We start from the raw sequence: 57,671 nt of genomic DNA on the forward strand, positions 1-57,671 counted from the left end.
ACACGGTGCGCCCCTACACGGTGCGCCCCTACACCGTGCGCCCCTACACCGTGCGCCCCTACACCGTGCGCCCCTACGGGTGCGGTCGCGCCACGGGCCGGTAGGAGCATGTGGTCGCCGGCGCAGCGCCGTGCTGGCCGGCCGCCAGCCTTAGAAGAGCGTCCGGTAGTAAGCAGGGCGAGGGTGCCCTGGGGAGAGAAGCTCGTGATGGCTCAGCTCTTGCTGTACGTAGGAAGCCGCCCCCCAAATCTTGACCGTGTGCTTCTGGTCCGATTCCTGCGCACAGGTGATGATGCGCGGGCCCATGGTCAGGCAGGAGGTGGTCGCCGTCCCGTGCCCACTGACCCAGGCGACCGCGGAAGAGCCCGGTCGCGGGTCCACCACACCCAAGGTCCCTTTCTGGCCAACCGCGACTGCGCCGATGAAAAGGCGGCCGTCCGGGTAGGCAGTGAGGCAAGCGGACCTACCTTTGCCCACGCGATAAAGCTCCCCCTCACCAGACTCGTGGTCAAGAAGGGCGACGGCGATTTCCATCTCTTCCGTGGCCGGCTCGCAGAGAAGCGCCACGGCCACGCGACCGTCCGGGTAGGGTGCGATCTGCTGGGGGATCCCTGGCAGGTTGCGCAGGGTGCGCAGCTCACCTCGCGCTAGGGTCCAGATGCGCATGCTACCATCATCGCTGGCTCCGTAAACTCGCCCGCGGCGGTCGGCGGCCAGAGCGAGAAGGCGGGCGCCGCAGCCTGGCAGTTCCACGCTCAGCCCAGCATCCAGTTCCCACACCGTCAGGCGTCCGTCCCGGTGGCCGGTTAGCATCCTGTGCGGCGGCAGGGCCACCACGTGACATGCAGGTGACTCGCAGCCTGGGAGCCGGCGGTGGGTGCCATTCTCGAAATTGCTGAGGTGAACGTGCCCTTCCTGGTCCACGCTGCACAGGTGCGCACCGAGCACACTCAGGGCTTCGACCTTGCTTCGGTGAGCCCGGTGTGCGAAGAGACGGTCATTAAATCCCACCATGATCCCCACCCGGCCGTCTTCGGCGCCAAAGGCCACCTGACCGTGAGTGTAGAAGGCGACCTTGGTGATTTCCAGCCCGCGGGTGTCGAGAGTTTCCAGCAAATGAGGTTCGCTCGCCAGGTCAGGGTTGGGGAGCCTGACAAAACTGCTCTCCTCCGGCAGGAAAGTTTCAGGGGGAGTGCCTTGCCATGGCCTCGGCACGATTTCCACGTGCTCCGTGCGCACGCTGGCATTGAACGTCTGGCGGCTCAGGGGGCTACGCCGTTCCAGGAAGGGGCCGATGCTGATATGTTCCCCCCAGGCGCGAACCTTTCTGGCGGCGAACACTTGCTGTATCTCCGGCATGGTGAGCCGAGAGGGGATGGAGTTGTCCAAGTTGTAGATGAGCACCTCGCCTTCGCGATAGAGGCGCGTGCCCTCGATGGGGGGGTCCTCAACTAAGCTGAGGTGGGAGGAGACGCTCTCCAAATTCCCCTCGCGCTGCTCGAGATTGAGTCGCCGCGTCGAATAGGTGGTACGAAAGCTGACAATTACGTCGAGGAAGCCGCGCTCGTAGAACCTTTCGATGACGCGGTGGAAGTAGGCTTCGTCGCGCCAACCATCCAGGATGATCAGCTTCTTGCTGGCGTGTTGCGCCATGAATTCCTCAAAGTACCGCTCGGGGTCGTCCTCTTCCGGCGCGATGGAGTCGTCCTGGTAGTACTGCGGTTCGACGTGGGTACGGAGCCACTCCATGCCGAGGAGGCGGTTGAAAATTCTGTTTGCCGGTTTGTCCCGCATGAGGTAGAGGATATCGCTGGCGCGCAGGTGCGCAAAACCCTGCGCAATGGCCTGGCAGAAGTAGGTTTTTCCGGTGCCCGAGTCGCCTGTTACGGCCATGACCACGGGGTGCTTGACCTCCATGAGGTGGAAAAGGGTCTCGGAGAGCTCGTACAGCCCGGTGCTGCAAGGCTTGAGGGCCAGGATCGGCATTGCGGCGAAGTCGTGAAGATAGAGGGTGTGCAAGAAATCAGGAAGTTCCAGATTGCGCAGGGCAAAGGCCGCTTCTTCCACTGCGCGCGGCTCCCTGGAGGCAAGCAACCGCAGGAGGGCAATGACCACCTCGGCGTCGATGCCCCCTTGTTTTTCCTTTTGCGCTTTCCCGATCTGTCCCAATGACCAGGCAAGGGCTACGCGAAGGTCCCGGTCGGTGTGCTCGGCAAAGGAGCTGAGCAGAGGCAAGGCGGGGGAGGCTTCCGTCCCCAACTTGCCCAGTGCCCAGATCGCCTCGGTCTTTTCGCGGTGAAGGGGCTGCTCGTAACTTTGGCCTGTGCCTTCGTGCTGGACAGTGACGCACTCTGGGCCGCGCAGGATGTCCATGCAGATCTGGCAGGCTTGGGGGTCTCTAAGGTTGCCCAGGGCGAAGAGGGCGGCGCAGCGAAGGTTGGTGTAGCCGGCCGGCGTCCTCGCCAAAAGCCGGCGCAAGGCCCCTGCGCTGCGGCTATCGCAGAGCCGGCTGACAATGTTGACCGCCTCGAACTGCAGTCCGCTGGAGACGGGTACAGAAGCAAGCTCGAGGAGCCCCAGGCAGGGGCGCAGGAGGGCCTGTGGTGGTCCCAACCCCATGCCAATGGACGGGCCCAGCTGCTCGCCGAAAAACGTCCACGGCTCCTGTGGGCCCGGCGAAGAGAGGGGAGCTGATGCCAGCAGGTCGCCCAGCCGTTGCCGCAATTCCTCTTCGTGCACAAGGACACGCACGATCTCTGCAGTCAGCGGGAATTCCTCGCCGGCAAGGTGCTTGCTCGTGGTTACCAGCCACTCCTCCGCGCCGGCTTCCTCCCAGGCCCTCGCAAGGGTGTCCAGCGCCTGGCGGTGCCGCTCCCGGAAGGTTGCCGATGCTTCCTGCGCGCGCACATCCCATGGCGGCACGTAGCGGGTGACCAAGCGCTCAAGCACCGCCAGTTCCAAGAGGCGGACACACACATCGATGGTGGCTTGTACAGGCGAGAAGGGAACGCCCTCCCCGGCAAGGTGCTCGTGCAGGCGGCGGGTTCTGCTCCAGTGCTGGCGGTGTGCAGAGAAGAGGGCGAGGAGCTGGACAATCTGTTCCGACCCCTGCTCGTCGAGATGTGCCTGGTAGAGGCGATGCCAAAGCTCGTTGGCGATGCGTTCCTGCAAGGTGCGTGGCGGCCCTGTCCATTCACCTCGAGGGCTGCGATAGACGAGCTCCCAGGGCTCGTAGGTGGCCAGCACCTGCCTCAAGGACTTATGCAGGCCTGTTGTCTCAGGAAGCGGCATGTCAGGAGCGAACCAGGTTCCTGAGGTCGTCCTCTAAACGGCTTGGTTGCAGGAGGGCCAACCAGCCTTCGCCGTAAGGGGCGCGGGCGGTTATTTGGGGGTCTTCCTTCACCTTCTCGTTCACCCCAACCACCGTGCCGCTCACCGGCGTCCACAGCCTGTAGACGTTGCGGTCATAGCCGGACACACGGGCGATCACCTCGCCCTGGTTGACAACGCTGTTGACTTCCGGGAGCTGCACCGAGACCAGCCGCCTGATGCTCATCTGGAAGATGTGGTGCATCCCCACCTGCACGGTGCCATCCGGCATGAGCCGCGCCCAGGAGTGCTCAGGGATGGCATACAGGCCTGGCGGCATGACCACCAACTTCTCCTCTGGAGGGGCCTCGCGGGCGGGACGCAGTACCCTCATGCGCTCCTCGGCGCGCGCCACCAGGCTGCGGAGCTCCGAGGGGGTAAAAGGCTTGGGGATGTAGTCGAAGGCCCCCAACTTGATTGCCTGTACCGCGCTCTTGATAGAGGGATAGCCGGTGACCATGATTACCGCCACGTCTGGCCGCCTCTCTTTGAGGGCCTTGAGCAAGTCCATGCCACTGAGTCCGGGCATCATCAGGTCTGCGACGATAACGTCGTAAGGGGCGGCCAGGTCTTTGCTCAAAGCTTCCTCGCCGCTCAAGGCGGTGTCCACCTCGCGATTTTGGTCGGCGATGGCCGCGGCCATGCTCTTGCAGACCGGCACCTCGTCGTCGACCACCAATACTCTGGAGCGAGCGCTCATGATCGTCCTCCTTGCTGAGCTGCATCCGACACTTGTACGGGTAGACGCACGGTCACCATGGTACCATTCTCCATTTCGCTTTCCACGGTGATTGTCCCGCCGTGCGCCTGCACAATGCCGTAACTGACCGACAGCCCGAGTCCTGTACCCTTGCCCTGTTTGGTGGTGAAGAAGGGGTCGAAAATCCTGCCCAAGATGTGGCGCGGGATGCCGCACCCTGTATCGGCGAAGATGACCTCCACGGCATCTTGCCCGTGAAGGCGAGAGATGACAGTGAGCGTGCCCCCGTCCGGCATGGCCTCGATGGCATTGATGACGAGATTGGTGAATACCTGGGTCATTTTCTGCCGGTCAAGCAGCAACCGCGGCAGGTCATGGGCAAGAGAAGTGCGTACCTTGATCTTTGCCATGAGAATCTGGCTCTCGCAGAGTTGCAAGGTGCGGTTGACTATTTCGTTGACGTCCGTGGGCTCGCGCTGCGGGGGCTGCTGGCGAGAAAACTCCAAGAGGCCACGCACGATGGCGCTGCAGCGAGCGGTCTCATCGATGATGAGCTTCAGCGCCTCGCTGACCCGTTGGTCGCCAGCAAACTGTTCTGCCAAGAGGTGGCTGTTGAGCATGATCGAGGTGAGCGGGTTATTGATCTCGTGCGCGACGCCTGCAGCGAGTTTCCCCAGGGAGCTGAGCTTTTCCGACTGCACGAGCTGCTCTTGTGCCTGTTGCAGCTCCTTGGTGCGCTCCGCCACCTTGCGTTCGAGGTCTTCGGTGAGGGCCCGATAGCTTTGGGTCAGCTGTTCCAGCTGGGCAATCATCTGGTTGAAGGAATGGGCGAGGCGGCCCAATTCGTCCTTCGTGGAGACCGACACGCGCTGCGACAGGTCACCCTGCCCGACCTTTTGCATCGCGGCAAGAAGCTTGTCGATGGGCTTGATGGCGGAGGTGGTGGAAAAGTAGGTGACGGCGGCAAGGAGGAGGATGCTGGCCAAAGCGGCGCCCAGGAAGCTGGCCATCACCTTGCGGCGCAGGTCGCGATAGGGAGCCTCCAGCATGCCCACGTAAAGCATGCCGATGATGTCCCCCTTGAGATTGCGAATAGGCTCGTAGGCGGTGATGTACCAGTCGTGCACGACGAAGGCGCGGCTGGTCCAGGCAAGGCCCTTGCCCACCACGTGCTCGTACACCTCCTCGGACACACGCGTGCCTATGGCTCGGCCGCCGTCAGGAAAGGTCACATTGGTGGCGATGCGCAGGTCATCTTGAAAGATGGTGGCGGTGCCGACGTCCTTGCCCTTGTAGCGCTCCCCTTGATAGACCGTGTTCTTGATGCGGTCGACAATCTCGAAGTTGCGGTTTAGCAACACGCCGCCGTAGAGCACGCCCAGAAGTGTGCCGTCCTCGCGGAGCACTGGCGCGGCGGCCTTGATCATCATGCCGGAAGTTTCCTCGTTCTCTGTCCGGACGCGGGCGCGCGGCGTGGGCAAGAGCTGCATCTTGGCTTGCTCGGCCAGCTCTGGGCTCTCCAGGAGCAACTGGGCACGTGATACCACCTCCGTTGCCCAGCAGTGCCGCTGGGAGGCGAGCACGGCCGCCACAAGGGGGTCATCTGCTTGCGAGTCCCCGGCGCAGACAGGGTTTGCCGCCCTGAACAGGACTCTGCCATGCGCGTCAGTGACAGTGAGGATATCCAGGCACTCGTGGTTGCGGGTGCGGATGATCTCTTCTTGCAGGCGGCGCACGTCCCCAGCGCGCAGCGCCTCCTGGAGGAAAAAGCGCGACGCAGTCAGGCGCACCACGTCGGTGATGTCGCCCGCGTTTTCCTCGTACAGCGCGCGCGCCGCATTGAGATCGCTGCGCACCTTCTCCTGGGCCTGCCTCACCAGCCGGTCGCCGATCAGGCGAAGGCCGAGCCAGGTCACCACGATGCCCGAGGCCACGACAACCGCGACCGACGAGGCAAGGAGCTTTGTGCGTAGCGAGAGCCTCATGTGGCCCCCTGTAACCTTTTCGCCCGCGCCTCCGCACGTGGCCCGCGCGGGCACGGTTTGGCGATGGTTGCGCTCGCCTCTGCCTTTTGGCTCACAGTTCGGCGCGTACCGCCTCGATTAGCCGGGGCAGAGCCGCGCGCACCTCTGGTGACATCTCCATCCCGCCAGATACGGTCGCCGGTTCCACCCCCAGCAGGATGACCTCAGCTTTGGCTAGAGCCGGCTCGGCAAGCCGCAGCAACCGGAGCGAGGAGAGCAAGCTGACCTGGTGGGCAAAACGTAGCCCGGCACCTGCCCGCTCCAGCTCCTCGTAGGTGAGGCGATGGATTGTCCCGGGCTTGCTGCCGGCACGCACCGCGTCGACGATGACCACCTTGCGTGCACCGCGGAGATGTGTGGCGGCTGCCATGAAGTTGGTGCCGCATTCCATGACCCGGACGTGCTCAGGCAGGCGCGCCGCCTGCAGCAGATTTGCCGCGTGCACCCCGACGCCCTCGTCGGCCAGGAGCACATTGCCGACGCCGACCACCAGGGTATGTGCCGGACGATCACCCATTGCCCAGGTCCACCAGGTGCACCGAGCAGGACAGGCAGGGGTCATAGGCCCTGGCGACCATTTCCAGCTTGTGCGCCAACACCTCCTTCGGCTCGCTGGCCAATCGTTCCACCGCCACGCGCATGTCTTTCTCGATGTTGGCGGCGTTTTGCGACGTCGGCGCGATGACGTCTGCAGACGTCAAGCGTCCCTTGTCGTCGAAGGAGTAGCTGTGGTAAAGAATGCCGCGGGGCGCCTCGGCCGCGCCTGTGCCCTGGCCTGCTCTGAGCTCCACCGCTGCAGGCTTCTCCTGCTTGATGCCGGCCTGTAGCAGCTCATCAATCAGCGCGATGGAATGCTCCAGTGAATAGACCAGTTCCACCACTTGCGCCGTATTGTTGTGGAAGATGTTCTCGGTGAAGGTATTCAGCCCGAGACGTTCGGCCGCTTCCTTTGCCTTCCCGGTGAGGGCCTTGCCGTTGATCATCAATCTGGCCAAGGCACCCACCATGAACGGCTGCCCTTTGTACATGCTGTGCTTGGAGTGCGAGTGTTTGACCACGAACTCGTTGCACACCTTGCGGTAGTCATGGGTCGGGAAGACCTCTCCGGTGGAGAGGCAGATCTGTTCGCCCACGAGCGAGAAAGAGCCGTCCGCGGGACGGAGGGCAGCGTAGACCGTGGGCGACTCGGTGAAGCGCGGCGTCTCCAGAGTGGCCATAAAGTCGACAGCTTTCTGGGCCAGGTCCATGCCCGCCACCAGCTGGGCACGCAGCTCCCGCAGCTCGGCCGCGCTGGGGACTTTGCCGAATCCCCCGACCACGGTGTTCACCGGGTGCACGGCGCGACCGCCGACCACTTCCTGCACCGTGTTGCCAATTTTCTTCAGCTCCAGACCCAACTTGACTTTGTCCGGGTGGTCGGCGGCCATGGCGATGGCGCCGCTGTAGCCCAGGTAGTCAGGGAGCGCCAAGCAAAAGACGTGGAGCGCGTGGCTCTCGATGTTGCCGCCTTGCAAGAAGAGGTCGCGGAGCAGGGTGGTCTGCCGGCTGACCTTTACGCCAAAGGCGTCCTCCACAGCCAATTGCGAAGTGATGGTGTGCACGCCCGAGCAGATGGAGCAGATGCGGGAGACAATTGCCGGCACCTCACTGTAGATGCGCCCCTTGAGCAACGCTTCGAAAAACCGTGTGCCCTCCAGGATGTCCATATGCACCCTGGTGGCTTTGCCGTTCTTGATCTCAACGATAATGCCGCCATGTCCTTCAATTCGACACAGATGATCGATGACGATAGACGTGCTCATTCGTTCTTTCCTCTCACAAGTTCCGCTTGCAGCGCCTGCGCGGGAGCGGCAAAGGTGCGCAGCGCATTGTGAACATCCACCAGGGTGAATCCTTTCTCCTGCAGAATCTTCACCTCAGAGGCGACGTTGGCCTCGTCCACCGGGCCGCGGCAGCCGCAACAGGCCACCCCGTAGCCGGGACAGCGGGCGTTGCACCCGGCCTGGGTCAGCGGCCCCAGACAGAGCTGGCCGCGCGTGACCAGGAGGCATTCATTCTCGCGCATCTTGCACTCGGTGCAGACGGCGTAGTTGGGCAGGAGGGGCAGATCGCCGTGCAGCAGCATGGGGATGGCGCGGAGAAAATCCTCCTTCTCCATCGGGCAGCCGGAGATGGCATAGTCCACTTTGACAAAAGTGCGCAAGGGTTGCGGCGGGATGGTCTCGAAGCAGTCGCCGTTGCCACCGTAGACTGCCTTGCACAGTTCCTCGCGCGCGAGCTCGTTGTGCATTGCCGGAATGCCGCCGCAGGTGGCGCAGGTGCCAATGGCCACGAGCAGCTTGGCGCGCTTGCGGATCTTCTTCAGCAGCTCCACCTCCTCGGGCTTGACCACCGAGCCTTCCACAAAGGCGATGTCCAACGGCCCTTCCTCGTCGTTGTCGGAGGTGGCAGTGTGAAACGCGCGTATGTCCACGGCGCCGGCGATGTCCAGCAGTTCATCCTCGCAGTTGAGGATGACAATCTGCTCGCCACTGCAGCCGGTCAGTCCGAAGATGCCAATCTTGGGTTTCACTATCATCGTCCGTTTCCTCCTCACACCACCTCTGGCAGGTTGATGACGTCCCAGTAGGTGAAAATGGGGCCGTCCAGGCAGGTGTACTTGTAGCCGATGGCACAGTGGCCGCACTTGCCCACGCCACACTTCATCTTGCGCTCCAAAGACATCAGGATGTGGTCCTTAGAAAAGTTGCGCTCCAAGAGCTTCTGCAGGACAAACTTGTACATCACCGGCGGGCCACATACCGCAGCGATGGTGGTCTTGGGGTCGAGTGTGACCTTGTCGAAGAGCTTGGGTACCACGCCGATGTGCGCCGGCCACCTGCCGGTGTCGTCACGGTCGACGGTGAGCAGACAGGTGATGTCCGGTTGGTCCAACAGGCCCAGGAGCTCGTACTTGAAGAGCATGTCGCCGGGCACGCGGGCGCCGTACATGAGGATGATGTCCTGGAACTTGCTGCGGTTGTCCATGGCATACCAGAGCAGGGAACGCAGCGGTGCCATGCCCAGGCCGCCGGCGACCAAGAGGAGGTTGTGCCCTTCCATCTCCTGGACCGGGTAGCCGTTGCCATACGGCCCCCTGATGCCGATTAGTGAATCAACTGGAAGCCTGAACAGCGCCTCGGTAACGCGTCCTACCTTGCGCACGCAGAGCTCCAGTACACCAGGCCTGGTCGGGGAGGACGAGATGGAGATGGGCGCCTCGCCGGTGCCGAGCACGCTCAATTCCACAAACTGGCCTGGCCGGTGCTTGAAGTTGCGCGCCACCTCATCGTCCTCAAAGCGCAACTGGAACAGGCGATGATCGGGTATCTGCGGCAGGATGCGCACGATCCGCGCCAGATGCGGCTGATAAGGGTTGTCCTTGGGTAGGTGGTCAGACATGGGCCTCGCTCCGCAGTTTGGTGATGAGTTCGATGATGTTGATGTCCGCCGGGCATGCCTCGATGCAGCGTCCGCAACCGGTGCAGGCGGGTCGGCCGTACTCAGCAACAAAGCCGCGCTGCTTGTGGAAGAAGCGGTTCTTCACCCGAGAGGACCTCTCCTTGCGGAAGTTGTGTCCGCCGGCCACCAGCGCATAATCTTTGAAGAGGCAAGAGTCCCAACGGCGCTTGCGCACGCCCTGTTGCGCATTGAGTTCCAATAGGTCGAGCACGTCGTAGCAGTAGCAGGTGGGGCAGACCATCGAGCAAGCGCCGCAACTGAGGCACTTCTCCCCGGCCTCCTTCCACAGGCGACTCTCGTATTCCAGGTCGAAAATCTCCGGCAGGCCCCAAGTTTCCACCTCCACAGCAAAGTGCTCCCGCCTGGCATTGGACCGCCGTTTGAACTCTTCCTTTGCCCGTTCGTCTACCTCGCCAAAGAGGTGGTGCGAGGCATTGATCATGTCGTCGCCGAGGCTGGTACCTACCATCACCATGTAGCGGTCGCCGATGTCACTTAGAAACAGGTCAAAGCCATCCTCGGTAAAGTAGGTTCCCATGGAGTTGCAGAAGCAGAGCTGGTCGGGAATGCAGTCCAGGCCAATTATCGCCACGTGCTTTCGTCGCTCGAAGTAATAGGGGTCTGTGTACGCGCCGCTGAAGACCAGGTCCAGAATCTTAATGCCGTGAATATCGCAAGGGTGAAGGCCGAAAAGGACGTATCGCTTGCCTGCCTCTTCGTTCACTGGGGCGTAACCGTCCGTGGAGAAGGCAAACATCGTCTGCTCTGGCGGCATGAAGTACTTCTTGGGCGGCAGAATGGTGCGCAGGCAGCCAACTTGAATATCGGCTACGTCCTCGACTTGGGCAAAGGCGCAGCTCTTCTCACCTCTCTTGAGGGGCGCGTGGAGCTCGCCAAAGGACCTGCTGGCCTCGAGAAACGGAAGGAGATTGCTCTTGGACAAAGTGACGATCTTCATCGGTCTACCTTTCGTGCAGGTGGGTCAGTTCTTCCTAAGGAGGTTTTCGACTCGTCGCAGGAGCTCATCGGCCTTTATCGGCTTTTCGGCAAAGTCGTCCGCCTCGAAGTATTCGCCGTCGGTCTCCGGCGAGAAGGTGAATCCGGTCACCTGGTTCACCGAAGAGATGGCAAAGACCGGAATCGAACGCAAAGCCGGATCATGCTTCAGCTGGTAGCAGAGCTTGAACCCGTCGTTCATGCGGTCCATGATGATGTCCAGGATGATGAGGTCGGGCCTGGACGTGGCAATCCTCTGCTCAGCTTCGGCCTTGGAATGGGCGGTTACCACCTCATAGTCCTTGCTCTCCAAGATACTCTTGGTAATCTCCACATAGTCTGGATCGTCATCGACTATCAAGATTTTCGGCCTCTGCGCCATGGACTGATTCTCCTTCTGCTTTGTGTGCGTCTTTCGCGCTAACCAAACTCTATGTCGTCTTGTACGCGGGCAGGTGAACTGCAAAGGTGCTGCCGCGATCTACCTCACTTTCCACTTCGATGTAGCCACGGTGGCACTCCACAATGCGCTTGGCGATGGCCAGACCCAGGCCGGTGCCACAAATCTTCCGGGTGTGCTCGGTCTTCACCCGGTAGAACTCATCGAAGATTCTGCTCTGCTCTTCTGGGGGGATGCCGAAGCCGGTGTCCTTGACCGCAACCACCAGGTAGGAGTCCTGGCTGCTGGCCGACACGGTGACCTCCCCGCCCGGACGATTGTACTTGATGGCATTGCTCACCAGATTGGTGAACACCCGCATCAAGTCCTCGCGATCCCCCACCACTTTGGGTAGGCGTTCGGCGGTGGAGAGCTTCAGGGTGACCTCCTGGGCGCGGGCCTCGCTGCCCATGAGTTCGACTACTTCCTTGAGGATTTTGTCCACTTCCACCGGGGCCATCTCCTGGGCCACTTTGCCGGCTTCGATGGCGGAGAGGTCCAGCAGGTCGCGGATGAGGCTGAGCAGAGCAGCCGCGCGGTCCCGGCAGCGTTCGAGGATCTGCCTCTGCCGCGCCTGGTCGCCTTTGACCATGCCGTCCAGAATCAAGTTGAGGTAGCCTTCGATGGCTCCGATGGGCGCCTTCAGCTCATGGGCGACCATGCGCACAAAGTCGGACTTGCTCTTCTCGATCCGCTTTTGCTCGGAGATGTCCCGCAGGACCACCACAACGCCGATGACCTCGTTCGTGTCGCTCAGAATCGGCGAGAGGGTGGCCGCCAGCACCGTGTTGGGCTCATGTCCGCTGGGGATCTCCTTTCTGGCCAGTACCGGGTGGCTGCCATGTTGGGCCAGCGCACCGAGCATGAACTCCTCGAGGGCCTTGTTCTGGAGGAGTGCCTCGATTGGCTTGCCCAGCGCTTGGGCGTCGTGCAAGCGCAGCATCTTCTGGGCCACCGGGTTGAGAAGCACCAACTGCCGCTTTTGGTTCACGACGAGGAGCCCTTCCCCCATGGACTGGATGATAGTGGCCGTGCGCGACCGCTCCACCGCAAGCTCCAGCAGGTTGCGTTCCCGTTCTTTGCGCAGGCGCTCGGTCTCAAGCAGGAGGCGCCGCCTTTCCAGGCCGCGCAGGATGGCCGCGCGAAGTTCCTCCGGGCCGAACGGCTTGGGGAGGTAGTCGAACGCGCCCTTCTTCACTGCCTCCACTGCCGATTCGATGGTCGCGTAGCCGGTGATGACAATGGTCACGATCTTCTTGTCGTGCTGGTGGATGGCCTCCAAGAGCTCCATGCCCCCCATCTCAGGCATGAGCAGGTCGACCAACACCAGGTCCGGCGATTTCTCTCTCACCAGCGCCAACCCGGCACAGCCGTCTCCAGCGGTGAGCACCTCATAGTATTCATCGCTTAGAATGCGTTGACAACCGAGGCGAATGATCTCCTCATCGTCAACGACCAGTATGCGCGGCGTGCTTCTCATCGACTCCCGCCATCCTTATGACTGTTTTTTCAAACCCATGCCCTTGTAGGTATCCACCTTCTCCCATGAGCTGCGGCGCGCCTTGGCAAGGAGCGATTCGATGCGCTGCACGAGCTCATCGGGGCGGACCGGCTTCTCCACAAAATCTTCGACCGGCAGAAAGTCGCCATCGGTCTCCGGGGAAAAGCGGAACTCTGCCATCTGATTGATCTGAGTGACCATCAGCACGGGGATCTTTCGGTACTGCTGGTCAGCGCGCAGGCGATAGGCGAGGTGGAAACCTTCGGTGCCTTTGGGCATCATCACGTCCAACATGATGAGGTCGGGTTGCCAGGTGCCCAGTGCCTGCCATGCCTCTTCCGGAGTGTAGGCGGCTGCCGTCTGGAAGCCGTGTGTTTCCAGCACGGTCTTGTTGATTTCCACAAAGTCCGGGTCGTCGTCCACGATGAGGATTCTTGCTTTGGAGTCCATGGGGTGAACCTCTTTTGTTGCAGCCTGCAGTTCGGCCGTTGCTCCTTGCAATGCCGAAAGCACGGCCACCTTCAAATCTTCTATGCCGAAGCACTCGAGGTGGTAATAGTAGACCCGCGCCTTGCGGATCTCTGCCTCAAGCTCTCGGGTGTTGTGCGTGCTCTTGACGATGATTTTCGATTTTGGGTCCAGTCCGCGCAGGATGCTCACCGCGCGCTCGGGGCGCATCCCCTCCACCTTGGCATCCAGCACGATGACTTCGAACTTGTGCTCCTGCACGCGGCGAATGGCCTCGGCAATGTCGGCCTCTGCCTCGATGCAATAGCCGTGGGCGTAAACAAACTGCGTCAGCTCGCGTATGCACGGGTCCTGCTGGTCGCCGACCACCAGGATGTTGGCCAAGCAGTGGATGGGGGGCCTTACTTCGGCCTCGCCCCGTTCGTGTGTTCTTTCGCTTTCCATTCCGCCGTCCTCTTTACAAGACCCGTGCCAGGAAGTGGGCACGATGAAGGCACGTCCAGCGCTCCATGCAACTCCTTGAATAACAAGGGATGGAAAGGGCACCTCTGGGGGACAATGGCACCTCCGAACTGCCGGCGCAGCAGCGCAGTGGGGTGTTTCTCCACAGTCTCACTTGCCGGCGAGCGCCGCGGCCTTCAACGGGCCTGCAACTGAGCCTGGTTTGCGCATAAAACCAGCAGGAACCGAAGTGGGGCAATCCTCCGCAGTGGGGTATTTTTCCCCACCTGGCGGCGAAGCAAGGTGTCCATGGTGGGGAGCTTGTGCGAGAGCCGAGCGGCCATGGCTCGGACCCTGAGGTGCGCGGTGAATTGACTGGACCGGGAGCCGATGTGGGCAGCGGCGACTACATGGTCTTGATTTGGTAGCGCTTGATCTTCTCGTACAGCGTCTTGCGGTCGATGCCCAGCAGTTGCGCGGCGCGGGAGCGATTCCAGTCGGTGGCAATGAGGGTGCGGATAATGTGTTCTTTCTCCAGCTCCTCCAAGGTGCGGATCTGGAACTGCTCAGCGGGCTGGGCCTTCTCCTCGACGCGGAGATGCGCAGGGAGACTGTCGGGTGTGATCTGGTCGCTGTCTTCGATCACCACGGCCCGCTCGATGACGTTTTCCAGCTCGCGCACGTTACCCGGCCAGTGATAGTTGCACAGCAGCTGCATCGCCGCGGGCGAGATGTCGTGGATGTCGCGCTTGCGCCGCTGGTTGTACTTCTGCAGGAAATGGCGTGCCAAGAGCGGAATGTCCTCCTTGCGCTCGCGCAACGAGGGCAGGTAGATGGGGATGACGCTCAGGCGGTAGTACAAGTCCTCGCGGAATGTCCCTTCCTGCACGCAGCGGCGGAGGTCGCGATTGGTGGCGGCGATGACGCGCACGTCCACCTTGATGGTGGTCGTACCGCCCACGCGGCGGATCTCGCGCTCCTGAATTGCCCGCAGGATCTTGGCCTGCATGCTGAGCGAGATATTGCCGATTTCGTCGAACAGAAAGGTGCCGCCGTTTGCCAGCTCGAAGCTGCCATGTTTTGTCTCGATGGCGCCGGTGAACGCTCCCTTGACGTGCCCGAAGAGCTCGCTCTCGAACAGCGTCTCCACCAATGAGCCGCAATCGACCGTCAGGAAGGGCTTGTCGCGGCGGTGGCTATTGTAGTGGATGGCGCGCGCGATGAGCTCTTTGCCGGTGCCGCTTTCCCCGTAGATGAGCACCGTGGAGTCGGTGGGAGCGACCTTTTTGACGAGCCGAAAGACCTCCCGCATGCGTGGGCTGTCGCCGACAATGATGTCGGTGCGGCCGTCCAACTCGATCTTCCACTCTTGCTCTGGCGGGCCGCTGAGCAGCTCCCGCTTCTTCAGGACCTTGGCGACCACCTGGCGCACTTCGCTGGGCGGGAAGGGCTTCGGGACGTAGTCGTAGGCGCCGAGGCGCATCGCTTCGACGGCGGTTTCCACGGTGGCATAGCCGGTGATCATCACCACGTCGGTGGCAAGGGCCTGGCGCTTGATTTGGCGCAGCACCTCAATGCCGTCTTGCCCCGGCATTTTCAGGTCCAAGAGGGCGATGTCGAAGTGTTCTGTCTGCAGCGCCCGCAACGCCTCGAGGCCGTCCGCTGCGGTGCGCACCCGATAGCCCTCGCCGCGCAACACCCGCTCGCACCCTTCGCGGATGCTCGCATCGTCGTCTGCAACCAAGATGTTGACGCTACCGCTTTGCTCGCTCATGCGCCGCATCCATCACCGGCAGTTTGATGTGAAAGGTCGTCCCTTTGCCAACTTCGCTCTCCACCTTGATGATGCCATTGTGCTTCCTGATGATGCCGAAGGCGATGGAGAGTCCCAACCCGGTTGCCTTGCCCAGCGGTTTGGTGGTGAAGAAGGGGTCAAATATCTTGCTCCGGATCTCCTCGGGGATGCCTGGCCCAGTGTCCCGGATGGAAGTGACCACGTAACCGTTTTCCTCAGTCACCCAGGTGGCTACCTCGAGCGTGCCGCTGCCCGCCATGGCCTCGGCAGCGTTCATGATGATGTTGATGAGCACTTGCTGCATCTGCCCAACGTCCACCATCACCTTCGGCAACAACGGAGCAAGGTTGCGAGTGACGGTGATCCCTTTGAAGATAGCCTGGGTGACCACCAAGTCGAGGGTGGTGGTAACAATCTTGTTGAGGTCGGTGACGGTCATCTCCAGCCTGGTTTGTCTGGAAAAGTCTAACAGGCCGCGCACGATCTTGCGGCAGCGCTCTGTCTCCCGGACGATGACCTGCAAGTCCTCTTTGATCGGGTCACCGTCCTTAGCTTTCTCCAGAAGGAGGTTGGCGTAGAGAAGGATGCCGCCCAGCGGGTTGTTGAGCTCGTGGGCAACGCCGGCTGCCAACTGCCCGACCGTGGCCAAGCGCTCGGATTGCATGATGGTCTGTTGCGCGCGCTGCTTGAGCTGTTCGTCGCGGTCGAGCAGCGAGGCGGCCATGAAGTTGAACATGTGCCCCAGCGTGCCGATCTCATCTCGCGAGTTCACGTGCACTTTGTGGCTAAGGTCGCCCTCGGCCAGCTGCCGTGTTGCCTCCGCCAGACGACGCAGCGGCTTAAGAATGCCGTTGGCCAGCACGATGCTGATGAGCAAGGCGCCCACCACTCCTGCCAGCGTGATGCCCATGAAAGTGAACAGGGTGGCGCGGCGCAGGTCGGCGAACTTTTGCTCCAGCATTCCCACGTACAAAATGCCGATGATGTTGCCAGAAAGGTTGCGGATGGGCTCATAGGCGGTGATGTACCAGTGGCTGACGACAAAGGCACGCTCGATCCACGGCAGGCCCTGCACCAGCACGCGGTCATGTACTGCCGCCGAGACCTGCGTGCCGATGGCGCGCGTGCCATCCTCGCGCAAGACGTTCGTGGCGATCCGCAGGTCGCCCTGGAAAATGGTGGCCGAACCGATCTCCTTGCCCTTGTACACCTCTCCCTGGTAGACGGTCTGCTTGATGGTGTCGACGAGGTCGTAGTAGCGGTTGAGCAGCACGCCGCCATAGATGACGCCCAGCAGATTTCCGGCTTCATCGAGTACCGGAGCAGCGGCCTTGAGCATCATGCCGCTGGTCTCCTCGCCGGCTGGCCGGGGCTTGGCCATGGGCGTGGGGATGACGGTGAGGCGGGCCCGTTCGGCAAGGTTCTGGCCCTCCTTGAGCAGTTCCTCGCGCGGGATGATGGTGGTGCCAGCGACCGTTTGCCCGGTCAGCAGCACGCGCCGCACGATCTCGTCCTCCGTCTGGCTGTCACCGGCCAGTGCTGGGTTGCGCGCCCGGAAGATGACCCTGCCCCGCGCATCCGTGGCGCTCAGTACGTCCAGTGACTCCATTTCCAAGGTGCGCTGCAGCTCCCTGCCCAAGGCTTTGATGTTGCCGGCAATCATGCCTTCACGGACATAGTAGCGGATCGACGTGAGCTCCACCACGTCGCGGATGCGTTCCAACTTGTTGCGATACAAAGCCCGGGCGGTGTTGAGGTCGTTGCGCACCTTGTCCTGCGCCTGTCGAACCACGACGTCGCCGATGAGACGGAAGCCGACCCATGCCGCAATCGTACCCGAAAGCAAGACCACCACGACAAAGCTGAGGATGAGCTTCGTGCGCAGAGAGATACTCAGCGGCGCCTTCGGAAGCAACGACATGTGCAATTCCTCGGTGCGAAGCAGCGCCAGGCCTTCTTCACAGCCGGCCACCGCAATTTAAGAAAAAGCGTTGACTGGGTCAACAAAAATGTTATATTTGCAGAGACGAATGTGAGGCACCACTTTGCGAGGAGCCGCTTGATAGAAGTCGTCGAGGTCAGCCTTTCCTACCCCGGACAGGACGGAGGCAGTTGTCTGGCCTTAGATGGCGTGTCGTTGGTCATCGGCGCTGGCCAATCCCTTGGGCTGATGGGCGCCAACGGTTCGGGCAAGACCACCTTGGCCCGCTGTCTCAATGCTCTCCTGGTGCCCACGGCCGGCACGGTGCTCGTGGATGGCCTGGACACCAGAGACCCTGCCAATCACTTGGCCATTCGCCAAAAAGTGGGAATGGTTTTCCAGAATCCGGACAACCAGATCGTGTCGGCCACGGTGGAACGAGAGATCGCCTTCGGCCTCGAAAACCTCGGCATCCCTTACGAGGAGATGCACGCGCGAGTGGAAGAGGCACTGCAGCGGTTCGACCTGGTAGGCTACCGCCAGCACCCGCCGCATCTGCTTTCTGGCGGCGAAAAGCAGCGGTTAGCCTTGGCAGCGGTGATGGCCATGCGCCCCAAGTACCTGGTCCTGGATGAACCCACTTCGCTGCTTGATCCGCAGGGCCGGGAGGCGATGGTGGCCATGATCCAGAGTCTGCATCACGAGCAAGGGTCCGCCGCAAATGGGGAGCAGGTCTCTACGCTACTCATCAGCCAGTATCCCGAGGAGCTCTTGGGCATGGACCGCGTGCTCGTCATGGATCGCGGACGGATTGTTATGGACGGGCCGCCGGCAGAGGTGTTTCGCGAAGTGGAAGCCCTGCACCGTCTCGGCCTGGAGGCCCCGGTTGAGTTCGAATTGGAGCGGCTATTTGCGCGCCACGGTCTGGAATGGCATGTCAGAAATGGCGTGGAGTGAGGCTGGAGTTGGCATGAGGAGGCGGCGCTTGCTGGAGAATCGGTCGACTCGTTTTCGGATGCTCGCTTATCTCCTGGCGCTGTGGGGTGCGCTTTGGGGCAAGGTAGGGGCGGCGGAGACGGTGGTGTTGCGGGTGGCCAACTGGGGCGGTGCCGAGGAGGTGAAAAGCGAGCAGGCCATCGCCGATGAGTTTGCTCGTCGGCATCCGGGGGTGGTGGTCCGCGTCGAATCCATTCCCGCGTCCAACTATAAGGAAAAAGTGCTGTCGGCCATCGCCGCTGGCTCGCCACCCGATGTGTTCCTTCTCGACTCGGTCATCATGCCCACGTTCATCAATCGCGGACTGCTCTTGGACCTCATGCCCTTTGCCCGGGCCAAGGGCATCGACCTGTCGATGTACTTTTCCAACGTGCTCAACATCGGCATGCGCGACAGCGCGCTGTACGCCTTCCCCAAGGACTTTAATCCTATCGCGATGTACTACAATCGCCGCATGTTCGACGAGGCTGGTTTGCCGTATCCACAGCGGGGCTGGACGTGGGAGGACTACTTGCGGCTGGCCAAGCAGCTCACCAAGGACGTGGATGGCGACGGTCGGATTGACCAGTTTGGCACAGCATTTTCCACCTACCTCTTCTACTGGCAGCCATTTGTCTGGATGAACCACGGCGACATTCTCAGCCCAGATGGCAGCAAAGCTACCGGATACTTAAACTCGCCGGCCACCGAGGAGGCAGTACAGTTCCTTATCGACCTGCGGGTGAAACATCAGGTTGCCCCGCACGCGCAGTACGCGGCAGCCGAGAGTGGCGGCATCACCCGGCTCTTCTTCACCGGACGGATCGGCATGGTCGTGAGCGGGCACTGGCTGCTGACCACCATCCAGGAGTACATGAGGCGCGGCGAGTTAGAAGTGGGCGTGGCGCCGCTGCCCACACCTGCCAACGGCGCACACGTCACGGTCATGTACGAAGCAGGGTGGTGCGTGCCGAAGGGGACGCCGCATCCGGAGCTCGCCATGGAGTTGGCGGCCTTTTTGGGCGGCAAGTGGGCCGGCATGCAGCGCATCGAGTCGCTGATCGCCATCCCGGCCATCGTCGAAGTCGCCCGGAAACAGGCGGAGCTCGACCCCTTCGGCTTGGAACAAGTCTTCCTGGACGAGGTGCCTTACTGCCGCCAACCGTGGGGAACGGTCCTAGAGCAGTTCCGCCGGGTGGAGGAGCTGGTCAAGGACGCCGTGGACCTGGTGCTCTATCGCGGTTGGGACCTGCACGCGATGTTCACCGACGCGGCGCGGAAGATCGACAAGGAATTCGCCGAGGCGCGCGAGACGCCGGTGGTGGCCGCTACCCCAGGATCCGAGCGCGGGTTCGTGTTGCGCTTCTTGTTCATCGTGGGGCTCGTCTCCCTTGGAGCTGCTTTGGCCAATCTTGCCCTGACCCGCCACAGGGAACGGCGCGTGACCGCAGAGGGTTATGGCTTCTTGCTGCCCTCGTTTGCGCATCTGCTGGTGTTCGTGCTGGCCCCGCTGCTCTTCTCCCTTTACCTGAGCGTGCACCGCTGGGACGTGATCATGCCCAACAAGCCTTTCGTGGGCCTGGACAACTACAGGTCGATCTTCACCGACCGGCTGTTCCTGAACGCGTTGAAGAATACGGCGCTGTACACCTTGCAGGTGCCAGTGGCGATGACCATCTCCTTGGCGGTGGCGATGATGATGAACCAGCGCATCAAAGGGGTGAACCTGCTGCGGACTCTTTACTTCTTGCCGAGCGTGTCCTCTTTTGTGGCCATCGCCATGGTGTGGCAGTGGCTTTATGAGCCGCAATTTGGACTCATAAACTACCTGCTGCGGCTGCTGGGGCTCGGTAGCTGGAGCGGCCTGAGTAGCCCGAGCACTGCCCTGGTGTCCCTCATGGTGATGACCGTCTGGATGCAGATCGGCTACCAGATGGTGATTTTTCTGGCTGGCCTGCAAGGGATACCCGATTTTCTCTACGAGGCGGCAATCATCGACGGGGCTAACCCCTGGCAGCGCTTCCGCCGTGTGACCCTGCCTCTGCTTAAACCAACCACGTTCTTCATCCTCGTGACGGCCATCATCGGCTCCTTTCAGGTCTTCACCTCCGTGTGGGTGATGACCCAGGGCGGCCCGGCGCGCACCACCGACGTCGTGGTCTATCACATCTACCAAAATGCCTGGGAATACCTGCGCATGGGCAGAGCCTCGGCGATGGCCTGGGTGCTGTTTTCCATCATCTTGGTCATCACGCTCGTGCAGTTCCGCCTCATCGGCAGGCGGGTGGAGTATAGCTGATGGTCCGGCTGGCCGGCCGCGCAAGCGTCGCGCGCGGCGTGTGCTGAGAGATCCGAAAGAGAGGCGACATCGCAGAGAGCCATATGAAAGTGACACGTGCGAAAGGGGTGGGAAGGGTGGTGGGGCGCGTGCTCATCTACGCGGCGCTCCTGGCCTTGGCCCTGTCCATGCTCGTTCCCTTCATCTGGATGGTGATGACCTCCTTCATGAACGAGCTGGAAGTGAGCCAGTATCCGCCCAAGCTGTGGCCGAGCAAGTTTCTCTGGTCCAACTACCGCGAGGCGCTGACGCTGCTCCCGTTCGGGCGGTTCTTCTTGAATTCCGTGATCATGAGCGTCGGCGCGGTGGCCCTGCAGCTGCTGGTGTGTTCCATGGCGGCATTTGCCTTTGCGCGGCTGCACTTCCGAGGACGGGATCGCCTCTTTGGCCTGTACATCGCCACGATGATGATCCCGGTGATCGTGACGATCATTCCCGCTTTTCTCATCGTCGATGCCTTTGGCTGGGTGAACACCTACCAGGGACTCATTCTCTACTTTGCCAGCAGTGTGTGGGGCATATTTCTGCTGCGCCAGTTCTTCTTGACGCTGCCCAGGGATCTGGAGGATGCGGCGCGCATCGATGGCGCTTCGACCTTTCACATCTACTGGCGCATCGCCCTGCCGCTGTCCAAACCGGCGCTGGCCACTCTGGGCATCTTCTCGTTTATGGCCGTGTGGCGCGACTTTCTCTGGTCGTTGATCGTCACCACGCAGATGGACATGCGGCCGGTGGAGGTCGGGATTGCCTTTTTCCACAACATGCACGTCACCAAATGGCCCTACCAAATGGCCGCGGCCGTGTGCGTGATGTTGCCGATCGTCGTCATCTTTTTCGTGGCGCAGCGCTACTTCGTGAGGGGTATCACGCTCACGGGGCTGAAAGGGTAGGCACCGACAAGCTCAGCAGAGAGCGGAGCAAGTTCTCAGGAGGAATGCGATGGGGAAGATGGCCTCGAAGATCGACGCTTCCGCGGCGGGCATAAGCAGGCGGGTGTTTGTGGGATTCTCGACGCTCGGCGCCTTGCTCGGATTCTTTTTCGGGAGCGCCTGGGCGCGGTTGCAGGAAGCGCGTAGACAGCGGGTGGAGAAGGAGATGGTGAAGGGGGCCGAAGCGGTCGCTGGACTGGAGTTTACCGAGCCAGAGCGCGATCTGCTCATGGACGGCGTCAACGAGAACCTGGCTGCTTTCGAAAAACTGCGCGCCATCCCCTTGGACAACAGCGTACCTCCGGCGTTGCAGTTCAACCCAATTCCTGCGGGCGTGACCATCGCGACCAAGAAGGCCAAGAGCCGACGCAGTCGTGTGCAACTTCCGCCGCTGCCTTCTCGTTTGGAAGACGTAGCCTTTTGGCCGGTGACCTACCTGGGCGAGTTGCTGCGTACCCGCAAGGTGAGCTCGCGCGAGCTCACCCAAATGTATTTGGACCGACTGCGCCGCTATGACCCCCATCTGAAATGTGCGGTCACGCTCACCGAGGAGCGCGCCTTGGAGCGGGCGAGGCGGGCGGACGAGGAGCTGGCCACAGGCAAGCGCCGTGGCCCCTTGCACGGGCTGCCCTGGGGTGCAAAAGACCTGTTGGCCACGCGCGGCTACAGGACCACCTGGGGCAGCGTGCCGTTCAAAGACCAAATGCTCGACTATGATGCCACTGTGGTGCAGCGTTTGGATCAGGCCGGGGCTGTTCTGGTCGCCAAGCTCAGCTTGGGGGAGCTCGCCTGGGGCGACGTCTGGTTCGGCGGCCAGACGCGCAACCCATGGAACCTGGAACAGGGCTCCAGTGGCTCCTCTGCAGCTCCGGCATCAGCCACTGCCGCTGGGCTGGTGGCCTTTTCCATTGGCAGCGAGACCTACGGCTCCATCGTGTCGCCCTGTACGCGCTGCGGGGTCACCGGTCTTCGCCCCACCTTTGGCAGAGTGAGCCGCTTCGGCGCCATGGCGCTGAGCTGGAGCATGGACAAACTTGGTCCCATCTGCCGGTCTGTGGAAGATTGCGCCTTGGTGTTCCAAGCCATCTACGGACCGGACGGCAAGGACCTGACCGTGGTGGACGTTCCTTTTGCGTGGGATGCCCGCGCTGACCTGCGCAAGATCCGCGTGGGTTTTGTGCAGAGCGCCTTCGAGGACCCGCGCCGCGACCAGGAAGCCGCTCTGCGCGACGCCGCGGTCTTGGACACCCTCCGGTCTCTCGGCGTCGACCTGGTGCCGGTTGCGCTGCCGGATCTGCCCGTGGAGGCCTTGCAGTTCATCCTCAACGCGGAGGCGGCGGCTGCCTTCGACGAATTGACGCGCAGCAACCGCGACGACCTGATGGTGCGCCAGGTCAAGAACGCCTGGCCAAACGTGTTCAGGCATTCGCGACTCATCCCTGCGGTGGAATACATTCAGGCCAATCGCGTGCGCACCCTGCTTATGCAGGAGATGGCGAAGGTCATGGCTCAGGTCGACGTCTACGTGGTGCCAACCTTTGGCGGCAATAACCTTCTGCTCACCAATCTCACTGGCCATCCTTGCGTGGTGGTGCCAAACGGCTTCACCGAGAAAGGTACACCGACCAGCATCACGTTCGTGGGCAAATTGTTCGGCGAGGCGGATTTGTTAAGGGTGGCCAAGGCATATCAGGACGCCACTGACTTTCATCTGCGGCACCCTGCGCTGCCCGACTAGGGGCAGAAACTTAACAGGAGTGAAAGGGGGCAAGTTATGGCAATGCGGAGGGGCCCATGCAGAAGATCAAGGAAGTATTCGCAGTCGTGGAGAACCGGCCTGGGGCCATTGGGCAGCTGTGCCAGGAGCTCGCGCGGCACAAAATCAACATTGAGGCCATCGGCGTGTTCGGCGACGTGGCCAAGCTGTGGGTCTCCAACACCAACAAGGCCTTGAAGACCCTCAGCGCCCTGGGCTACGAGGTTGAGGAGCGGGAGGTATTGGCCGCCGAGTTAGAGAACCAGCCCGGCGCCCTGGCAATGCTTACCCTCGCCTTGGGCGGAGCCGGGATCAACATTGAGTACTGCTACGGCACTATGAGCCCGGGACAAGAGCGCGGCGTGGTGATCCTGGATGTGTCGGACATCAACCGGGCACTGGCAGTGATGGGCAAGTAGCTGGTGGGTTCTTCGGGCCATGCGGCGTGAACTCGGCCGTGAGTTCACCGGCGCGCCCCCAGGGTCACCTAAGCCCCCGTGGATGCCCTGGCGGGTCAGGCCTTGGCAAAGGGTAGCTGGTGCACGCCGCATTGGCGCGCGAGGGGGTGCATGCGCGAGCCGTGCCGCGCAAGGCGGGTGAATCTTTGCGCGCAGCACAGCACGGTAGACGCACGCCCCATTGACTCCTTACTCGGGAGGCTACATGGAGATCAGGGAGGTTCGCTCACGGCGGGAGGAGAGGGCTTTCGTGGCTCTGCCCTATCGCTTGTACAAGGGGCACCCCTATTGGGTGCCACCATTGCGCAGCGAACAGCGGAAGCAGCTCCGTCCGGCGACTAACCCGCTGCTGCTGCATTGCGATTATGCGCTCTTCTTAGCCTGGGACGGCGGCCAGCCCGTGGGGCGCATCGCCGCCTTTGTGGATCGCCACGCCAACGCTTACTGGGGCGGCTCCATCGGCTTCTTCGGCTCCTACGAGTGCGTTGATGACGATGAGGTCGCCACTGCCCTGCTGGGCGCGGCGCGGCAGTGGCTGCAGGCGCGGGGCATGACTGCCATGCGCGGGCCCATCAGCTTCGAGTCGCAGAACTGGGGCTTTGTCGTCGAAGGGTTCGACTACCCGCCCACGGTCATGTCGCCGTACAATCCGCCGTTCTACAACCGCCAGATGGAGGCGTTCGGCTTGCGCAAGGCGAAGGACCTGGAGGTATATCGGGGCGATGCCGCGCGCGGGTATGTGCTGCCGGAGCGCTTTGTGCGCCACCTGCAGCGCATCCAGGAGCGCCATCAGGTGCGAGTGCGGACAATAGATGTGAAACGTCTGGACAGCGAAGTGAGGGTCATCGTCGACCTTGCCAATCGCTCTCTTGCGCATAACTGGGGCTATGCTCCTGTGACTGACGCAGAGGCAGCCGAGATGGCGCGCAGCCTCAAACTCATCTTAGATCCGACGGTGGTCTTTATTGCGGAATCCGCCGGGCAGCCCATCGGGTTTTCCATTGCCTTCCCGGACGTGAACGAGCTGCTGCGTGGCCTCAACGGGCGACTCTTCCCGTTCGGCATCTTTAGGCTGCTCTTTGGGCTCAAGAAGGTGAACAGCTACCGCATGTGGGCGCTGGGCATAGTGCCAGAATTCCACCGCCGGGGGATCGACACTCTGCTGTACGTGAAGACGTACGAGGCGCTGCAGCCGGGCGGCGCACGCCTAGAGGCCAACTATGTGCTGGAAGACAACTATGCAATGAAAGACGCCATCCTCAAGCTTGGCCTGCGATTGGTAAGGCGGTATCGGGTCTACGAGATGCCACTTGCCCCGTCGTCCTGACGGGTGTGGCTCGCTCAGCAGCGGTGGAAAAGAATACGCAACAGTCCGTGAACCGCTGGAAATGGGGTGGGGTAGGTGAGGAGAGACGCATATGACACGTTGGCTGCGCATAGCTTGTGTGGGCACGACATTTCTGAGCTTGCTTGGCACGATACGCGGCGGTTCAGTTGCGCGCGTGACGTTTTTTCAGGTGTGGGTGCTGGCCGGCTACGAAGGTTTGGCGGAATCGGCCTTCCCGGGCATGGCCAACGAGCCGACCATCATGGTGGTGCGCCAGGACGAAGGCCAGCGGCTAGAGGTAGCCGCCTGGCTCAAGGAGCTGTTTCGCTTAGAGAGCGTCGACCTCCTTGATCTGGAGACCGTAGTGGAAGTGAACAGCGCAGAGGTCAGCGGCGCCCAGCCGCCCTTCTTTGATGCCGGGGAGTCTGGGGAGTTCCGCGTCTGGTGGCTCGGGGGGACCTCGTCTTCAGTAGAGGGCATGGTCGTTGTCTCCTTGGCGGCGGATTTCTTAGGCCAGGACCTGGTTCCGGCCATGCAGGTGCTGTGTGCACCAGGCGAAATGGTCCTGGTGGCCAGGCGGGTGGGTCTGCAGAGCGAAGGGGAGGAGCTTGGCTCGCTGGCAGCGCTGGGAAAGCCGGGCATGATTTTCATACTTGCCGCAAAGGGCGAGCTAATGGAAGTTGACCAGAACAGCTGCCGCAAGGCGGTGGACCACTACCTGCGGCTGCGCGGTCAGCAGAAACCCACCGGCGGCACCATCAAACTGGTCGAGGACCCTGGCTATGTTCTCATGCGCCAGCTGTTCGCGCAGAGCCTGCAGCTCAGCGACCTCGACTATGGGGAGGACAAGCGCGTACCCGTCAGCTCCGGTTTTCCGCGGCCGGAAGTGATGCCCTACGACACCCCGCCGCAACTGAACAAAGGCGGGGAGGCTCTCATGGCCGCCTTGGAGCGGGTTTTCACGGCTGAGGAGCTGGCTACGTTTGTCAAGACGACGGTGACGGTTTTGGTGAACGAGAAGGGGCAGGCGGAGGAGGTGCGCATTACGCCGCCGGTGAACCAGGAGATGCGCAGGCGCTGGCTCCGGGCGCTGAAACTCCTACGCTGGCAGCCGGCAACCCTGCACGGCAAAGATGTACACGCCTGGACGGTGCTGCCCGTAGGGGAGATGTTGAAATGAATGCTGTACCGAGCCGACAGCGACGCTTCGGCCAAGGGGCACCGACCCAGTGACTTTGAAAACCTTTTGGTTTTTTCGCGCGGTTTTATAGATTTGAATGGCGCGTTAGGACTGGTGTGGAAGGAGAGGCATTTACTCAGGCGAGGAGAGCATCATGGGTCAGGCGGGCACGGTGAAGACTTACGAACAGCTGCAAGCGGAGTTTGCCCATTGGGAAAAGATAAAGGACATGGTCGATCAGTGCATTGATTTTATGCTCAATCTGCGGCAGAGTGGCCACCCCGGGGGCTCGCGCTCCAAGGTGCATGCCTTCGTGGTCACCGCGCTGAGTGGCGTCATGCGCTGGGATCCCCGCCATCCGGAGAAGCGCTTTGCCGACCGTTTCATCCTGGTGGGTGGTCACACCAATCCGCTGGTGTACGCTGCGTTGGCGGTCCTCAATGAGGCCTTGCGGCGCAAGTATGAACGCACCAAAGACAGACGCTACCTGATTCCGGATGCCCAAAAGCGGGCGGTCTTTTCCGAAGACCTGCTCACGCTCCGCCGGCGTGGCGGACTACCTGGTCACGCAGAAATGGCCGGCAAGACGCTCTTTTTCAAGTTCAACACTGGACCCTCTGCGCACGGCTCCCCTGTGGCCGCCGGCCAGGCACTGGCCCTCAAGCTGGCCGGGGCCGAGGACGTGCGCGTGTTCGCCATGGAGGGCGACGGCGGCCTCACGCCGGGAGCAGCCCACGAAACGCAAAACAACGCCTACGGTCTGGGGCTCAACAATCTCTTCTACCTCATCGACTGGAACGACTTTGGCATCGACGACCATCGCATTAGTTCCATCGTGCATGGTTCTCCGCAGGAGTGGTTTGCAGCCCACGGCTGGCGGGTGATGGGCACTGAGCAGGGCATGGAGTGGGGCCCTGTGGCCAAGACGATTTGGGACCTTGTGTACGGCGACAACCCGCACAAGCTGCCCAACGCCGCCTGGTTCAAGACGCGCAAGGGACGTGGTTATGGGATCTTTGACAACAAGTCCCATGGCATGCCGCACACGCCCATGAATAGCCCTGTTTTCTGGGAGTGGCGAAAAGAGTTCATGGAGCGCTATGCCATTACCTTCGATGGCTACGGCAGCCCGGCGCCGGCCACCGAGGAAGAACGACGGGAGCAGACGCGCCGTAACCTGCGCCACGTCATGGAGGTGTACGACCAAGATCCCGACCTGGTCGACTATGTGGCCGACAGACTGGTCGAGCTGGGTGATGCCATCCCCGAGGACAAGCCCTCGCTGCGATTTTCCTTCGAGCAGAACCCGACTGCCGATCCGGTGATCACCGACTACCGCCGCTACCCGGCGGAGCTTTTTGCCAAGCCGGGCGAGAAGCTTCCCAATCGCGCGGCTCTAGCTAAATTTGGTGCCTGGGTCAACGCCTACGCGCACCAGAAGTACGGCAGACCGCTGTTCATCGCCATGTCCGCTGACCTGGCCGAGTCGACCAACATCGCGGGTTTTGCCAAAAAGTGGGGCGATTTCCCTGGCTTTGGCGTCTACAACCGCGACACAAACCTGACTGGTGCACTGCTGCCCCAGGCCATCACGGAATTTGCCAACGCAGGAATCTGCGCCGGACTGGCATGCGTCAACCTCGCCCGCGACCCCTTTGCCGAATTCAACGGCTTTTACGGCGCCTGCTCGACCTATGGGTCGTTTGTCTACCTCAAGTACGGCCCTCTGCGCCTGCTCAGCCAGCTGGCGCAGGACTGCGACATCAAAATCGGCAAGGTGCTCTGGGTGGTTGGCCATTCTGGCCCGGAGACGGCTGATGATTCCCGCACCCACTTTGGTATCTTTGCGCCCGGAGTGACGCAGCTCTTCCCAGAGGGGCAAGTGGTCAACGTCTGTCCTTGGGAGCACAATGAAGTGCCGGTGGTGATAGGAGCAGCTCTTGCCACCGACGCGCACATCATTGCCTTGCACCTCACGCGCCCGCCCATCGAAATACCGGACCGTGAGGCATTGGGCCTCCCCTCGTTCTTCGAAGCGGCCAAAGGGGCTTACGTCCTTCGCGACTACGTGCCTGGGCAAAAGGTTGGCGGAACCATCTTCGTCCAGGGGACCAGTACCACTTCCAACATGATCAAGATTCTGCCGGAGCTGGCGCGGGAGAAGCTGAACGTGAAGATTGTCGCGGCCATCAGTCCTGAGCTCTTCCGCCTGCAACCGGCCTCCTACCGGGAGTCGGTGGTCTCCCCGGCAGAGTGGCTGGACTCCACGGTGATCACCAATGCGGCGCGGCGGGGCATGTACGACTGGATCGCCCATCGCGTGGCCATCGACTATGCCATGTCCGCCGACTGGGACAATCGCTGGCGCACCGGCGGTACGGTGGACGAAATCTGCGAAGAGGCGCACATCTCGCCGGAATGGCTGCTCAGAGGCATCGAGCGCTTTGTGCGGGACCGGGAGAAGCGGCTGCGCACCATCCGTGATGCGGCCGACAAAGCGCTGCAACTTTAGGGCTATGCCATGAGTTCTCCTCTTGCCCAAACGAAGGTAAGTCGACCGCCCATCAAGTTGGGCATCATCGGTACCGGGCTGGCCGCGCGCAACCTGCACTGGCCGGTGCTCAAAGAGCTCCCGGACCTGTTTCGGGTGACTGCCGTGTGTAATCGGGGGGAGGAGAAGGCAGCAGAGTTCGCGCGGCTGGTGGGACTGAGCCGCTACTACCTGGATTATGGCCAGATGCTTGCAGAGGCAGATGTCGAGGCCGTGCTGGTGGCGGTGCCCATTGCCCTCAACTATCCGGTCAGCCTGGAGTGCGCCAAGGCAGGCAAGCACGTGATGTGCGAAAAGCCGGTTGCCGTCGACCTCGCCCAGGGACGCAAGATGATGCACCTCTCGGCCGAATACGGCGTGGTGGGGCAGATCGCCGAGCAGTTCTACTACCGCGAGGACATCTTGCGTGCCAAGGAGCTGATCGAGGGCGGCGAGCTCGGCGAAGTCTTCCAGATCCGCATGGACGTCACGGTGAGGATTGACCCAGACTCTGGTTCTGGCGCCACCGGCTGGCGCATTGCGCCGGCCCACCGCGGCGGCTTTGTGACCGATGCGGGGGTGCACCACATGGCGCAACTGCGGCTGCTCGCCGGCGAGGTGGCGCGCGTGCACGCCTTTGCCCGACGGCAAAGCCCGCACTTTGGCGGCGTGGACAACGTGTGCATCAACCTTCTGTTTAGATCCGGAGCCATCGGCCACTATGCGGCGTCGTACACGGCAGCAAGCAGCGAGCGCTGGTGGGTGAAAACGGTCGTGTTCGGGACCAAAGGCACCCTGGAGATTGGCCATGGCCAGCTCTGGCTGCAGCCGGCAGGCAAGCGCAAGCGGCAGCACCTGCGCTGGGAAGGGTTCGACGGCGGCTACCGGAACCAGTGGATCGCGTTCTATCGCGCCCTCACTGAAGGCGAAGTGCCCTTAGCCTCGCCTGCGCAGACCTATCGCGACCTGCAGCTCATTCTGGCGGCTCTGGATGCAGCCGAAAGGGGCCAGGTCGTGTCTTTAGAGGAGTGAGGAGCATGAAGACACGGCACCTCTTGGCGTTGTTCGACATCGACGGCACCCTGCTCCACTCCGGCGGGGCGGGCAAGCGTGCCATGATCGCCGCCTTCCGCGACGTGTTCGGGTGCGAGAACGGCTTTGCCGACGTACAGATGGCCGGCCGCACCGATCCGGAGATTGTGCGCGAGGCGTTGGCCAAACAAGGTCTGCCGTGGGATGCAGACCTGGTGGAGGCCTTCCGCAGGCGCTACCTGGAGCTCATCGGCCCAGAGCTGGCGGTTCCTTCTGCAGCAAAGCGCCTGCTGCCAGGAATTCCGGCAGTGCTGGATGCGCTGCAAGGGCTCGGCTTTGTGACCCTTGGTCTGCTCACCGGAAACTGGAAGGAAGGCGCCCACGCCAAGCTCGCCCACTGCGGGATTGACGGCTACTTTCGGCTGGGCGCCTTTGCCGATGATGCCGAAGAGCGCGACCGGCTCTTGCCCTTTGCCTTGGCCCGGATGCGGCAACTGACCGGCATCGCCATTGCGCCTCGGGATGTGGTGGTTGTTGGCGACACCATCCGCGACATCGAGTGTGCGCGTCCCCACGGGGCGGTGACGGTAGCGGTGGCCACCGGCGGCAACACCATGGCCGAACTGGCCGAAGCCCACCCGGACTTCCTGCTTGCCGACCTATCTGACTGTGGGGCGGTGGCAAAGATGTTCACGGCGCTGGCTACGTCCCTGGGGCGCTGAGTCAGTGCCGAGCCGCTGTTCCTTCCAGGGCCAAAGAAACCTGCCCTGTCAGCGAATCAATATCATCTTCCGCGTCAGCGTGCCGTGAGTTCCGGCCACCAGGCGGTAAAGGTACACGCCGGAGTGAAGCGGGTACCCGGCCTCGTCTTTCCCGTCAAGGTGGAACTGGTAGGTACCTGGCTCCAAGCTACCCGCGAACGCGGTTCGCACCATTTCCCCTCGGGCGTTGTACAGCCTGAGACTCACCTGGGTCTTGGCAGGAATAGCCACAGGAATAGTCGTGGTCGCGTTGAAGGGGTTCGGGAAATTGCTGCCAAGGTACAGCGCCGTGGGGACCGGTGAGGTCAGTTCCCCCTCTATGGCCCCCTGCTGCCCCACCAAAATCGTGAACTTTGATGTTTGCGCGGTGGGGGTGAAGGAGTAGCCAGGCCTCTGGCGGAGGTCTACGCGAAAACCGAAGCGCTCGTCCACGAGCCAAATTGCGAGATCGCTTGGGACCTGCTCAAGGCCGAGGAAGGTGAGCTCTGAGGATTGGTGCACCGGTGTTGCCACCTCAAGCTGCCATTTCTCGAGGCTCTCCACAGGGGGACGAATGTCGGATGCGGAAATCGGGTACTGCTCATCCCACTCCGGGTGGCGGAAGCACAGCAAAGGCACAGGGCCAATGGCGCGCGGCTTGCGAAAGTCCAATGCGTCCAACCCGCTACTGGCCTGGTCAGAGACTCCGAACCACGCGGCGCTGTCGGTGCAGGCGCCTGTGGTGAGCACCACCTGGACCTGCCAACCGCCGGCGCCTGACTCCTGGGTGACCGCGGATCTGGGGAGCGCACCAGGGTAGGGAACTTTGAGGAGCGTCAACTGGGCAGCGGTGTTGTCAAAGTAGTACCCTTCATAAGGAGAGAACTGTGACGTTATGGTGAAGGTGCCATTGAACGCCCAGATGGGTTGGCTGACGGCGTTGGCCGCCTGAACCGCGGACCAGGCAATGGACTGGGTGAACGGGTTGGTGATGAGGTTCCAGCCAGCGTGCAAGGGGACTTCGGCCTGGTTCGAGGCGTTCAGGGGGGGCGAGGCGACGGTGGTATTCACCGTCCAGGGGCCTTTGTGGATCAGCCAAAAGGCCCTGCCCACCGAGAAGATGAACACATCGCTGCCATCAAAGGGTACGAAATAGTCGCTGGCGGCGCCGTTATCCCAGTAGGCTTGCCAGTCCTTTTCCTGCACGCCTGGCATCAGGGTGCTTAGTTTGGCATTGCTTGCCCCTGGAAGCCCGAGGATACGGTAATCGGTAGGCTGATAGTCCGACCCGCGGGCATGAGAGGGAAAGTTGACGGCGTGCCCGAGTGTGAAGCTGGAGGGGTAGAGGAAGGACGTTCTAAAGCTTTCATCCTCCCCATAGGTGGTCCCCAAGCTGTCGGTCGCCACCACCCGATAGTGATAGGTGGTATTTGGCGAAAGCCCGGATAGTTGGGCGGACACGGATGTGGAACTGGTGCCGCTCACCGAGCTGGGCGGTGCAGCGATCTCACTGCCATAGCTGGTGCTGGTGCCGTATTGAAACTTGACCGTGGTGCTGAGCCCATTGGGGTTGACCGTGCCGTTGAACTTGGCCGAGTTGGCCGTGACATTGCTCGCCGCCGCCGTTGTTGCCGTGGGCGAGGCAACAATGGTGAATTTCCATGAGGTGGAGCTACTCCCATAGGCCCGACCATCCCAGGCGCTCACTCGCCACCAATAGTCTCCGATCCCCAGCGCCGCGGGCACGGTAAACGTGCAGGTTCCCGTGCCCGAGGGCAACGGCGGTGTCGGACTGAAGCCGCTGGTGTTGTTTTTGCTCTCGAACGAGCTGCCGGTAATGGGGCTGGTGAAACCGCTGGTGCGGGAGATTTCCACTCTAAAGTGCAGCACATCGTTATGGGCGTCGGCTGGAACCGTGAAGGTGAGTGCCGGTGGGTTCGTGGTGAGGGTACTGTTATTCTGCGGGGAGCTCAAGCCGGGCGCTGCCGGCACAAAGTCATCTACCCGGGCAAAGATATCCCACCCCTGGCCTTCGATGCGGTCATCCTGCCGGGTGGTATAGATATGACCGTTCACCAATTTGACATCGGGATCACGTTGGAGTTTCGTACCCGTATCGTTGTTCACCCGATAGTTTGCGCCGATTTTCTGTCCCTGGCTATCGAAAAGCTGAGCATAAATGTCGGCATCCCCATTCCGCTCATCCATCCACACCACCACAACATGGCCGCTGCCGTCGGCAGCAATGGCGGGATACCGTTGCTCACTGCTGCCGCCCTCATCATTGACCCGAAAATTCGCCCCCTGCGTGGCGCCGCTGCTATTGTAGCGCTGGGTATAAACGTCATCATTTCCATTCCGCTCATCCTGCCACACCACCACAAAATTGCCGTTAGCGTCAACGGCGATGGCGGGTTCATATTGCACACATCCCCCAACATTTTCATTGACCTGAAAATCTTCCAGCACCTGGGCAATGACCGCCTGTTGCGCCGCAGTGAGCGGCTGGTCATTGGCGGTGCTAATGGGAAGGGATGGTCGTGGTAACTTCCCCAACTGCCGGCGGTCATACCGGTCCCCCAGGGTCATTCGCTGCAATAACCGGCGCAGCATGTCGTCAGGGATGCGCCGCTGCAGCAAGCGGGAGAGGCGCGTCACCTCCACCGGCGAGAGGGCATCAAAGCCGGATTCCGCCAGAATCTGCCGCACCCGTCGCTCGGCGTCCGGGGCATTCGGCGGCAACTGCCGGAGCTGCGCTACCGCTTTCTCTATTTCGCCCCTCGCTGAGACCCTGCTGCGAAAAAGCCAGTGCCGGAACGAGAAGCATGATGAAACCAACGATGAGTTTCGATTTCATGGTAAGGTTCCTCCGTTCTTAAGATCCAGTATGTCTTTTCCAAAGTAACGTGGTAGTAAGTATGTCCTTGCCAGGTTCCGCCGACTGGCAGAGACGACTAATGCCGTCAATGGGCGTGCCTGCTTTCGCTCAATCCAGAGATTCTTCGTCCGCCGAGAGGCAGAGGGAGAGCGAAGAACCCCCTGACTTATCGAAGATATGTGCGTTTCTCGAAAGGGTTCTTCGTCGCTTCGCTCCTCAGAATGACAGCCTCTCCCCATTCACGCGCTTAGCTTGATGCCAAGGGCTAAGACGCGGGTCGCAATCACATTCCCACAGCTGTCATGCGGTGAAGAGCACCGCCAGTTTTGAAAAACCAAAAACCCGCCTAGGACCGCATGAAGGAGTCTGTTGTCGCTCACCCATTACGGTCTGCCCGGTGGCCGGGGAAACCCCGTATCCTTTTCTTCGTGGTCTCGTTGCCATAGGACATAGGTGACCGCGCCGCCGGCGGCCACGGCGGCGGCGCCGCCCAGCCAGAGCCGGGTCTTCTTCTTACCCCTCAGTTCAGCAGTGACGTGCATGTCGGTGACTAAGGTGAACATACGCCGCCAGGGGCGGTGCTTGTCCATGGTCAGCTCCAACTGGAGTTCCGTTCCCGCCGGTGCCTGAAAGCGGAACGGTGTCTGACCTGCGACCTGACCGTTGATAAAGAGTTTAGCGCCGGGCGGGTAGACTCTATCTCCAGCAAACAGAGCCTGGTCAGCGTGTAGTCGCGCTCGGCTACTCTTCCCATCTCGACGGCCACCTTGTCCTCAATTGGCACGTATCCGTGGGCTTCGATGTGCAGGACATGCTCACCTGCGGCCACTTGCTCTTGTCGCACCGGGGATATGCCGATCCCCTGGCCGTCCAAGTATACCTTCGCCCCGGCAGGCGTAGTGGTGATGCTTAGCGTGCCCCCGGCGAGGGCCAACTTGGCGGAAATGGTGGTGTCGCCCGAGAGCACAACTTCCTCTGTCCAGTCAACATGCTCATCTTTGGTGATTCGTATGGCTAATCGGGTGCCCGCCACATACTCCTGCGCCCAAGGACTTTTTCCCACCGGACGGCCATTTATGAACAGCGATGCGTCCGCCGGGATGGACAAGATACGCACCGTTGCCAGTTTTTCTAGCCGGATGCTGCATTCGCTGACTTCTCCGTTGCGCACAGTGACGTGCTCCTCGGCAGGTGCCTACTCCCTTACCGAAACCCTGACGACATGCTCGCCGGGCGTTAGGGTATCGATCTGAACAGGAGATTCCCCTACCGGATTTCCGTCCAGGAAGACCTCTGCCGGCACGGGCAGGGTCAGCACCTTGAGTGTCCCTACCTCGGGGAGCACGGGACGATGTTTCTCCATGAAATCGGCCAGCTGATCAGCGATGGGGCGCATCAGATCCAGCAGGCCTTCGATCTCGCCGCGATAGTCCTCGGAGATGGAATTGACGATGCTCGCACTCTCGACGTCGATTACGTTGATGTCGATGGTGTACACGCGACCGATCCTGCCCACGGAACCGCTGATCATGAACTCTGCGTTGAGAATTCTGCCGACCTGCACGGCACACTCGGTGGTGGTACAGCCGGTTTGCTGGAAGCCGGCTTCGCGCAAGAGGTCCTCCATCTTGCCACGCTCCACTACACTGAGCCGGCGAGTGCGCACGAGCATGGAACGGAGACGGTCGGTGAGGGTTCCTGCTTCGGCACGCGAGACCGCCATGCGGGTGTCCAATTCCAGGACGGCGGCAGTTCGCAGGCGCGCGGTTTGGGAGTAAAGCGACGGAGCCAGTAGGGCAGCAGCGAGAACGGCAGCGCACAGGAGCGATTTCTTCATGGTGTCCCTCCCTCGGGAAAGGTATGCCTTCTGTTTGAGCAATATGGCAACCTTTCCGCAAAATGCGACAACTTTTTCGGGCGAGGCACGGCCGCGCAGGAGCATTCGGTTACTGCTGGGGTGCACGGCTGGAGGGAGCTGGCGAGGCAACAAGGGGGTCTTGCTGCTCCACTCACACTCTTCCTGTTGGCCGCGCCATCCCTTGCAAGTTGGCCAACCAAGGCACTGACAAAGGCTCTCGGGATTTGAGCGCACGCCGGCGCCGAGCTCAGCTACCAAAGATGCGGGCAGTTCTTTTTCGCGCGGGCCGCAGGGCTCGTCGAGGCGGAGAATTTCGGCGACCTCTGCGCTGTGCGCCGCGAGGGACCGATTTGGTCGGCGACGCCAAAGCGTCTCGGCAGAGGTCGTCTCAGGAATTGCACGGAGGCTCATTTTTCTCCCCTTGCCAGCAAATTTCGCTTGCTTTTCTGACATCGCCGTGGTATCTTTGGCAAAAACGTAGCACGAGGGAGGACTGGCGCACATGCTCACGAGATTCGGCATTTCGCTGGACAGCGAGCTTCTGGCCCGCTTCGACAAGATGATCGCGGAGATGGGCTACGACAACCGCTCTGAAGCCATCCGTGACCTCATCCGCGACGCGCTAGTGCAGCGCGAGTGGCAAGAGGAGAGAGGCGACCGCGTCGGGACGATTACCCTCATCTACGACCACCACTCAGGTGAGCTGCCCGAGCGGCTGACTGAGTTGCAACACGACCACGCCGAGCAGATCATCTCCACGATGCACGTGCACCTGGACCACGACAACTGCTTGGAGGTGCTGGCGGTGCGCGGCGAGGCGCGCGCTATCCGTGCCATAGCCGACCAGCTCATCGGGACCAAAGGGGTAAAGCACGGCAAGCTCGTGGCCACTACCACCGGTCGCGAGCTGAGGTGAGTTTTTTGCTGCCGAGGTAGCACGAAGAGAATACTTGTAACACAGGTCGCTGAACGGTCAGTAGGAGGTAGAGATGAGATTGAACCGCTTCTTGCTGCTGGGGTTCGCTATGGGGCTGATCGGCACGCAGGGCAGGGCTGAGGTCAAGGAGGAGGCAGCGGCGGATTCGGTGCGGTACCGCTTCAACCCGGTCGTGGTGACGGCCACCAAGGTGCGGGAGGCGCAGCGGGACGTGGCGGCCAGCATCACGCTCATCGATGGGGCCAAAACTACGCTTGCTCCCAGTGCGGCGGTGTTTGACTTAGTGCAGACTCATGTGCCCAGCCTTTACCTGACGCAATGGGGCGTGATGGGGTATGGCGTCGCCGGCAGCGCGGCAGGCAAGATAGCCATGCGCGGTCTCGGCGGCACTGCCGATACGCACGTGCTCATCCTGCGCAATGGCAGGCCGGACTTTATGGGCCTTATGGGGTGCACAATTGGCGACGAGTTTGTCACCGACGGCATCGAGCGGGTGGAGGTAGTGCGCGGGCCAGCTTCTTTCCTGTACGGCACCAATGCCACTGCCGGGGTGATCAACATCGTCACCCAAGGGCTGGAGCGCCCCGGCTTTGCCACAAGTTTCTCCGGAGGCGTGGGCAGTTTTGCCACACGGCACCTCTCGGCACGCCATGCCGGCCGCCTCAGCAAGTTCAACTACCAATTTACGGCGGCTCGGCGCAACACCGACGGTCATCGCCAGGATGGCAATGCTGCCTACGAAGGTAACTTTTTCACCGCCCACTTCGGCTACGATGTGGCGCCGCGCACCGCCATAGAGGCGAATGCCACGCTCGCCGACCTTTACCTCTATGACCCCGGGCCGGTCAGCAAGCCAGTCAAGGATCAGTGGTACGACATCCGCCGCTGGGGAGGCGATTTGACAGTCAATCACGCGAGCTCGCTTGGGGAAAGTTACCTCAAGCTTCACGCCAACTACGGTCGGCACCGCTTCTTCGACGGGTGGCGGTCCTTCGATCGCATGGTCGGGTTCATGGTCTACCACAACCTGCGCCTGCGACGCGGCAACACGACCACCATGGGCTTTGACCTGAAACGCTATGGCGGCGACGCCCACAACAGCCTCAGTGGCACCGACTATGGGCGCTACTATCTCAGCGAGTGGGCCCCGTACGTGCATGTGCAGCAGCTCCTGTTCGGCCGCTTGATTGCCTCTGCCGGTGTGCGGGTGGAACATCACGAGCTCTACGGCTGGGAGGTGCTGCCCAAAGCCGGGTTGGTGGCCCACGTCACGCGCCGCACATCCGTGCGTGCCGCGGTAGCCAAAGGGTTCCGGAGCCCATCGATTCGCGAGCTCTATTTTTTCCCGCCTCACAATCCTGACCTGCTGCCCGAAGAAATTTGGAACTATGAGCTCGGGGTCGAACAGCATCTGAGCTCGCGGCTTCGTGTCGAGGGGACCTTGTATCGGCTGCGCGGCGACAACCTGATCGTCATCGCCAAGAACGCGACCCCTCCACCCATGTTCAAGCTGGACAATTCCGGGCGGGTGGCGAATACCGGATACGAAATGGTCTGGCAATGGGAGCCAGTGGAGAGATTGGAGCTGGGCGGCTCGTGGTCGCACATTGTGGACATGGAGGTCACCGTTGCCAACGCGCCGCGCCAGAAGCTGACCGCCTATGCCTCGGGACAGATAGGGCGTTTCTCATTCATTGTCGATGCCACCGGGGTGAAAGACTGGTACGGCAGGGACAACGCCTCGCCCAAACCGAATCTTTACCGGATGGACGACTATTTCGTGGTCAACCTGAGCGGCAAGGTGAATTTGTTTGGCCCGCTGGCCTTGCGCGTGAACGCGCGCAACCTGTTGGACCCGCGGTACCAAGCGATGTGGGATTACCCGATGCCGGGAAGAACCCTGGACGGCGAGCTTGTGGTCACCTTCTGAGGCCGCCATGGCGGCGCGCGACCTGAGTCTTGCCGCCCTGTTCGTCGGGTTGGGTGTGCTCATCCCGATTCTGTTTCATGCCGTCGGGTTGGGGAGCGTGTTCTTGCCGATGTTTCTGCCCCTGGCCGCGGCCGGATTCTATCTGCCCTTGGGCGTAGCCATGGCGGTGGGCGTGCTCACGCCGGTGGTCTCGGCCTTGGCCACCGGCATGCCGCCCCTGTCGCCGCCGGTGGCGCAACTCATGGCCTTGGAGGGGCTGGCGCTGACCGGCGTAGTGGGGGCATTGGCGCGCAGAGAGCGGGTTCCGGTGCTCGTGGCACTGGTCGCCGGGCTTGCGGCTTCGCGGGCGGTGATGGTCATCTGGGTGGCGGCTTTGGTCCCGCTCCTGGGCCTGCCGGCGAAGAGCATGTCCTTGGCGGCGCTGCTCCAGGGTGTGCCGGGCATCGTTCTCATCCTCGTGCTGGTGCCGATTGTGGTCAAGCGCCTTCGCCCATCGCAGGTGAGAAAGGGGGCAGCTCATGCGTGACGAGCGGCAGGCGTTCTTTGACCAGCTTGCTACCTCGTGGGATAGCGAAGCCGCGCCTGATCTGGTACCCGTGATCGTGGCGCGTCTGCAACTGCGGCCAGGCGAGCGCATCCTGGACGTGGGGGCGGGCACGGGGAGGTTGTCGCGGGCCCTGGCGGCTGCTGTCGGCCCCGCGGGGTTGGTGCTCAGCCTGGACTTTTCGCGCAAAATGCTGCAGGTGGCGCGTCAGCACACAGGCGGTGCGTGGCGGCACCTTGTGTGCGCGGATGTTCTGCACCTGCCCGTGCTGCCCTCTTCCTTTGACCGCGTGGTCTGTTTCTGCTGCTTCCCGCACTTTCGCAACCAGCCTGGTGCGCTTCGAGAGCTGCGAGCTGCCCTCGTTCCCGGGGGGAGAATCCACGTCATTCATGAGGAGAGCAGTGAGGCAGTCAACATGCGGCATCGACGCATCGGCGGCGCGGTGGCCCATGACTTTCTCCCCTCAGGGGAGGCGATGCGCGCCATGCTTCACGGCTCTGGTCTGAGGGGCATGGTGTGCGAGGACCGGCCCGGTCTCTTTTGGGCCGAGGCGGTCAAGGAGTGAGGCAGTTGTTGCCGCAGAAGCTTTGGGCGAAGGCGGTCGTCTGCAGCTCATGCCGTGGTACGAAGGCTCGCCTGGTGATAGGTGGCCCCCACCAGCAGGTCGGCACGCACGGTCAGTTCATTGAGGATGCGATCCAACTCGGCGGTTGTGGCCTGAGCAGCAAGCGAGCGAGGAGGGATGGGCTTACCCAGAACGGCCACGCAGCGGGCAAACGGTTTGGGCAAGAGGTAGCGGCACCAGGTGGACTCCAGTGTCCACGCTGGTTTGGCACTGGTGGCAACCGGGGCCAAGGGGAGGCCCAGCTTCTCAGCTAAGAAGAGGATGCCCGGTTTGGCGTGAAAGGCGGGCCCGCGCGGCCCATCCACAGCAAAGGCGGCCGGGTGGCCCGCCTCGATTGCCTTCTTCAGGGTGAGCAAGGCGCGCATCCCTCCGTGGCTGCTGGACCCGCGCACCACCGTGTAGCCGAAGCGCTGCAGTATGCGCGTCTGAATATCCCCAGCCCAGCTCAGATCGCTCATCAGCGCGATATTCCAGGAAGGGAAATGGGGTACCAGCAAGAACTGCCGCCCGTGCCAGAAGGCAAAGAGCAGAGGCCCGCGGTGCAGTTGCTCTTGTACGCTGGGGTGGATGTAGAGGCGCACGCGCAAGGTGCTGGTGAGGAGCTTCATCGCGGCAAAGCCGCAGAAGGCCAGCGCCTCCACAAAGACGCGTGAGTAGCTTATCCTGCGACGTATGTTCTTCAGCCGTTGGCGAAAGGGCATGTCGCTCGTGGTTCTTCCCCTCCACGCGCAGGGCGGCAGGGGCCTGCAAACAGAAGCGCCGTCTGAGCGAGTCCATTCAGACGGCGCTCTCGCGTCATCTCCTGGGTGTTACCCCTTCAATCGCCGCAAATAGGACTCTGCCTTGGGCGCATACTCGCTGTCGGGATAGTCGCGCAGCAAGGCTTCCAGTGAGGAGCGGGCGCGCTCGTTGTCGCCAAGCTTCATGTAGCAGCGTCCCAACATGAGAGCGGCGTCGTCTTTCTTGTAGGAAAAGTCGTAACTGAAGACCTTGTCGAAAGCGTATTTGGCTGCAGTGTAGTCGCCAAGGCCGAAGTGGGACTCGCCAATCCAGTACTGGCAGTTGCTGGCCAGGCGATGGTCGGGATACTCCCTGAGCAGTGCACTAAAGATCTCGATGGCACCGGTATAGTTCCGGGCGTAGAAGGCGCGCAGGCCCTCTTCGTAGGAAGCCGAAAAGTCGCCGGCCACCGCGGTCGAACCGGCCGCAGGAGCACTCACTCGCTTCTTTCTGAGCTCATCCTCCAGCTCGGCGATCCTGTCCACCCGGAAATCCAGTTCCGTACGCAGGGCTTCGATCTCTCGCTCTTTTTCGGCGATCACCCGGTTGAGCTCATCCAACTTGGACTTGAGCGCCAGGTATTGCTCCATGGTGACTTTGCTCTCGCTGGCCTCGGTGGCCGCCAGTTTTTCCTCGAAGGCATGGAACTTGGCGGTGTCAGCGGCTTCTTCCTTCCCCAGCCAGGCGGCGAGGTCTTTCTCGTCCATGGCGATGAGCTCGGAGGGCTTTTCCTGCGGCGCGCGCCTATCCTTGAAGTAGTAAGTAAAGCCGGCGCGCACCTGCAAATAACCGTCCTTTTCCTGGCGGACGATTCCATCGTAGCCGTCGCCCGTGGTGTGGCGATAGTCCGCATAGAGCTCCAAGGAGGTGCGGGGCTGCAGCACTACTTCCAGGCCTCCGCCGAAGATGAGCGACCCATCGAAGTAGCGGGGGTTGCTCTGGTACTGCCAATTGAACACACCCAGGCCAAGCGTGAGGTAAGGAATGATGCGACGGGGGCTGGTGAGGGCAAGGTGTCCCTTGAGGTCGGCATTGATCAGGTTGGTGGTGAAGCTGGAGCGCCTTGTCTCGGTGAGCTCCCCGTACCCGATTGCCCCCACCAGGCTGAACTTGGAACCGACAAGGTACCTCACGGTTCCCTCCGCACCGAACGCGAAGCTGGTGTGGTGGATGTCGCAATACAGCTTCTGCGCCCCAACATTAAAGCCCAGTCCTAAGCGATCTTTGAACCCTTGCCCAGGGACTTTCCCTGGCAGGAGTGCCAGGGACATTGCCGCAACAAGGACAATGGCAGTCTTCCGTCTCATAATCTGGTGTCCTCAATGGTGAAGGCGTTACCTTCGCTCTCCCCGTTGACCTCACAGGTAGTCGTGCAAATCAGCGGGGAGCACGTCCTTCAGCGAAAGCCTCTGGTCGGAGTACAGGTTATAAGCGCCCAGAAGCTGGGAAATGCGCACCTTGGCATCCCGAATCCGCTCCGGCACACACCCCTGTTGCACCTCGCGACGAAAGGCCAAAACCTCCTCGCCCAGCTGCTCAAAGTAGTAAGCTTTCATGGAGGCTTTGATGGCCGCCTTGACCTCCGCTTCAACCTGTTCCTCACGCCCCATTGTTTCGCGAAGTGTTTCCTGTGCCCGCTTCGTTTCCAATTCGTTGCTGAGCTGGGGGTCGATGCCCATGCAGATAAAGAGCGACGGCGCGCGGTCGTAGTAGCCGACGCGCGCGGCAAACTCTGATAGCAGGTATTGCTCAACTAGGCGGCGCTCGGTGGCCTCTGTCTCCCGATTGGTCCAATAGCGGAGGGCATTGGTGTCTGGGCTGTAGTCCACCCTGATCAGCAAGTCCACGGATGAGAAGTAGAGGAGCTCGTTCATCTTTCAGCTCACGCCGGGTTTTTCCGTGCATCGACACGCCCGTCTCATGAGGACCTGCAAAGAGCATGCCCGTGCTACAGAGCTAACCCAGTTGTGGAGTAATCGGGAAATCAAAGAGTTGCAACCTCCCTTGGTGGCGCCCGAGAAGCAGGTGCTGACCCTCATGCGCCACACTGTCTCATGCTGGGCCACGCGCCGAAACCGTCCTCCACCTCCGACCGCTCGCATTCTCTGTGCCCACAAGCGACACCTGGCGCTGTCCTCTTTCGCTTGCGGACCGCCTCGCAGGAGCCACGGCAGCTTTTCCTTAGCCAGACATGTCAAGCTGCACCTTGAAGGTCTGCTCCTCCTGAGCGAAGGCGAATGCCTCGAGTGCCTCGCTAAATGGAAACGTCTTTGTGACGAACGGCGCCACTTCCACCAGCCTCTGCTGCAGCAGGCGGATGGCGGCCGGAAAAGGGCCGCAGCGGGAGCCCACCACCGTGATTTCGTCCACGACGATGCGCGAAACGTCGACGCTGGGGCGGTCGTTATACGTGCTCTTCAGAATGAGGGTTCCTCTGGGCTCCACAAGGTGCAGGGCCAATTCCAGGCCGCTGGGCGACCCCGATGCCTCCACGACCACGGAGTACGACCGCTTTGGCAAATTGTTGCGCAGCGCAGTGGGGATGCCGATCTGCGAAAAGAGGCCCAGTTTCGTTTGGTGTTTGCCTACCACAATCAGCGCGCACCCGGTGAGCCTGAGCACCTGGGCAATGAGTGCCGACAGTTTCCCATCACCTATGATGGCTACCCGATCCTCGGGCCCAATGTGTACCTGCTCGAGGATCTCGACACTGGCCGCCAGCGGCTCGACGAAGACAGCTTCCACATCCGATACGGTAGCAGGCACCTCAATGAGGTTTGCGGTCGGAATGGCGACGTATTCGGCAAACACGCCACTCCGACCTTGAATGCCCAGCACTGTCCGATTCAGGCAATGGCGCGCCAAGCCCCGCGCGCAGAAGCGACACTTGCCGCAGGCGACGTTGATCTCGGCAACCACGCGCTTGTTGAGCCAGCGCGCGTCTGCACACTGTTCCACCACGCCGACGAACTCGTGCCCCAGTACCCCTTCAAAGCCCATGTAGCCGCGGACGATTTCGAGATCCGTGTTGCAAATGCCCGCGCGTAGCACCCGCACCAGCGCTTCGCCTAAGTCGGGCTGGGGGCGTTGCAGCTCCGTTAGCCGGAGCGATCTCTCCATGACCAGAGCCTTCATTGCCGTTCCTCACAGGTCACAAGGAGCCTTTCTTCGAGCATCGTGGAGCGCATCGTGCACCATCTACCGAGTGCAAGAAAGATGCCGTACCTGTGAGCTGGGCAGTGCATCAAGCACCGACAACCCCCGCAGTCAACCGGTCAGGTGTTCAACATTTTGCCATTGTCTCGTGCAGACAGCGATCGCGCGCCTGGCGCCTGGGCGTTTCAACAAGACTGCACTGCGCGGTGAACAACCTGGCCGCCCGCTTTGGCCAAAAAGTGGCCACCTCCCGGGTCGTGAGCGTTTCGCCAGCTCCGCAGTCTCTGGTGGCACGCGCTCGCTGGCGGAGCTCCTTTTCGCAAGACCAAGACGCGCCCAAGCGTCCGAAAGCAATCGAAACGGCTGCGCTAAAATAACAATATTTCCCCCCTTTGTCAAGCTCTTTTTGTTCAAAAACGGCACAGCGCACGCGGACAGAGCCCTGCCTACCTCACCACCGCCAGCTTCTCCACGCAGACCTTGTCTGCGAAACGCGCCACAATCAGATAGACGCCCGAGGCAACCTTTTCGTCGCTGTGATTGCGCCCGTCCCAGACCCATGGGTGGGTGCGTTGCGCGGAAAGGACGCCCAGGGACTCCTGGAACACCCGCGCTCCCTGGAGGTCGTGGACAGACATGCTTACTTCCTGCTCAGTTTCCAAATGGAGCAGCACTGTCAGGAAAGCGTCCTGGTCAACGCGAAAGGGATTGCTCGAAACGCCGACGATGGCATTCCCCTTTGGGTGGTCCTCGGAGAGCGAGCCGGGCTCAATCAGCGCCGAGAAGGGGTAGTGGCTATTTTCGCTGCGGTCGCCGTCCAAGTTTGTACGGGATGCAGCGACCAGCACTGTGTCGCTCGGATAGAGATACCCCAAGGCAGTTGCCGCGCCGCCAGGAGCATAGTCGAAGGTCGCTCTTCTCAGGCTCAGGACCGCCACGGAAAACCGCCACCTGCTCGGCTCCGGACTCAGGAGTTGGCCCGTGTAGGGGGCAGGTATTTGGGGAACTAAGGAGTAGTACTTTGTGGACAAGCGTCTGCAAGAATCGGCGACTTCGGCCCTCTCCTCGAAAGTCTCGCGCCGTTGCAAGCGGATGGCCGGGTAGTGCTTGCCCTCGGGATAGAAAGTCACCGTGTCCGCGCGACTTCCGGTGAAGATGTTCCAGATGGCGAACTCGGCAAGCGCGTCCTCGAAGGTCAGACCGCGCTCGACAAGGGCCTGGCGGATGGCGAGCATGCCATTGGTGGCGCGCATGTACAACCAGGAGTCGCGTATTGCCTCAGGCCCCACTCTCTTTGCCACAAAGTGGTTCCACACCGCCATGCCGTATTCCTTCCTGCCGTCGGCGGCATTGAACGGCAGATGCGGAGCGTTGAAAAAACCGGAAAGGTAGTTGTAATAGTCGTTCACAGCATCCCACACCACGTCTTCCATCCAGGTGGCGGAGACTTCGTAGTAGAAGAGGTCAGCGCTTGCCGGAGGTTCCCGCAGCGGCTCGCGAATGCCAAAGTGGATGGCGTGGAAAAACTCGTGGGCAGCAGTCACGTGCAGGCCGTCCAGCCCTTTGCTGTAAAAGCCCCTGGAGTAGTCGTTGTCTACGACGATGTAGGACGTCCAGTCCGAGGCCGGGGTCTCGGGCACGGGCATCTCCGGGTAGGTCCAGCCGTAGTCAGCGATATTCTGGATGTACACGTCGTACTCAGGGCCGTCGATGCCGTTGTCGGCAGGTGGGGGAGGGTAGCCCATTTGCACGACCTCGAGCTCGTAGGCACGGTCAAAGGCAAGGGCAGCTTCCCAAGCGAAAGAGTCCGTGGTCTGGTGAGCGCCCGAAGTGGCGTAGTGAATCTTGAATCGCCCACTGGGACTGACCAACGACAGCGGGAGGTTGGGCCGCGCCAAATAGGGGGCAAGGATGCTCTGCTGGGCAGGCGTGAACTCAGGCCACTGCGTCTTAGCTTCCCACAGGGTCGGGGTGCCGCACTTGCCCGGTTCGCGGGGCAAGGAGCGATACGGCTCGGGCAGTGCTGCAGGGTTCGCGGTGGCCAGCACTCGCAGCACGAGCTCTTCTTGCCTGCTCAAGAGCCCGGCTGCGCATTGCTGCCGAAGGAAAGTGGCAAAATCTTCTGCGCCCCCGGGAGCGACGGCCAACAGCGTCAGCAGAATCGAGATGAGGTATCGGTGGGCTTTCATGCGTGCTACTTCCTGCGAAACGACAGTGTGAGTGGGACTCCCATGAAGCCAAAGCGTTGGCGCAGCTGCTTTTCCAAATAGGTGCGATAGTTGGGCTGTACGCCCCGTGGATGATTGCAGTAGAACGCAAACACCGGTGGGGCGGCATTCACCTGGGCGCAGAACCTGATTTTCACTTCCCGGGTGCCGTAGGCTGCAGGCGCATGCTGGGCGACCGCCTCCTGGAGAAACTGGTTGAGCTCCCGCGTGCGCACGACCTTGCGCCTTTCTGCAGCGACGGCCGATGCCACGTCCAACACCTGTGTGACGTTATGCCCGGTTTTTGCGGAGACAAAGAGCACAGGCACGTAGTTCAGCGTGCGAAGTTCCTCGCGCACGGCCTGTTCGAACTTGACGCCGGTGCGTGCCCCAACAGAGACGAGGTCCCACTTGTTGGCGACCAAGAACACTCCCTTGCGGTGTTGCACCACTTGCTCGAGAATCCTCTTGTCCTGATCGAACAGGCCCTGGCTGGCGTCGATGACCACTGCCACGGCGTCCGCTCGCCGCATGGCGCGCAAGGCGCGCTGCGTGCTGTAGTACTCCACCGCCTCGCTGATACGGCTCTTGCGGCGCAGGCCTGCAGTGTCGATGAGAATGAGCCGCTGCCCCTTGTAGGTGAACTCGGTGTCGATGGCGTCCCTGGTTGTGCCGGGGATTTCCGTAACTACCAGCTTGGGTGTGCCGAGTATGACATTGATGAGCGAGGACTTGCCCACATTAGGACGGCCCACGATCGCTAAGCGCAGCGCAGTGCCTTCGTCAGGGGAGATTTCCGGCAACTGCTCCGGCAGCCTCTGCACGATCTCGTCCATGAGCTCGCCTGTGCGGCGGCCCAGCGCGGCGGAGATAGGAAGCGGGGTGCCGAGCCCAAGGCGGAAGAACTCGGCGCACAGCTCCTCGTGAGCGGCCGTGTCGATTTTGTTTACCACCAAGAGGATGGCCTTGCCGCCCTTGCGCAGCATGTGCGCCAACTCCTCGTCTTCGCCGGTCACTCCGGCTCGTCCGTCAACGAGGAAGACCACAAGGTCCGCCTCTTGGATCCCCCGGGCCAGCTGTTCCATGACCGCGCGGTGGATGGGTTCATCGGTGCCGATCACAAACCCACCGGTGTCTACCAGCAGAAAGCGCCTTCCGGTCCATTCTGCCTCCGCGTAGTTGCGGTCACGGGTTACCCCGGGCGTGGGGTCAACGATTGCCTCGCGGCGGCCCACGATGCGATTGAAGAGGGTGGACTTGCCCACATTGGGGCGGCCGACGATGGCGACGATGGGCAGGCTCATGCCGCGCGCTCCCGCAGCAGAGGCGCTGCGAACATCTGGGCAATGCGTTCATAGTCGACCACTTCCACTGGGACGCCCAGCATCTGCGAAAGTCGCTCCGGCGTCCAATCGTCAAGGAAGAGCCCGTCGACGTTGAGGCAGTTGGCAGGCACCAGTACCAGGTCCCCACACTCACGACCGCTCAGGGCAGCAAAGATATCTTGGCCGGTGAGGAGCCCGCTCACGGTGACCGTGTCGCCGTAGAAGCGATTGGTGACGGCGACCACGTCTATGCGCAAGCTCGCCACTCGCTGCGTGATCTGCGCACAGGCCTCCTCCACAAGCGGCGCGGCCAGCATTCCGGTCACGAGGGTGAGGCGAGTGGCGCTCTTCATCGCCCGCGGCAAGTGGTGTATGTCGCTCTGCAGCTGATCAAGAAATCTGCGCACCATGCCCACACCGTTTTCGACTTGCGGAAAATCTTCGTAGCGCTCAGCGGTCGGTACGTTCCGGCCGGCCATCAGGTACAGTTCGTCTGCCAGGTAGACAAAATGACTGCCGAAAAGGTTCCGCAGTTGGTGTGCGCGCTGTTCGTATCGTTCCACCAGCAGTGCTGCATCCTCAGGTTGCACAGGGCCGAGTGGGGCCAAGCCTTTCCGATGTCGGGTCAGTCCTACGGGCACGAGCGCCACGGAGGCCATCTGTGGAAAGAACTCCAGCAGGGTGGCGGTCGTCTGGTCCAAGAAGGGCCCGTCGTTGTAACCGGGGCAGATGACCACCTGCGCGTGCAGGGTGATCCCGGATCCGGCCAAAAATGCAAGTTTTTCGAGGAGGCGATCGTCCTGGCGCAAGCCGAGGAGCTTTTTCCGCACCTGGGGGTCAATGGCATGTACCGAGACGTACAGAGGCGAGAGGCGCAGCTCGGCGATGCGCAACAAATCCCGGCGTCCCACGTTGGAGAGAGTCACATAGTTGCCGTGGAAGAACGACAGACGATAGTCCTCGTCCTTCACATAGAGCGCCGGCCGCATGCCCGGCGGATTCTGGTCGACGAAACAGAAGAGGCAGGCGTTGCCGCAGGTGCGGACGCGCATCGGTTCCAGGTCCAGGCCAAGCTCCTCTGCCGCCTCCGCCCGGCATCTGAACTCATGCCGCTGGCCATCACGCTCAACCTCAAGGTGCCGCACGGTCTCGGCCGACCAGAAAAGAAGGTCGAGCTCATCGCTCACCGGGTGACCGTTGATGGAAAGCAGCCTGTCCCCTGGACGAAGACCCAACTTTTCTCCCGCTCCTCCGCTGTGGACTGCAACGATTTTCATGGAGCTTCAGGAGCAGTGGCAGTGCGCGGGGCGCGGGACCGGGCGAACCAGCCTCGGAGCAATGCGGCAATGACGCCGGCGGTGGGCACCGCAATGACCAGGCCGAGAAAGCCCCAAAGCTTCGAGAACGTCAGGATGGCAAACATCACCCAGGCCGGGTGGAGCCCCACCTTGTCGCCCACGATTTTCGGGGACAGGAAGGAGCCCTCGAGAATCTGCACGCTCTCGATGAGAATCACGATCTTGATGGTGGTGACGAGCGGATTGGGGCTGAACAGTCCCACCAAAACTCCAACCAGCAAGGTGATCGCCAGTCCCACATAGGGGACGAGGTTCAGTACGCCGGCCAACACGCCCAGCAGGAGCGCATAGGGGATGCGAAAGATGCTCAGCAGAGTGGCCGTGAGCGTGCCGACGATCAGGCAAACCAATAGCTCACCGCGGAAGAAGCCCACCAAGACTCTGTCGACGCTGTGCACCACTTCGACGGCGCGACTCTGCTGCCGCTCCGGTAGAAGGCGGCGCACCGCAGTTCTGAGTCGGTCAAAATCCTTGAGGAGAAAGAAGGTCAGGAACGGGATGAGCACCAAGTTCAGGAGCTGACCGAGCAACGAGGAGACGCTCGAGGTGAGCTGCAGAAGGCTCTGAAAGAGAAACTTGAGGAAACCTTCTGCCTGATTGGCAATCTTTGGCACAAGATGCTCCTGAATCTGCACGCTCCCTATGCCCAGACGCCCCAATGCGGCAACCAGGTCTCGTTCCACCCAGGTACTGGCTTGCCCGGCGAACGCAATACTTGCCTCTACCATGCCACCTACTTCGTCCAGGATCCTGGGGACGATGAGGGCCAAGGCCAGCACAACGAGGCCTACCAGGAGGACGACGATAATGGCCACCGCGGCAGTCCGCGGCAGGCGCCAACGCTGCAAGCGGTCCACTACCGGGTCAAGAAGGTACGCCAGGAGCAAGGATGCAGCGAAAGGAAACAACACGTCCCGCAGCTCATGGGCCACCCAAATGACAAAGAGCAGGAGCAAGACCAGAAGGAGGTGGCGAGCCACGGGCTGGCGGCGCAGCGGAAACAAGAGCGCGACAATGGCCAGTGCTACCACCAGGGGCGACAGGTGGCTGCGCACCGTATAGAGCAGCGCCCCCATGAGAACGGAGGCGCTGACGATGAGCAGGGCGTCAAATCGGTCCTTTTTCTCGGGCATAGGGCGGTCGCTGTCTCTATGGCTCAGCGCGCACGCTCGCTACCGTTGGCGGGCCTGACGATCGCGCTCCTTGTTCCACCGCACCCACTCCAGCTTGGCGTCTTCTGCTTCGTCGAAACGGCTCTTGTGGTATTTGCCGTCTGGTCGCACAGTTACTTGAAAGCCCTTCACAATGCGAATCCACTCCTCGAGGGTAACCTGATAGGGGGGAGGCACCTCGTAGGGCCCTGGTATTTGGTAGGGTTGCAAGGAGCGGGGGCCCGGTTTTTCCCGCTTGGGCTCGAGTTTGCTCAGGGGACCGACGTCCACTGCGCCTTGGTACACCAGCAGGGTGGTGACCGAGTCCGCGTCAATGCGATAGACCGTGCCGCGCACCGCGCAAACTGCCGTGGGCGCCTTCACCTGAAAAGTGCGCCTGCCTTCTGCCTGGGCGATATTTGCCCAAAGCTTTCCCTTGTTCAGATTGGACTGCACTTCCTTGACCTTCTTGGCGATCGTTGCCTTGTTAAGTTCTAGCTCGGTTTGCTCACCGACGCGGAGAATGCTCTTGTCGAAAAGGGTGATCTCCGCGCGCGACTCTTTCGCGGTGCGGATGACATCGCCCTCATACAGCTCCATTTTCAACTTGGCCGGCAGCCATTCGTTGCTGGCCTGGCGTCGCACGGTGATGTCGTTCGCATTGCCCACGAGGAAGGTAATCGTGCCGAGCTTGGGCGGCTGAGGATAAGCGGGCAGAGAGTGAACAAGTATCAGCGTCATGACAGCAAGGGGTAACCAATGCCGCATCTTTTCCATCCTTTACTGTCCTCCTGTTCCTCTCCGTTCCCAGATCTGCCGAGCTGGCTGCGGTGCGGTGAGCCTGGCAACCCATGCTCCCACGATCCGCAGTGGCGTCTACGCACAGGCGTATGGCGAAGCATCCCCGCGAACCTGGTTGTTGGTCAGCAACCGGTCTTGCGCCGCGGCAAGGTAGCCCGTGCCGATGGGTGCAGGAGTACCGAAAAGCAATAGGGGAGGCTACTCGGTCAAGCGCCTCCCCTGCGGGTGCTTTGCTCCTTTGAGGTAAGATCACACACGCAAGTGGCCTTGCCGGTCAGGGCCCCGCCCTGGTTCCGGTATCTGCAGCACGACCTACTGGAGGCGCACCATGTCATCCCGCTGAAAGCCAGAGCCCTCCAGCACGACGCACTCAGAGGCCTTCCCGTTGCCGAGGCTGTTGTTGGTGACCTTGATCCTGCCTATCTTCTGGTCCACCGAGCCCAGCGAAAGGCCAGTGTCCGGGTCTACCAGCTCTTCGCCCTTGCGGTAGACCACAAACACGTCGCCGTTTTGCACGCCAGCCTCTGCGCCTGCGTTGATGAACACCGAGCCGTTAGCCTTGATGATTTTGGCCTGCCAGGGGACGTTAGCTGCGGACTTCTCCACCAGCTCCACAAGTGCATCGATGGCGTCGCGGGTGGCCTTGCCGACCAAGGATTCGTCGAACTTGTCGCGGTTGTCGAAGCTGATCTCCGGGGTGTCGACGCCGAGCCCTTTGGAGGAGCGCTCCTTGCGCACCGTCTCGGCCACGAGGATCTCCCCGGTGGTGGTATTGATGAAGCGCACATCGATGGCCACCGTCGCCTTCGTCGACTTGACGCCGACGCCGATTCCCTTGACGCGTCCGCCCACGCCGCCTTCGCTGTAGCCGAACTCGGTCACCGCGCCGATGATAGCCAGCTCAACACCCAGCATCTTGCCTGCCTGTGCTGCGCTCTCTGGGGTGACAATGCCAGCCATGCCAAGCGCCTGCTCTTTGAGCAGCGACTCCATCTCCTTGCGCTCAAATACGCGGTAGTTGCCTGTTTTGACCAAGGCGGTGACCAGCATGTCGGCCATGCCCTCGCCCACCGGCTGCCCGGTCCACCAGTGGTAGTGATGCGCCGTCTTGTCCTGGAAGTCGAATACGGCCACACGCCTCTTGAGGCGCTTTGTCGGTTCGCTGGTCTGGGCTGTGCTGAGCACCGGCAGCTGCGCAAGCAGCAGGCCGCACAATACAAGGGCGATCAGTCCTCTCTTCATAGCATCACCTCCGTGGGATAGGAAGTGGATATGCACCTACTCAGGCTCAGCGACAGGTTGCACTTTCGGCACGAAGCGAGCTGTGATCCGGTTGGCAGAGACGCTCTCCACCGTGATGGTGAAGCGACCAAAGTCGCGCCGCTCGAATTCCCGCGCCAGCTGGGTGGCATTGCCACTGATCTTCACATCCAGCTCGGCAGAGCCACCGCCATAGTTGCGCTGGTAGATGTTCTTGACGCCACGCAGGTAGAACTTGGCGGTGGTGACGAAATCGCTCAACTGGGCCATAGACTCCAGCCCGCGCAGCACGATCTTCACCTCGCCGACGTTGTAGTACTTGTCCCGCCACTTGGCGAGGATCTTGGCAATGAGTCCTTCGGCGAACTTGTTCGCGGCCTTCTGAATGGCCATAGTGCCGCCGGTCACTTCGTCGATGTGCGGGTAGGCGGCGTGCTCGCTGGCTGTGGCCAGCACGCGGCCCACATCGGCCTCGACCACCCGCGCCGTGATGTTCGCCTGGCAGGACTTCATGCCCGCCATGTTGAAACCGCTGGCCACCGTTGCCACCGCCTTGCCGGTGATGACGATTTCGGCGCCAAAGGAGAGGCCTATGGCGGCGGCCGCTTTGTCGTCTCCTTGCAGGGCGGCCATCACCTGCTCGCGCTTGATGTTCTCGCGCACCGTGCCGGGGTCCACCACGGGGAAGTCGCTGTCCACGAACTTTTGCATGATCGCCGTCTCGGCGGCGGTCATGTTGACGTCAAACCATCGGAAGTGCCCGGTCGGGTCGCCGATGTTCTGCTCGTCGATAATGACCATCACCCGCGGGTTGCCCATGCGCTCGATAAGGTTCTTGACCGCCTCAGCGTCGCGCTGCAGCTCGCCCAGTGCCACCTCTGCCTTGAGGCGCACCTCGTAGAGCTCCGGGGTCTTCTTGTAATCGGAAAGGATGGTGTAGTTTTGCACATAGCCGCGCGTCCAGCTGAGGATGTTGTCATCGACGACCTGGTAGTTCTGCACCTTGGTCTCGGACTCGATGAAGGTGCCAAGGGCCTGTTCTACTGCCTGGCGCAAGGCGTCATCGATGGCACGGTCGCGGGCGCCTGCCACGTCGCCCTCAAAGATGCTGCCGGTGCCGACTGCTTCGATCACCTTGGTCATAGGGGGCGGTACTTGGCAGATGCCAGAGACGCCACCGATGAGCAGCGTGAGCGATAGCAGTACGACGGTTGCGAGAGTCTTCACCTGCAACCTCCTCTCCGTCTGCATGCGCGCATGAGTAGGACGGACAAGAAGGGGATCCCAGAGTTAGGGATCCCCTTCGTCAGTTAGAACGTCATGCGCATTGCGTTCTGGAAGTCACGTATGGCCAGAAGGGCATCAGCCCCGGACATGTGGTCGTTGAGCCGGAACTCGCCGGTCATCTTGTCGGCCGCCATGATGCCGCGGCTGACCATGAGCATGATGGAGTTGAACGCCCAGTGGCTTGGGTTGACATCCGGGAAGGGCGACGACTCGCCGATAAACTTGGTGGCCAGCGTCTGGTCGCCTGTGGCCAGGATCATGATGTCCTGCATGATTTTGGCGTAGTTGGCTCTGGTGATCTTCTCGTCCGGGCGGAAGGTATGGTCGGGGAAGACATCCATGCCCTGGGCCGCCACGATGTCTTTGATCCAGTTCTTAGCCCAATGCCCCTCGATGTCCGTCACATCGGGAAGCTTCGCTTCGGGCTGTGCCATCTTGGTGACGTCTTCGGGCGGGCGGAAGCCAGTGTCGTACGTCTTGGCGCGCTTCTTCTCCAGCAGCTCCATGAGCTTGAGCTCTTCCATCAGCAGCACCCCCAGGTCCGCCCGGCTGATCTCAGGGATGAGGGCGATCTTGGCGCCGACTTTGGTGCCAGGAGCGGCGCGTTGAATCTTTTGCACCAAGGCCCACTCCTTGTCGGCAGCTGCCGCATAGTTGCCCTTCATCTCGATCACCTTGGCGAAAGCAGCGGCCGCCTGACCAAAGTCATAGCCTTCCTTGTAGGTGATGCCCATGAAGTACAGCGGCTTGTCGCTGCTTGGGTACTGCTCGGCTGCCTTCTTGAACTCCTTGACCGCCTCCTCCATCCAGTCATCACCTTTGCGACGCATGGTGATGATGCGTCCCTTGATGATGCGCGCCTCAAGGGAGTTCTTGTTCTTGGCGAGGGCTTGGTCAACCAGCTCCATCGCCTTCTGGAAGTCCTGCTTGCTGGCATGCACCAGGGCCAGGCCGGCGTAAGCCTCGGCGTACTTCGGGTCCAGTGACTTGGCGCGCTCGAACTCCTGCACCGCCAGGTCGAGATTGCCACGGTCCAGCTCCCGCATGCCCTGGTTGAAGTGGTTGTCCGGCGTGTCCAGCACCGACTTGGGCTTGATTGCCTTCGGGCCGCATCCAACCAGCCAGAGGACAAGCACGCTTGCCAGCAGCGTTGCGACGAACTTTAGACTTCTGTTCTGCATAGTGCTCTCCTTGCAGCAAAGGCCCAACGCTCCGTCGACGTGCCGTGGCGATCAGTCGACGACGAACATGACCCGACACTTGTCCAGGAAGCTCTGGGTGCTGGAGGCCGCATGGATGGCCGCCGCATCGGCGTTGGAGATGACCACATCCGCCTTGTTGGCACCCGTGGCCTTAATGGCCTTGACGATGAGAGGATTGTTCGTCACCCGCTCGTTCGTGCGTGCACGGTTGACGTCCTTGTCGTAGCCCACCATGCCGATCTGCACGGCCCAGTCCCTGCTCACGAACTTGGAGCCGTACACTTCCTGGCCGTTCTCATCCAGGACTTTTGGCGCCATGGCAGGGCGGACACCCAGCCCCTTGGTGTCGATGATCAGACCAGTGTAAGTCCCTGCCGCAGCTGCTTGTGCCTGTACGCCGGGTGCTCCGGGCTGGATGAGCTGCACACCGGGAGGCACCGGCTTGCCCGCGGGCCACGGTTGGCCGCAGACCGGGCAGAGGGGTTGAGCCGCCCCGGGGTAGACACCGCCGCCCAAGTGCGCCGGCAACAAGACGTCTGCCAACGCGCCGGTCAGGGGCATCTCGACGGTGACCTCCACATCGCCGGTGGACATGTACTTGGTGTCCACGATGGTGAAGTTGCGCAGGACGCCCTGCACGCGGGTGTTGATGACGTCATTTTCCACCATGGCGTTGCGGACTGTCACTTCCGAGGTAAGCTGAACCCCTTGCACGGCTTCGAGGAGATTGCGGAAGGCGGCTCGCTTGGCTGCCTCGATAGCCCCTGCGCGCTGCGCTGCCAAGGGGTGGTCAGGATTCGGTGCCCCTATGCCGGTGGCCCGCACGACCTGTCGACTCCAATCGACGCTGCCCGCCGGCCCCACCGGCTGGGTGAGGTACTGTCCCCACGCGAGCGTCGCGCACGCTACCAGCACGCACACGAACATTGCACGGACCGCTCTCATAGTGCTCCTCCTTCACAGCTGGTTCCAAAAGCCTTGCCCGCCACCGGTGTGGCCACAGCTGGCGGCGGCCCCACCTCTGCCATTCTTCGCCAGTGCAAATTTCCCATTTTGGAGCAACCCCGGGCGTGACGACGGTCACAAGAGGTGCATTCCGCCCAAAAAAAATAGAGCGAATGACGGGATTCGAACCCGCGACAGCTGGCTTGGGAAGCCAGTGCTCTACCAGCTGAGCTACATTCGCCTCTCAAGGGGTATCCAGTTTTTTTCGATTATAAAGATATAGGATTTTTTGCAAATGTCAAGAGGAAAATTCGCCAATGTATCTCGCGATGATCTCCTCCACCTGGCGCTCCGCCTGGGCCAGCCCCTCGGCTTCGTTCACGTCCACCCACCCCACGCGGGCGTCGCGCCGGAACCAAGTCATTTGCCTCTTGGCGTAGTTGCGCGTGTGCTGCTTGATCTGCACAACCGCTTCCTCCAGTGACAATTCTCCCCTGATAAAGGCGAACATCTCTTTGTAGCCCACGGTGCGCAGGCTGACGAGGCGCTCGTCATAGCCCAAAGCCAGCAACTGGCGGACCTCCTGCTCCAACCCTTCGGCCATCATCTCGTCCACGCGTCGCTCTATGCGCGCGTACAGCTCCTGGCGCGGCCAGCGCAAGCCGAGGAAATGCCAACCAAAGGACGGCTCGGGCCGATGTCGCGCCTGGTGCAGGGAAATCGGCACCCCGGTGGATTCGTAGACCTCCAGGGCGCGGATGATGCGCTGGGCATCGTTGGGATGGAGGCAGGCAGCGCTGACGGGGTCGACATCTGCCAGGCGCTGCCAAAGTGCTTGCACGCCAAGGTCTTGCGCTTCCTGGCGCAGGCGCGCGCGCAGGGCGGGGTCCGCCACCTTCGGCCCGAACAGGCCGTCCACCAGCGCCTTGATGTAGAAGCCAGACCCACCCACGACAATGGGGAAGCGCCCTCTGGCCAATATCCCGGCGACGGCCGCCGCTGCGTCGCGCGCATATTCGCCGGCGCTGTAGTACTCATCAGGCTGGCGAATGTCAATGAGGTGGTGAGGGACGAGGGCGCGCTCTTCCAAAGTGGGCTTGGCTGTACCGATGTCCATGAACTTGTACACCTGCCGGGAATCGGCGGAGACGATCTCTGCGCCCAGGCGTGATGCCACATTGAGTGCCACCGCGCTCTTTCCGGCAGCGGTGGGGCCAACGATCACCGGGATGGTGACCCGCCCGCGCTCTACCCGAGCCCGCATGCCGCCTCCCCTTGCAGGTTACCTCTGGAAGCGCCGGGTGAGTTCATCCAGGGAGATGTTGATGATGGTGGGACGACCGTGCGGACAGTAGTAGGGGTTCTCGGTGGCGAAGAGTTGATCGATGAGCGCATTCATGGCCTCCACTGACAGCCGCTCCCCTGCACGCACCGCCGCGTGGCAGGCGTAGGAGCGAGCCACGCTCTCGCGCAGCTCTATCCCGGAGCGGCGGTTCTCGCGGTACTCGTCAATGACCTCTACCAAGAGGCGCGCCTCGTCGCCGCCTCGATACCCGGAGGGAACCCCTTCCACGACGACCGTCTGCTTGCCAAAGCTGCGAATGAGAAAGCCAAGCATTTCCAGAAAGGGGAGCATCTCCATCAACAGATCATAGTCCTCCGCTGACAGCTGCACCGTCTGGGGGAAGAGAAGCTGCTGCGACGAAGGCTTCGAGTCGCTCAGGTCGCGCATTGCCTGCTCGAAGAGGATGCGCTCATGGGCGGCGTGTTGGTCGATGATGACCAAACCGCTCTTGATCTCGGACAAGATGTAGGTGTCGTGGAACTGCCACACATTGGGCCGTTCCGACGCCAGGGGGATGCGCGGTACAGCAAGGCTCTCGGTCACGGGAGCAGCCCCGCTTGCTTGACTGCTTCGCCCCACCTCAGCAGGGACGAGAAACTCCATGGGCAGAGCTGCTTGCTGCCGTGGGGTCAATGGTTGGCGGAGGTGGCTGTCGATCCCTGGTCGTGGTGGGGCTTCAGCGCGCTGCGTCAGGGCGCGGCGCACTGCCCCGCGCAAGAGGTCATAGGCCAACTGCGCATCCGCCAACTTGACTTCCGTCTTGGTGGGATGCACATTGACGTCCACGCGGCTGGGGTCCAACTCCAGGAAGAGCACATAACTGGGGAACAGCCCCCCCGGGACGCTCTCGCCGTAGCCGGCCATCACCGCATGGTTGAGCGCGCGGTCGACTACATAGCGGCGGTTGAGAAAGAGGTACTGGTTTCCTCTCGACTTGCGGGCTTCTTCCGGCTTGCCCACCATGCCGTGGATGCGCAAGACCGAGCCCTGATCCTCCACGGGCAGCATCGTCGCAGCGGTGCGATCGCCGAGCACAGCCGCAATGCGCGCCTGCAGGCTGCTCGGTTGCAGAGCAAAAACCTCCACGTCACCATTGATCAGCGAAAAGCCGACTTCCGGAAAGGCGAGGGTGAAATGGGTCAGCACGGTGAGAATATGGCGGTACTCAGTCTCGTCGGAGCGAAGGAATTTGCGTCGCGCCGGAGTGTTGTAGAACAGGTTCTTCACCGCCACCGAGGTTCCCTTGCGGAAAGCCTCTTTGCCAATCTCGACGAGTGTCCCCCCCTCGACCCGCACCACGGTACTCTCGCCTGCGTCTTCCTCAGCCGAAGCCAGTTCCACGCGCGCCACCGAGGCGATGCTGGCAAGGGCCTCGCCGCGGAAGCCGAGGGTTGTGATGTTCTCCAGGTCAGCAGCAGTGGCAATTTTGCTGGTGGAATGGCGCTGAAAGGCCAACGGGGCATCCTGGGCGCTCATCCCGCAGCCATCGTCAATCACTTGCACCAGCAGCTTACCACCGCCTTTGATGACGATGTCGATCTGGCGCGCACCTGCGTCCAAGGCGTTTTCCACGAGCTCCTTCACCACCGACGCCGGGCGATCAACCACCTCGCCGGCGGCAATCTTGTTGGCCACATGCTCGGGCAGTACATGTATGCGGTT

The 57,671-nt window shown here is 61.7% G+C and carries 46 protein-coding genes and 1 tRNA gene (1 of these 47 cut by a window edge); 14 read left to right on the top strand and 33 right to left on the bottom strand.

Annotated elements, in window-relative coordinates:
• Positions 1–150: 150 nt before the first annotated feature.
• From NUW13_07050 to NUW13_07110, 13 genes are all read right to left on the bottom strand, one after another.
• Positions 151–3,246 carry a HEAT repeat domain-containing protein gene (locus NUW13_07050; GenBank protein ID MCR4438785.1) on the bottom strand — a complete coding sequence of 1,032 codons (3,096 nt, stop codon included), beginning with the start codon at positions 3,244–3,246 and terminating at the stop codon, positions 151–153.
• A 46-nt stretch (positions 3,247–3,292) separates the two neighbouring features.
• Positions 3,293–4,069: a response regulator gene (locus NUW13_07055; GenBank protein ID MCR4438786.1), complete on the bottom strand. Its 777-nt coding sequence runs from the start codon at positions 4,067–4,069 to the stop codon at positions 3,293–3,295.
• Positions 4,066–6,054 carry a cache domain-containing protein gene (locus NUW13_07060; protein ID MCR4438787.1) on the bottom strand — a complete coding sequence of 663 codons (1,989 nt, stop codon included), beginning with the start codon at positions 6,052–6,054 and terminating at the stop codon, positions 4,066–4,068. Before NUW13_07060 ends, NUW13_07055 begins: the two co-directional genes overlap by 4 nt.
• Before the next feature lie 91 nt (positions 6,055–6,145).
• Complete coding sequence (locus NUW13_07065) at positions 6,146–6,610, bottom strand: hydrogenase maturation protease (GenBank protein ID MCR4438788.1); 465 nt, start codon at positions 6,608–6,610, stop codon at positions 6,146–6,148.
• On the bottom strand, positions 6,603–7,895 hold the full coding sequence (locus NUW13_07070; GenBank protein ID MCR4438789.1) for a Ni/Fe hydrogenase subunit alpha: 1,293 nt from the start codon (positions 7,893–7,895) through the stop codon (positions 6,603–6,605). The genes NUW13_07065 and NUW13_07070 overlap by 8 nt, the downstream gene beginning before the upstream one ends.
• Entirely contained in the window at positions 7,892–8,671 is a 780-nt protein-coding gene (locus NUW13_07075; GenBank protein MCR4438790.1) for an NADH:ubiquinone oxidoreductase, read from the bottom strand. Before NUW13_07075 ends, NUW13_07070 begins: the two co-directional genes overlap by 4 nt.
• A 14-nt stretch (positions 8,672–8,685) precedes the next feature.
• A complete protein-coding gene (locus tag NUW13_07080) occupies positions 8,686–9,534 on the bottom strand; it encodes an FAD/NAD(P)-binding protein (protein MCR4438791.1) in 849 nt (282 codons plus the stop codon).
• A complete protein-coding gene (locus NUW13_07085; GenBank protein ID MCR4438792.1) occupies positions 9,527–10,552 on the bottom strand; it encodes a 4Fe-4S dicluster domain-containing protein in 1,026 nt (341 codons plus the stop codon). Before NUW13_07085 ends, NUW13_07080 begins: the two co-directional genes overlap by 8 nt.
• Before the next feature lie 24 nt (positions 10,553–10,576).
• Entirely contained in the window at positions 10,577–10,972 is a 396-nt protein-coding gene (locus tag NUW13_07090) for a response regulator (GenBank protein ID MCR4438793.1), read from the bottom strand.
• Between the two features lie 49 nt (positions 10,973–11,021).
• The gene (locus NUW13_07095) at positions 11,022–12,509 is read right to left on the bottom strand and encodes a response regulator (GenBank protein MCR4438794.1); all 1,488 of its coding nucleotides are present in this window, start codon (positions 12,507–12,509) and stop codon (positions 11,022–11,024) included.
• 15 nt (positions 12,510–12,524) lie between these two features.
• A complete protein-coding gene (locus tag NUW13_07100) occupies positions 12,525–13,442 on the bottom strand; it encodes a response regulator (protein ID MCR4438795.1) in 918 nt (305 codons plus the stop codon).
• A 403-nt stretch (positions 13,443–13,845) separates the two neighbouring features.
• On the bottom strand, positions 13,846–15,213 hold the full coding sequence (locus NUW13_07105) for a sigma-54 dependent transcriptional regulator (protein ID MCR4438796.1): 1,368 nt from the start codon (positions 15,211–15,213) through the stop codon (positions 13,846–13,848).
• A complete protein-coding gene (locus tag NUW13_07110) occupies positions 15,194–17,155 on the bottom strand; it encodes a cache domain-containing protein (GenBank protein ID MCR4438797.1) in 1,962 nt (653 codons plus the stop codon). The genes NUW13_07105 and NUW13_07110 overlap by 20 nt, the downstream gene beginning before the upstream one ends.
• A gap of 138 nt (positions 17,156–17,293) precedes the next feature.
• On the opposite strand from NUW13_07110, the gene NUW13_07115 reads away from it, so the two are divergent.
• From NUW13_07115 to NUW13_07160, 10 genes are all read left to right on the top strand, one after another.
• A complete protein-coding gene (locus NUW13_07115; GenBank protein ID MCR4438798.1) occupies positions 17,294–18,112 on the top strand; it encodes an ATP-binding cassette domain-containing protein in 819 nt (272 codons plus the stop codon).
• A gap of 13 nt (positions 18,113–18,125) precedes the next feature.
• A complete protein-coding gene (locus NUW13_07120; GenBank protein MCR4438799.1) occupies positions 18,126–20,429 on the top strand; it encodes an extracellular solute-binding protein in 2,304 nt (767 codons plus the stop codon).
• A gap of 83 nt (positions 20,430–20,512) precedes the next feature.
• Complete coding sequence (locus NUW13_07125; GenBank protein MCR4438800.1) at positions 20,513–21,358, top strand: carbohydrate ABC transporter permease; 846 nt, start codon at positions 20,513–20,515, stop codon at positions 21,356–21,358.
• Between the two features lie 49 nt (positions 21,359–21,407).
• Complete coding sequence (locus tag NUW13_07130; protein ID MCR4438801.1) at positions 21,408–23,135, top strand: amidase; 1,728 nt, start codon at positions 21,408–21,410, stop codon at positions 23,133–23,135.
• Between the two features lie 56 nt (positions 23,136–23,191).
• The gene (locus NUW13_07135) at positions 23,192–23,572 is read left to right on the top strand and encodes an ACT domain-containing protein (protein ID MCR4438802.1); all 381 of its coding nucleotides are present in this window, start codon (positions 23,192–23,194) and stop codon (positions 23,570–23,572) included.
• Positions 23,573–23,816: 244 nt separating this feature from the next.
• Positions 23,817–24,938, top strand: a complete 1,122-nt coding sequence (locus NUW13_07140) for an N-acetyltransferase (GenBank protein ID MCR4438803.1) — start codon at positions 23,817–23,819, stop codon at positions 24,936–24,938.
• Between the two features lie 91 nt (positions 24,939–25,029).
• A complete protein-coding gene (locus NUW13_07145; protein ID MCR4438804.1) occupies positions 25,030–26,118 on the top strand; it encodes an energy transducer TonB in 1,089 nt (362 codons plus the stop codon).
• A 154-nt stretch (positions 26,119–26,272) separates the two neighbouring features.
• A complete protein-coding gene (locus NUW13_07150; protein ID MCR4438805.1) occupies positions 26,273–28,630 on the top strand; it encodes a transketolase in 2,358 nt (785 codons plus the stop codon).
• A 9-nt stretch (positions 28,631–28,639) separates the two neighbouring features.
• Positions 28,640–29,680 (top strand): Gfo/Idh/MocA family oxidoreductase, encoded by a 1,041-nt coding sequence (locus NUW13_07155; GenBank protein ID MCR4438806.1) that lies wholly within the window; start codon positions 28,640–28,642, stop codon positions 29,678–29,680.
• 5 nt (positions 29,681–29,685) lie between these two features.
• A complete protein-coding gene (locus NUW13_07160; GenBank protein MCR4438807.1) occupies positions 29,686–30,402 on the top strand; it encodes a haloacid dehalogenase-like hydrolase in 717 nt (238 codons plus the stop codon).
• A 48-nt stretch (positions 30,403–30,450) separates the two neighbouring features.
• Here the strand turns inward: NUW13_07160 and NUW13_07165 are convergent, their stop codons facing one another.
• From NUW13_07165 to NUW13_07180, 4 genes are all read right to left on the bottom strand, one after another.
• Entirely contained in the window at positions 30,451–33,162 is a 2,712-nt protein-coding gene (locus NUW13_07165) for a T9SS type A sorting domain-containing protein (GenBank protein MCR4438808.1), read from the bottom strand.
• A gap of 519 nt (positions 33,163–33,681) precedes the next feature.
• Positions 33,682–33,966 (bottom strand): hypothetical protein, encoded by a 285-nt coding sequence (locus NUW13_07170; protein ID MCR4438809.1) that lies wholly within the window; start codon positions 33,964–33,966, stop codon positions 33,682–33,684.
• On the bottom strand, positions 33,891–34,469 hold the full coding sequence (locus NUW13_07175) for a PEGA domain-containing protein (GenBank protein ID MCR4438810.1): 579 nt from the start codon (positions 34,467–34,469) through the stop codon (positions 33,891–33,893). The genes NUW13_07170 and NUW13_07175 overlap by 76 nt, the downstream gene beginning before the upstream one ends.
• A 24-nt stretch (positions 34,470–34,493) precedes the next feature.
• Complete coding sequence (locus NUW13_07180) at positions 34,494–35,135, bottom strand: PEGA domain-containing protein (GenBank protein MCR4438811.1); 642 nt, start codon at positions 35,133–35,135, stop codon at positions 34,494–34,496.
• A 523-nt stretch (positions 35,136–35,658) separates the two neighbouring features.
• Here NUW13_07180 and nikR point away from each other — a divergent pair.
• The 4 genes from nikR (at position 35,659) to NUW13_07200 (ending at position 39,132) form a co-directional block, all read left to right on the top strand.
• A complete protein-coding gene (nikR, locus tag NUW13_07185) occupies positions 35,659–36,072 on the top strand; it encodes a nickel-responsive transcriptional regulator NikR (protein ID MCR4438812.1) in 414 nt (137 codons plus the stop codon).
• A 73-nt stretch (positions 36,073–36,145) separates the two neighbouring features.
• Positions 36,146–38,023 (top strand): TonB-dependent receptor, encoded by a 1,878-nt coding sequence (locus NUW13_07190; protein MCR4438813.1) that lies wholly within the window; start codon positions 36,146–36,148, stop codon positions 38,021–38,023.
• Positions 38,024–38,030: 7 nt separating this feature from the next.
• Complete coding sequence (locus NUW13_07195) at positions 38,031–38,549, top strand: ECF transporter S component (GenBank protein ID MCR4438814.1); 519 nt, start codon at positions 38,031–38,033, stop codon at positions 38,547–38,549.
• Positions 38,542–39,132, top strand: a complete 591-nt coding sequence (locus NUW13_07200) for a class I SAM-dependent methyltransferase (protein MCR4438815.1) — start codon at positions 38,542–38,544, stop codon at positions 39,130–39,132. Before NUW13_07195 ends, NUW13_07200 begins: the two co-directional genes overlap by 8 nt.
• A gap of 47 nt (positions 39,133–39,179) precedes the next feature.
• Here the strand turns inward: NUW13_07200 and NUW13_07205 are convergent, their stop codons facing one another.
• The 16 genes from NUW13_07205 to mutL all read right to left on the bottom strand — a co-directional run.
• Positions 39,180–39,893 (bottom strand): DUF374 domain-containing protein, encoded by a 714-nt coding sequence (locus NUW13_07205; GenBank protein MCR4438816.1) that lies wholly within the window; start codon positions 39,891–39,893, stop codon positions 39,180–39,182.
• 108 nt (positions 39,894–40,001) lie between these two features.
• On the bottom strand, positions 40,002–41,279 hold the full coding sequence (locus NUW13_07210; protein ID MCR4438817.1) for a tetratricopeptide repeat protein: 1,278 nt from the start codon (positions 41,277–41,279) through the stop codon (positions 40,002–40,004).
• 51 nt (positions 41,280–41,330) lie between these two features.
• A complete protein-coding gene (locus tag NUW13_07215) occupies positions 41,331–41,846 on the bottom strand; it encodes a hypothetical protein (GenBank protein ID MCR4438818.1) in 516 nt (171 codons plus the stop codon).
• Positions 41,847–42,153: 307 nt separating this feature from the next.
• Positions 42,154–43,092: an alcohol dehydrogenase catalytic domain-containing protein gene (locus NUW13_07220; protein ID MCR4438819.1), complete on the bottom strand. Its 939-nt coding sequence runs from the start codon at positions 43,090–43,092 to the stop codon at positions 42,154–42,156.
• A 482-nt stretch (positions 43,093–43,574) separates the two neighbouring features.
• A complete protein-coding gene (locus NUW13_07225) occupies positions 43,575–45,317 on the bottom strand; it encodes a hypothetical protein (GenBank protein MCR4438820.1) in 1,743 nt (580 codons plus the stop codon).
• A gap of 5 nt (positions 45,318–45,322) precedes the next feature.
• Positions 45,323–46,639 (bottom strand): ribosome biogenesis GTPase Der, encoded by a 1,317-nt coding sequence (der, locus tag NUW13_07230; GenBank protein MCR4438821.1) that lies wholly within the window; start codon positions 46,637–46,639, stop codon positions 45,323–45,325.
• Positions 46,636–47,937 (bottom strand): DUF512 domain-containing protein, encoded by a 1,302-nt coding sequence (locus tag NUW13_07235; protein MCR4438822.1) that lies wholly within the window; start codon positions 47,935–47,937, stop codon positions 46,636–46,638. The genes der and NUW13_07235 overlap by 4 nt, the downstream gene beginning before the upstream one ends.
• Positions 47,934–49,151: an AI-2E family transporter gene (locus NUW13_07240; protein MCR4438823.1), complete on the bottom strand. Its 1,218-nt coding sequence runs from the start codon at positions 49,149–49,151 to the stop codon at positions 47,934–47,936. The genes NUW13_07235 and NUW13_07240 overlap by 4 nt, the downstream gene beginning before the upstream one ends.
• A gap of 39 nt (positions 49,152–49,190) precedes the next feature.
• Positions 49,191–49,946, bottom strand: coding sequence for a FecR family protein (locus tag NUW13_07245; protein MCR4438824.1), 756 nt, complete (start codon positions 49,944–49,946; stop codon positions 49,191–49,193).
• A gap of 336 nt (positions 49,947–50,282) precedes the next feature.
• Entirely contained in the window at positions 50,283–51,212 is a 930-nt protein-coding gene (locus NUW13_07250) for a hypothetical protein (GenBank protein MCR4438825.1), read from the bottom strand.
• A 36-nt stretch (positions 51,213–51,248) separates the two neighbouring features.
• The gene (locus NUW13_07255) at positions 51,249–52,457 is read right to left on the bottom strand and encodes a flagellar assembly protein T N-terminal domain-containing protein (protein MCR4438826.1); all 1,209 of its coding nucleotides are present in this window, start codon (positions 52,455–52,457) and stop codon (positions 51,249–51,251) included.
• 83 nt (positions 52,458–52,540) lie between these two features.
• A complete protein-coding gene (locus tag NUW13_07260) occupies positions 52,541–53,698 on the bottom strand; it encodes an S-layer homology domain-containing protein (protein ID MCR4438827.1) in 1,158 nt (385 codons plus the stop codon).
• Positions 53,699–53,749: 51 nt separating this feature from the next.
• Positions 53,750–54,664, bottom strand: a complete 915-nt coding sequence (locus NUW13_07265; GenBank protein ID MCR4438828.1) for an LPP20 family lipoprotein — start codon at positions 54,662–54,664, stop codon at positions 53,750–53,752.
• Positions 54,665–54,832: 168 nt separating this feature from the next.
• Positions 54,833–54,905 (bottom strand) — tRNA-Gly (locus NUW13_07270).
• 57 nt (positions 54,906–54,962) lie between these two features.
• On the bottom strand, positions 54,963–55,928 hold the full coding sequence (gene miaA / locus NUW13_07275) for a tRNA (adenosine(37)-N6)-dimethylallyltransferase MiaA (GenBank protein ID MCR4438829.1): 966 nt from the start codon (positions 55,926–55,928) through the stop codon (positions 54,963–54,965).
• Positions 55,929–55,946: 18 nt separating this feature from the next.
• Positions 55,947–57,671, bottom strand: the 3' portion of a protein-coding gene (mutL, locus tag NUW13_07280) for a DNA mismatch repair endonuclease MutL (GenBank protein MCR4438830.1). It continues 9 nt past the right edge of the window; 1,725 of the gene's 1,734 nt are visible here — the last part of the coding sequence; its start codon lies off the right edge, out of view; it ends in the stop codon at positions 55,947–55,949.

The sequence above is a fragment of the candidate division KSB1 bacterium genome, from assembly GCA_024655945.1.
Lineage (GTDB): Bacteria > Zhuqueibacterota > Zhuqueibacteria > JANLFK01 > Oleimicrobiaceae > Oleimicrobium.

Bases quoted from the DNA above. Each gene is read 5' to 3' on its own strand.
- NUW13_07055 (MCR4438786.1), bottom strand. From the start codon at position 4,069: ATGAGCGCTCGCTCCAGAGTATTGGTGGTCGACGACGAGGTGCCGGTC.
- NUW13_07060 (MCR4438787.1), bottom strand. From the start codon at position 6,054: ATGAGGCTCTCGCTACGCACAAAGCTCCTTGCCTCGTCGGTCGCGGTT.
- NUW13_07065 (MCR4438788.1), bottom strand. From the start codon at position 6,610: ATGGGTGATCGTCCGGCACATACCCTGGTGGTCGGCGTCGGCAATGTG.
- NUW13_07070 (MCR4438789.1), bottom strand. From the start codon at position 7,895: ATGAGCACGTCTATCGTCATCGATCATCTGTGTCGAATTGAAGGACAT.
- NUW13_07075 (MCR4438790.1), bottom strand. From the start codon at position 8,671: ATGATAGTGAAACCCAAGATTGGCATCTTCGGACTGACCGGCTGCAGT.
- NUW13_07080 (MCR4438791.1), bottom strand. From the start codon at position 9,534: ATGTCTGACCACCTACCCAAGGACAACCCTTATCAGCCGCATCTGGCG.
- NUW13_07085 (MCR4438792.1), bottom strand. From the start codon at position 10,552: ATGAAGATCGTCACTTTGTCCAAGAGCAATCTCCTTCCGTTTCTCGAG.
- NUW13_07090 (MCR4438793.1), bottom strand. From the start codon at position 10,972: ATGGCGCAGAGGCCGAAAATCTTGATAGTCGATGACGATCCAGACTAT.
- NUW13_07095 (MCR4438794.1), bottom strand. From the start codon at position 12,509: ATGAGAAGCACGCCGCGCATACTGGTCGTTGACGATGAGGAGATCATT.
- NUW13_07100 (MCR4438795.1), bottom strand. From the start codon at position 13,442: ATGGAAAGCGAAAGAACACACGAACGGGGCGAGGCCGAAGTAAGGCCC.
- NUW13_07105 (MCR4438796.1), bottom strand. From the start codon at position 15,213: ATGAGCGAGCAAAGCGGTAGCGTCAACATCTTGGTTGCAGACGACGAT.
- NUW13_07110 (MCR4438797.1), bottom strand. From the start codon at position 17,155: ATGTCGTTGCTTCCGAAGGCGCCGCTGAGTATCTCTCTGCGCACGAAG.
- NUW13_07120 (MCR4438799.1), top strand. From the start codon at position 18,126: ATGAGGAGGCGGCGCTTGCTGGAGAATCGGTCGACTCGTTTTCGGATG.
- NUW13_07125 (MCR4438800.1), top strand. From the start codon at position 20,513: ATGAAAGTGACACGTGCGAAAGGGGTGGGAAGGGTGGTGGGGCGCGTG.
- NUW13_07130 (MCR4438801.1), top strand. From the start codon at position 21,408: ATGGGGAAGATGGCCTCGAAGATCGACGCTTCCGCGGCGGGCATAAGC.
- NUW13_07135 (MCR4438802.1), top strand. From the start codon at position 23,192: ATGCAGAAGATCAAGGAAGTATTCGCAGTCGTGGAGAACCGGCCTGGG.
- NUW13_07140 (MCR4438803.1), top strand. From the start codon at position 23,817: ATGGAGATCAGGGAGGTTCGCTCACGGCGGGAGGAGAGGGCTTTCGTG.
- NUW13_07145 (MCR4438804.1), top strand. From the start codon at position 25,030: ATGACACGTTGGCTGCGCATAGCTTGTGTGGGCACGACATTTCTGAGC.
- NUW13_07150 (MCR4438805.1), top strand. From the start codon at position 26,273: ATGGGTCAGGCGGGCACGGTGAAGACTTACGAACAGCTGCAAGCGGAG.
- NUW13_07155 (MCR4438806.1), top strand. From the start codon at position 28,640: ATGAGTTCTCCTCTTGCCCAAACGAAGGTAAGTCGACCGCCCATCAAG.
- NUW13_07160 (MCR4438807.1), top strand. From the start codon at position 29,686: ATGAAGACACGGCACCTCTTGGCGTTGTTCGACATCGACGGCACCCTG.
- NUW13_07180 (MCR4438811.1), bottom strand. From the start codon at position 35,135: ATGAAGAAATCGCTCCTGTGCGCTGCCGTTCTCGCTGCTGCCCTACTG.
- nikR (MCR4438812.1), top strand. From the start codon at position 35,659: ATGCTCACGAGATTCGGCATTTCGCTGGACAGCGAGCTTCTGGCCCGC.
- NUW13_07190 (MCR4438813.1), top strand. From the start codon at position 36,146: ATGAGATTGAACCGCTTCTTGCTGCTGGGGTTCGCTATGGGGCTGATC.
- NUW13_07195 (MCR4438814.1), top strand. From the start codon at position 38,031: ATGGCGGCGCGCGACCTGAGTCTTGCCGCCCTGTTCGTCGGGTTGGGT.
- NUW13_07200 (MCR4438815.1), top strand. From the start codon at position 38,542: ATGCGTGACGAGCGGCAGGCGTTCTTTGACCAGCTTGCTACCTCGTGG.
- NUW13_07205 (MCR4438816.1), bottom strand. From the start codon at position 39,893: ATGCCCTTTCGCCAACGGCTGAAGAACATACGTCGCAGGATAAGCTAC.
- NUW13_07210 (MCR4438817.1), bottom strand. From the start codon at position 41,279: ATGAGACGGAAGACTGCCATTGTCCTTGTTGCGGCAATGTCCCTGGCA.
- NUW13_07215 (MCR4438818.1), bottom strand. From the start codon at position 41,846: ATGAACGAGCTCCTCTACTTCTCATCCGTGGACTTGCTGATCAGGGTG.
- NUW13_07220 (MCR4438819.1), bottom strand. From the start codon at position 43,092: ATGGAGAGATCGCTCCGGCTAACGGAGCTGCAACGCCCCCAGCCCGAC.
- NUW13_07225 (MCR4438820.1), bottom strand. From the start codon at position 45,317: ATGAAAGCCCACCGATACCTCATCTCGATTCTGCTGACGCTGTTGGCC.
- der (MCR4438821.1), bottom strand. From the start codon at position 46,639: ATGAGCCTGCCCATCGTCGCCATCGTCGGCCGCCCCAATGTGGGCAAG.
- NUW13_07235 (MCR4438822.1), bottom strand. From the start codon at position 47,937: ATGAAAATCGTTGCAGTCCACAGCGGAGGAGCGGGAGAAAAGTTGGGT.
- NUW13_07240 (MCR4438823.1), bottom strand. From the start codon at position 49,151: ATGCCCGAGAAAAAGGACCGATTTGACGCCCTGCTCATCGTCAGCGCC.
- NUW13_07245 (MCR4438824.1), bottom strand. From the start codon at position 49,946: ATGGAAAAGATGCGGCATTGGTTACCCCTTGCTGTCATGACGCTGATA.
- NUW13_07250 (MCR4438825.1), bottom strand. From the start codon at position 51,212: ATGAAGAGAGGACTGATCGCCCTTGTATTGTGCGGCCTGCTGCTTGCG.
- NUW13_07260 (MCR4438827.1), bottom strand. From the start codon at position 53,698: ATGCAGAACAGAAGTCTAAAGTTCGTCGCAACGCTGCTGGCAAGCGTG.
- NUW13_07265 (MCR4438828.1), bottom strand. From the start codon at position 54,664: ATGAGAGCGGTCCGTGCAATGTTCGTGTGCGTGCTGGTAGCGTGCGCG.
- miaA (MCR4438829.1), bottom strand. From the start codon at position 55,928: ATGCGGGCTCGGGTAGAGCGCGGGCGGGTCACCATCCCGGTGATCGTT.